The organism is Kluyvera sp. CHPC 1.251, assembly GCF_036759945.1.
GTDB lineage: Bacteria > Pseudomonadota > Gammaproteobacteria > Enterobacterales > Enterobacteriaceae > Kluyvera > Kluyvera sichuanensis.
In genome coordinates, this window is the sequence record NZ_JAPKIC010000011.1 from 1 (window position 1) to 56,342 (window position 56,342).

A 56,342-nucleotide genomic window follows, 5' to 3' on the forward strand; every position below is an offset into this window, starting at 1 on the left:
GAAAAACAATATTATCAGCGGCTCGGAAGTGTCTAGATTATCTGTGGCGATTCATCGGTTCTCGCAGCGTTGTTGGCTACAAACGGTGTGCTTGATGCTTATGTCTGGTCAAACAGAACTGCAGCCACTGTGAACAAAGGCACAACTAATTTCCCTGTATTAGGTCACTCCATATTTATCTGTGTGTACGGAGGTGCTGATGAGGATGTAGCTGAGTCAATATTCCAGACATATAACCCAGGTGCAAATCTGAATGGGTCGACTCACTACACTGTTTACGACAACGTAAACTACATGCCGCCATATCCTTCATATGACATGCAATGGCAGAAGGCCACGCCAACAAGGGTATATTTTAAAGTAGAGCTGGACGCATCTCTGAACCCTCCAAGTGACATCACGTCCCAAGTGAAAAGCATGGTTGTTGAGGTCTTCAATGGTGGTTATGAGGGAATAGGTAAAGCGAGGATTGGCGCGGCTATCAACGCTGGAAAGTTTTATGCGCCAATTATTTCAATCTCACCAGATACTGTTGGGATTCTGAACCTGCAGGTGTCGCTAGATGGCACAACGTATGGACCAGCCGTAACAATGGGAATAGACCAGGTTCCAGCCATTCAGGAATCGGACATCACTGTAACCTTAACATAAAGGACAGAATATGTGGGAAGACACAATTCTTACCCAGTACTCTGCCAGCGCCAAACTCCTCGCAATAATCGATACATTTAATCATGCCATTAACCTTGATGACTTCACTGATGAATTCATAACAAGGGTGTGGGACTTATCCACGTGCGAAACTTATGGTCTGGACGTCTGGGGTAAAATAGTTGGAGTTAGCAGGTATATAACAGCACCAATTGAAAGTGCTTCATTTGGATTCAGCGAGGCGGACGATGCAAATCCAGATTATCCATCTCCATTCAATGACTCGCCGTTTTTTGCTGGAGTTCAGGAAACTACAAATGTCAGGCTTGGGGATGATGCTTACAGGACGTTAATATTTTGTAAGGCATTTACAAATATCAGCATTGCAACAATTCCTGATATTAACAGATTTTTAAAAATTCTCTTTTACCAAAGAGGAAGGGCGTATTGCGTTAACTATCGCGATATGACAATGGGTCTTACGTTTGAATTTGAATTGGCACCATATGAAGAGTCCATTCTGACAAACTACGACGTTACACCTGTTCCAAGTGGCGTACTGATTAATATAAGACAAATTGTAAGCCCATACTTTGGTTTTTCCTCTGACGCATATCCTTTCAACGATGGCACATTTTATAGAGATTAAATATGAATCGCTCTGATGCTCCAACAAAACAATCTAACCCATTTGGGGTCAATGGGCAAAGAGAGCCTATTTTGGCAACTACTCCAGCTGGTGATAACACGGCTTCATATGACCAGGGGTTTCCACCTATAACGATGATTTTGAAATCTGCAGGAGGTCTTCCCCCAAAAGGTCAGGATATGAACCAAATCCTGTTTGAACTTTCAAGTCTTGCACGGTGGTCCAGCACTGGAGCTTTAAACGGCTACGATCATGCTTTTTCTTCTGCCATTGGGGGGTATCCGAAAGGGTCGCTCGTGGCGGGAAGTGATGGTGTGACAATTTTCCAAAGTACAGTTGATAACAATAATGTAGACCCTAATTCAGATAGCACGGGATGGATTAACTTCACCAGCGCATATCTTAGAGTTGCAAACAACTTATCAGAGATAGCAGGGGTTGGATCTGTAGCGCAGCAGGCAGCTCGTAGCAATCTTAATCTTGGAAATTCCTCTACCCGCGATGTCGGTACTGGAGCAAATCAAATTCCTGACATGTCGAGCTTTACAGCGAGCTTAGCAGCGAACGGATACGCGATGCTCCCGAACGGATACATAATCCAACAAGCAAATACCACAGCATCATTAAGTGAAACTGATTATCGAAACTTTCCGATCCCGTTCCCCAATGTATGTTTTCAAATTGTTGCTTGCTACGGTGAATTTTCAAGTTTTGGCTACGGATGCGCGGCACTCCCAACATCAAAATCACAGTTTGTTGTTTCAGCGAGAAGCAGTACTGGAACTCTTACAAACGCCCCTGTACGAATCATCGCAATAGGTAACTAATATGGCAACATATGTATTTTCTCCATCAAATCTCGCGTTCTTTCCTGTAATTATGCTTGGTTCGTATCTGGCGGCAGGTTGGGATTTATCAGATGCTGTTGAAGTATCTGATGATGTTTATCGTGAGTTCAGCGCAGAGAAAGAAGGTAATGTTTTAGGGGTGGTTGACGGCATGCCAGCGTGGATCGAGAAACCCCCATATTCAAACTCAGATCTTTTAAAAAACGCAATTATAAAATTAAATTTCTCCTATCAAGGAGATATAGAGGTGTTAAACAGAGCGTGGCTGGCAGCGGCAGTGAATGATGGAGTTAATGAAACATCAAAAAAGGATGCCGTTCTGGTGCAAATAAATGCCCGCAAAGCAGCATACGAAACTGACAGAGCAGAAATAATCGCTCAATACCCGGTATAAAGGAGATTGTGATGGATGATAAAAAAAATGAAGGCGCAGTGAAATCTTCTTCAGAAAGTGAGGTTGTTAAGTTTTGCCCGATTTGTGGGGCGAAAATGTATCAGGCCGTACAGTTCGGAATGCTTTTCTGGATTTGTCCGGAAGGAGATTATGACGAGCCAATCTAGCTATTGACACCAGATGGTGAGGTGATGGGGCATGCATGGGGCAAAAAATTAGCGCAAAACAACTCATAACCGGTACAGGAGATGATTCGTCTTGCGCTAATGCTTTGTTTAAACCCTGCTTTTATCTCACTTCATCTCACAACCATTTTTAAGTGCTGGATATTATGGATTTTCAGCTCTATTCATTAGGTGCGGCACTTGTTTTCCATGAAATATTCTTCCCTGAACAGTCGGCTGCAATGGCATTAATTCTGGCGATGGGGACCTACGGTGCTGGCTATATTGCACGTATTGTTGGGGCATTTATTTTTGGCAAAATGGGTGACAGCGTCGGGCGTAAAAAGGTGCTCTTTATTACCATCACCATGATGGGGATCTGTACCACGTTAATTGGTGTGTTACCGACCTATGCACAGATTGGTATTTTTGCGCCAATACTGTTGGTGACTCTACGTATTATTCAGGGATTGGGTGCCGGCGCAGAGATCTCTGGTGCGGGTACCATGCTGGCTGAATATGCCCCTAAAGGCAAACGTGGCCTGATTTCTTCTCTGGTGGCGATGGGGACTAACTGCGGTACGCTGACGGCTACTGCTATCTGGGCGGTAATGTTCTTCCTGCTTGATCGCGAAGAATTGGTCGCCTGGGGCTGGCGTATTCCGTTCCTGGCAAGCGTTGTGGTGATGATCTTCGCTATCTGGCTGCGTCTGAACCTGAAAGAGAGCCCAGTGTTTGAAAAAGTGAGCGAAGGTGATGTTGCTGTCAGTGACTCTCCGGCGAATGACAATACTGTCGGCGCGATGTTCCGCAGTAAATCTTTCTGGTTAGCCACGGGTCTGCGCTTTGGGCAGGCGGGTAACTCCGGCTTGATCCAGACCTTCCTCGCGGGATATCTGGTTCAGACATTGCTGTTTGATAAAGGGATCCCAACGGATGCGCTGATGATCAGTTCCGTTATCGGTTTTCTGACAATCCCGCTGCTTGGTTGGTTGTCCGATAAATATGGTCGCCGTCTGCCTTACATTTTGCTCTGTATTTCCGCTGTGATTCTGGCATATCCAATGGTGTCTATCATCGTTGATAAAACCTACAGCGCCAGCGTAATCATGATGTCTATCATTATTATCCATAACTTTGCGGTACTGGGACTGTTTGCGCTGGAAAACATTACGATGGCTGAGATGTTTGGCTCGCGTAATCGCTTTACTCGCATGGCTATCTCAAAAGAGGCGGGCGGTCTGGTCGCCGTAGGTTTTGGGCCGGTACTGGCAGGGATCTTCTGCAATATGACCGGGTCGTGGTATCCGATTGTCATCATGCTGATTTGCTATTCGCTTATTGGTCTTATTTCTGCACTATTAATGCCGGAAGTTTGCGACCGCGATCTGAGCATTGCGTCAGATGCCGCTGATACAACGACCGCTGAAGAGAAGAAAACGAATCAACAGTATGCCTGATAATGAAGCCCATCGTTTTATCGCGATGGGCTTTTTATATTGGTGCTAATAATTAAAAAAACATTACATTTGGCAAAGAGAAAATATGAACTTTATTAACGATCATTTTATGATTGAGAGTGAAGTCGGCGTTCGGTTATACAAAGAAGTGGCTGCTCAATTACCGATTATCGACTATCACTGTCACCTTGATGCAAAAGAAATCTACGAAAACAAAAACTTCGATAATATAACCCAGTTATGGCTGGCGGGAGACCATTATAAATGGCGTGCCATGCGCGCGAACGGTATTACTGAGAGATTGATTACCGGAGACGCTACGGCTGAAGAAAAATTTAAAGCCTGGGCTGAGACGGTAGAAGCGTCGTTTGGCAATCCGCTATATCACTGGACCCATTTAGAACTGAATAAATATTTTGGCTGTAATGAGATGTTGAGCAGTGAAAACTGGCAACAGATTATGCAGCACTGTAATCAGCAAATAACCACGGATGCTTTTAAACCGCGTCGTTTAATTGAGCGTTCGAACGTGGCCGTGATTTGCACCACCGATGCACCATTAGACTCGCTGGAATACCATCGTCTGTTACGGCAGGACGCCACCTTCAAAACACAGGTGCTGCCAACGTTCCGCCCGGACGATCTGTTTGCCGAGAACGCGAGATCTTTCGCCGAGTTTACTGACAAACTTGCGCAATTGACGGGGCGGGAAATACACGCTTTCGACGATTTCGCCGCCGCGCTGGCCCTGCGAATTGATCACTTCCATGAAACAGGCTGCCGTATCTCGGACCATGGCCCGGTCACCATCGAGTATCAGCCAGCCGATGCTGCCAGCATTAATGCCTTGTTCCGCCAGAAACGTTGTGGTGAAGCGTTGACCGAGTATGAGACCGCACAGCTCAATAGCGCGATGTTTGTCATGCTGGCCCGTGAGTACAAAAAACGCGGCTGGGCGATGCAAATTCACTTTGGTGCTATCCGCAGTAACAACACCCGAATGCTCCAGACATTGGGGATCAATACTGGTTTTGACTCCATTGCCGATCAAAACCATCTGGCGGTAGGGTTGAATCGTCTGCTGGACGCCATGGCGCAGAATGACGGCCTGCCGAAAACGATTCTCTATAACCTCAACGCCAGCTACAACGACGTGGTGGCGACGACCATTGCCAACTTCCAGTCCGGCGAAGACGGCGTGAAATCGCCGATGCAGTTTGGCTCTGGCTGGTGGTTTAACGATACCCGTCGCGGCATGGAAAACCAGTTAAACAGCCTGGCTGACCAGGGATTATTAATGCACTTTGTCGGGATGCTGACGGATTCCCGCAGTCTTGTCTCCTATACCCGCCATGATTATTTCCGTCGAATTCTTTGCAACTTAATTGGCGGTTGGGTTGACCGCGGTGAGGTACCTGATAACGACAGGATCTTATCGCAAATGGTCAGAAATATTTGTCACGATAACGCCGTTAATTATTTCAAATTTTAAGTCCATCCTTGCATGAGGGTAGAACATGTCTCGTACCAATAGAAAAATAACAATTCCAGTCAGTATTGGCTATGGCTTAACGGATATTATGGGCGGCGGAGCTTTTACCGTTATCGGCGCCTGGCTGTTATTCTTTTACACGACGTTTGTTGGTTTATCGCCGGTCGAAGCGGCATCTATCGTTGCTATTGCCCGTATAGTTGATGCAATTGTCAGCCTGTTTATGGGAAGTTTCACCGATCATTTCTACAAAAATTCATTAGGTAAACGTTTTGGTCGCCGCCGCTTCTTCTTATTAGTTGGCGCGCCGTTAATGCTGGTTTATATCCTGTTGTGGGTTACCGGCATGAGTTTCTGGTTCTATCTGGCTGTTTATCTGGCCTTTGAAATTATCGCGGCGATGGTGCTGATCCCATGGGAAACGCTGCCGTCCGAAATGACCAAAGACTTCAACTCCAGGACCAAACTGTCTACCTGTCGTATGTTCCTGTCCGCATCCGGCACGTTCCTCGCAACCTTTATTCCGGGACTGCTGATTAACCACTTTGGCGAGCACGATCCTCACGCCTACTTTATTAATGGTGTGGTCTTTGCCGTGCTGTTCATGTTCTGCGTCTTTATCTCCTGGAAAGTGACCTGGGAGCGTGATTTGACGCCAGAAATGTTGGCTGAACTGGAGAACCATCGTCAGCCCACTTCCTTTATCGATAATGTCGTGGCCACGGGGAAACTGTTCAAAGAGTACTATTCGACGCTGAAAGTACGGGCATTCAGAAAGCATCTGGCTATTTATCTGTTCTCTTTCACCGCAAAAGATGTCTATAACACCGTATTCGTCTTCTTCTGCGTGTACTGCCTGAACGTCTCATCTTCGCTTTCCGGTACGCTGTTGTCGATGAGTATAGTGGGCCTGCCGGTAACGCTGTTAGCCGGGGTCGCGATCATCAAATATGGCCCATCCCGCCTCTATGTTTTCGCCTATAGCGTGATGATGCTGTGCCTGGTTGGTCTGTTTATGGTTTACCAGTTCCCGCCGGATAATAAAGTGACCATTCTGGTGGTGCTGGCGGCGATATATCAGGTCGGGCGCTGCGTGCTTGAGTTTACGCCATGGAACGTCTTCCCATTCATTCCGGATATCGACGAGATGATCACCCGTCAGCGTCGTGAAGGTCTGTTTGCTGCGGTGATGACGTTCTCCCGTAAAACCACTGTGGCGATCGCAACGTTTGTAGTGGGTGTGATGCTACAGGAGGGGGGATTCGTAAAGGGCAGCCAGGTGCAGCCTGAAAGTGCGGTGAATACCATTGCGATGCTGCTGTTTATTGGTACTGCGGGTCTGTTGCTGATTGCCATGTGGCAGGCCGTCACTTTCCGCCTAAATAAACAGACCCATAAGATTTTCGTCGATGAAGTTGAACGCCTGAAAGCAAAAGGTTCGAAGCTGGACGTGACTCCAGAAACGCGCCGGATTGTCGAAGATCTGACGGGCTACTCATATGACAATTTATGGAACGAACCTCAGGTTGCTAAACGTGAGTTGAAGAACCCGGTAAACGCCAATTAAACATCGTGTGACAGCCTCGGGTCTTGTCGATGCTGTCACACAGCTTAAAAATCATGTCATACCAATCGCCAATATATTAACGCAAATCAAAATCTCGCGTGATGGCCTCGTTAAACTAGTATGGCAATCAACATTCTCTACAGTGAGTCAAAAAGATGCAGAATAAGCTATTAACCGCTAAGGCAACTCTCCCAACCTACGATCGCAGCAAACTGGTGCCGCGCATTGTACACCTCGGTTTTGGTGCGTTTCACCGCGCCCATCAGGCTGTCTATGCTGATATTCTCGCCGCAGAACACGGCAGCGATTGGGGTTATACCGAAGTTAACCTGATCGGCGGTGAGCAGCAGATTGCTGACCTGAACAATCAGGACAATTTATACACCGTGGCGGAAATGTCCGCGGATGCATGGACTGCCCGCGTGGTGGGCGTCGTCAAAGAAGCGCTGCATGCGCAGGTTGATGGTCTGGAAACCGTTCTGGCGAAGATGTGTGAACCGCAGGTCGCTATCGTTTCCCTGACCATCACCGAGAAGGGCTACTGCCACTCTCCGGCAACCGGCCAACTGATGCTCGATCATCCATTTATCGTGGCTGACCTGCAGAACCCACATCAGCCAAAATCTGCGCCGGGCGTTATCGTCGAAGCGCTGGCTCGCCGTAAAGCCGCTGGTCTGCCGCCATTCAGCGTGATGTCCTGCGACAACATGCCGGAAAACGGCCATGTGATGCGTAATGTGGTATGTGCCTATGCACGTGCAGTTGATGCTGGTCTGGGGGATTGGATCGCATCTCACGTGACGTTCCCATCCACCATGGTTGACCGTATTGTTCCTGCCGTGACGCCAGAAACGCTGGACAAAATCGAACAGCTGACCGGTGTGCGCGATCCAGCAGGCGTTGCCTGCGAGCCGTTCCGTCAGTGGGTTATCGAAGATAACTTCGTTGCGGGCCGTCCTGAATGGGAAAAAGCGGGCGCTGAACTGGTAAGCGACGTCATCCCGTTTGAAGAGATGAAACTGCGCATGCTGAACGGCAGCCACTCCTTCCTGGCATACCTGGGTTACCTGGCGGGCTATCAGCACATCAACGATTGCATGGGTGACGATAACTATCGTCGCGCTGCGCACGCGTTGATGCTTAAAGAGCAGGCGCCAACCCTGAAGGTGCAAAACGTCGATCTGGCGCGTTACGCCGATCTGCTGATTGAGCGTTACACCAACCCAGCACTGCGCCACCGTACCTGGCAGATTGCCATGGACGGTAGCCAGAAACTGCCTCAGCGTATGCTCGATTCTGTACGCTGGCATCTGGCGGATAACAGCAGCTTTACCCTGCTGGCACTGGGCGTTGCGGGCTGGATGCGCTACGTTGGCGGCGTGGACGAGCAGGGCAATGCGATTGAAGTTTGCGATCCACTGCTGCCGGTTATCCAGGGTGTGGTGCAGCAGAGCGAAGAGGGTGAAGCTCGCGTGAAAGCGCTGCTGGGCATTGAAGCTATCTTCGGTAAAGACCTGCCGAAGGAAGCGAAATTCGTTGAGCAGGTGACCGCAGCCTATCTGTCACTGCTGAGCAAAGGTGCGAAAGCGACCGTCGCCGAATTTGCTGCCTGATTTCATTGTATGACCATTGATGCCGCCGTTACTGGCGGCATTTTCTTTTATATCTGCCGTCATTACACTTCTTTAAAATAATTCAAGCCCCTTGAAATAATGGACGATTATTTGCACGCCGGAACTATCATTTTGGTGAATTAATGCTATCTGCATAGTCACAAATATGTCATGGTTATAGCGAAAGAATAATGGACACTCTGGAATAAGGAGCTCGGGCTATGTACAAAAAAATTCTGATGCCTGTAGATATTTTTGAAATGGACTTAAGTGATAAAGCGATTCGCCATGCCGTTTATCTGGCAGGTGAGGCGGGTGAAATTACGCTATTAAATGTATTACCTAACAGCAATCGCTCTATTTTACGCGGCTTCGCGGCGGATATTAAAAAGTTCGAAGATTTCATGCAGGCAGAATCGGTCAAGAAAATGAAAAACCTGCAGCGCCTCTTTGATATGCCCGCCGAGCGACTGCATACCGACGTCCGGTTTGGCAATATCCGCGATGAGGTGATCGCGCTGAGCAAGACCGGGGAATACGATGCGATTGTAATCGGCTCGCGCCAGCGGGGCATCACTACGCATCTTCTGGGCTCAAACGCCGAATCTATTCTGCGTTACGCCAATATTCCTACGATGGTCATTCGATAAAAAAAAGGCCTTCAGTAATGAAGGCCTTATTTCTTACTCTTCGCTAAACCAGTCGCTGTTTTCCTGACGAATTAACAACACTGATTCACCAATCTCCTGCAGGTGCAGGGTCATCGCTTTTTCCACCGCATCGGCATCGCGTTTTTCCAGCGCTGCGAATATTTCATGGTGCTGCTTTAATAACATCTCCGGCGAGGAGACATGATCAAGGCTCATATAACGCACGCGGTCGATGGCGGCTTTAATATTCTCGATGGTATCCCAGGCCAACTGGCAATCTGCAATATTTGACAGCAGCTGGTGGAATTCGTCATCGAGCAGGAAGAAATCATTCAACTGCTGGCGGTCGATGGCAATACGCTGCTGGTGCAGGTTTTGCTCAAGCTGATAGCTTTGGGCATCGGTTATCATGGTGGCTGCGCGTCTTGCTACCGCGCATTCGATAGCCTGTCGAACGAAACACCCGTTACGAACCTGGGACAGTGAGATTTTATTCACATAGCTGCCGCGCTGCGGGCGGATCTGGATCAAACCGTTTTCGGCGAGTTTGATAAACGCTTCACGCACCGGCTGGCGAGAAACGTCAAACCGCAGCGACACCTCTTTTTCCGAAAGCGGGGTACCTGGCGGAATAAGGCAGTGCACGATATCGCGACGCAGAATGCGATAAATTTGCTGGTTGACGGGCTGTGTTGGGTTCAGTTGGGTTTCGGCGGCCATTGAGTCGTTCTTATCAGCTGATTAAGCTGCTATTTTACGCTTTTTTTGCCGCCGAGCCCAGACCCGACCGGGGGTCGGGTTGAGTTTAAATGCTAACTTTGACGATGGACGCTCAGGCCAGCATAAGTCTGGCTGACCGGCATCATTTCAACGGTGTTAATATTGACGTGTTTTGGCAACGTCGCCACCCACCATACCGCTTCGGTCACGTCTTCCGGCGTTAGCGCGTTGGCATTTTCGTAGGTTTTACCGGCTTTGTTGTCATCACCTTTAAAGCGCACGTTGGAGAACTCCGTGCCGCCTACCAGGCCAGGTTCGATATCGGTCACGCGAACGGCGGTGCCGTGCAGATCGGTACGCAAGTTCAGGCTGAACTGACGCACGAACGCTTTGGTTGCGCCGTAAACGTTACCGCCCGCATAAGGCCAGCTACCGGCAGTAGAGCCGATATTAATCACGTGCCCGCGGTTGCGCTCTACCATGCCAGGCAGTACCGCACGGGTCATATACACCAGACCTTTGTTGTTGGTGTCAATCATGTCTTCCCAATCCTCAACGCTTGCGCGGTGAGCCGGTTCCAGCCCCAGCGCCAAACCGGCGTTGTTGACCAGAATATCGATGTCACGCCATTCGGTGGGCAGATTGGCGATGGTCTCTTCAATTGCTGCGCGGTTACGCACGTCCAGTTGCACGGTCAGAATGCTGTCGCCTAATTCATCTTTCAGCGCTTTTAAACGCTCATTGCGACGGCCAGTGGCAATGACTTTGTGCCCGTTGGCAATAAAACGGCGCGTAATGCTTTCGCCAAAACCTGCTGTCGCTCCGGTTACCAGTACGATCATCTCTCTGTTCCTTCAATGCGTTAGTGTTACCTAACGATAGCAGAACACCCGGTTATCAATCATCTGTTATGTGACGATGATGCTCTGTTCTGGCATGCGCAGTATCAGAACTGGATAACCACTTTCCCAAAGTGCTGACCACCTTTTAGCGTTTGATAGGCGAGTTCGGCCTCTTTAAAGGTGAATACCTGGTCGATATAAGGCTTGATGCCTGAACGAGCGACTTTTTCCAGCGTGGACACTGGCCCAACGTAGATACCCTGCAGCGTAATGCGCTTTTCCAGAATGCCAATATCAATCGTGCCATTGAAGCCGGAAAGCACACCAATCAGCGAAATGCGGCCGCCAAAGCGCGTGGCTCTGGTGGTTAAATTCAGCGTGGCGGGCCCGGTCACGTCAACGGCAAGGTCTACGCCCTGGCCGTGAGTTAACTTCAGCACCTCATCGGCCCATTCTGGCGTCTTTCTGTAGTTGATGGTTTCGTCGGCACCTAACTCGCGGGCACGAGCCAGTTTTTCATCAGAACTGGAAGTGATGATAACCCGGCAGCCTGCCAGTTTCGCCATTTGCAAGGCGAAGATGGATACGCCACCGGTACCCTGAAGCAATACCGTATTTCCCGGGGCAAGCGCACCGTGCTCAAACAGCGCAGACCAGGCGGTTACTGCAGCACAGGGCAGGGTAGCCGCCTCTTCAAAGGAGAGACTATCGGGAATGTGACAAATCCCGGAGACAGAGACAATAAAATGCTCGGTTAATACGCCATCAACGCCGGGGCCACCTAATGAGGAGGCTTTCTTCGCCTCTGAATAGCTGCCGTCAATCCAGTCTGGCATAAAGCCAATGACGACGCGATCACCTACCTGATAGTCCGTCACGCCTTCGCCTACTTCGACAATCACGCCGGCGCCGTCAGAAACGGGAACGCTATCTTTAGCATACTCGGTGACGATCAGGTCACGGTAGTTTAAGGAGACGGCTTTAATGGCGATAGCGACTTGTCCTGCGTCGGGAGCGTGGGCCGTGGCGGTTTCAAGTTTCAGGGCTGGATTAGCATGACCGGTTAACTTATAACATTTCATATAGTGACCTAAATTAATTAGAGATTCATAAAACGGCGCCAGAGTGTTAAAAGTTCTCAAGAACTATTTTCCCGATCATTCTTCCCGTTTCAATTTTTCTATGCGCTTTACGCAAATGATCAGCGGTAATATTGCCATAGTGCTCACCTTGTGTAGTCTGAATAACTCCGCCATCCACTAATTCAGCAACACGCTTCAGTAATAAATGTTGGTTGATCATGTCTTTTGTTTCGAACATTGAACGAGCAAACATTGCTTCCCAATGCAAGGATATACATTTACCTTTCAACGGCACTGCATTAATACATTCAGGATCATCGACGATACCTAATTTCCCCTGCGGCGCGATGATCTTGATATATTCAGAATAGTGTTCGTCGGTATTCGTCAAGCTGGCTACATGGGTAACTTCACTGATGCCGATACGGGCTAACTCTTCATCGAGCGGTTTACTATGGTCGATGACCTCATGCGCGCCGACCTTCCTTACCCATTCCTGACTTTCCGGCCGGGAAGCCGTACCGATGACGGTCATTTTTGTTAGTTGACGAGCCAGTTGCGTCAGCATGGAGCCCACGCCGCCTGCCGCGCCGACAACCAGCAAGGTATCTCCCTCGTTGCCGCCTTCAATAATGCCAAAACGGTCAAACAACAGCTCCCACGCGGTAATGCTGGTTAACGGCATGGCGGCAGCAGATGCGCGACTGATTGACATTGGCCGATGAGCGACAATACGTTCATCGACCAACTGATATTCGCTGTTGCTGCCCGGACGTGTTAAGGCACCAGCGTACCAGACCTCATCGCCGGGTTTAAACAACGTCACGTTTTCGCCGATAGATTTAACGATACCGACCGCATCCCAGCCTAATACGCGAGGTGTATCGGTATTATGCCAGGCGCGGACTTTAACATCGGCGGGATTAACGGCAATGGCCTTAACGTCAATTAAAAGATCTCGACCCGTTGCAACGGGTACGGGAATATCAATTTCAAGGAGATAATCAAGATTATCGTCTTTCGCGCCTGAACGCGTAATCGCTATTGATTTCATAAAACCTCAGTGTTGATGTTGTCGCTAATAACTAGCGCGCGTGTAAGCAATAAATTAATAATAGTTCTGTGCTAAGTGCGAAATAATGAAAATTATGATTGATAAGATGGAAATATTAACCATTCCATAAATTGATAAATCTATTATACTGCCAGGTATTAACCTGACAAGTACGCACAATTTTGAGACTAAGTTACATGAATGATACCGATGAACTTTCGGACAACAAAATGCCCCGGCAGCACAACACCCAGCGTACCGGATGTGCTGTTGAAATCACGCTGGGCGTTATTGGTGGTTTGTGGAAACCGATAATCCTTTTTCATCTGCTGGATGGGAAGCAGCGTTTTAATCAACTGTGTAAGCTTATCGATACCGCCACACGTCGTATGATCACGCTACAACTGCGTGAACTCGAGGCTGATGGTATCGTCAGCCGCACGGTATACGCCGAAGTTCCACCGAGAGTGGAGTATGAACTCACGCCGCTGGGCGCTTCACTTAAGCCCGTGTTACTGGCGATGCGCGATTGGGGGGATAATTTTCAATGTGAGCGGAAGCAGCCTAAATGATTCGTTGTGAGCTGGCTAAGTGTTTTAGATAAGGAACAGGCGGAACAAAATATATTCTATACTATCAGTAACGGCGTTCGCTGGAGGCTCAACATGTACACTCCAATGGTTGCAGTCATGTTCGTCTTACTGGTAGCTCAGGCGCTTATTGAGATTGGTTTTTTGAAACCATAAGCTATTTTCCGCAATAAACGGCTGATAGCGATACGGTTGCATCAATCTCATGCGTACTTGCCAATATGCTTCTTGTCTCTGGGAGCAGCAGGTATTTGTGTCATTTTTATCGGGCTAAGGCCTCCCATCAAAGAAAAATCGCTCCTGCCGGGTAAAACCATTGCGGTCTATCAAGAGCTTGCTACTCTGGAACCCTGTTATTTTCAGGAACCCAGGATGTCGGCCATGAATCCATTTTTTGCCAGCAGTACGTTACCTTACCAGGCACCGCCGTTTGATGCGATTAACGATAGCCACTATCGCCCGGCCTTTGACGAAGCGCTTAAGCTCAAGCGTCAGGAGATTGCCGACATTGCCAATAACCCGTCTCCGGCAACCTTTGATAACACCTTCGTGGCGCTGGAAAAAAGTGGGGAGATGCTTTCTCGGGTCAACGCCGTTTTCTTTGCCATGGCCGCCTCCCACAGCAACGACACCATCCAGCAACTGGACGAAGTGTTCTCCGCTGAGCTTGCCGGGCTTGCCAACGATATCTATCTCAACGATGCGCTGTTTAGCCGTATTGAACACGTGTGGCAACAGCGTGATGGTCTCGATCTGGATGCAGAAGATCGCCGCCTGGTTGAGGTCATCTATCAGCGTTTTATTCAGGCCGGAGCAAGGCTGGGCGACGCAGAAAAGGCGGAGCTGAAAACCCTCAATACTGAAGCAGCAACCCTGAGCAGCCAGTTCCACCAGTGTCTGCTGGGCGCGGCGAAAAGTGGTGGGTTGGTGGTAGAGAGCGTGGATGACCTGGCAGGGTTCAGCGAGGATGAGATTGCCGTTGCCGCCGCAGCAGCGAACGATCGCGGTCTGGCGGGATGCTGGCTTATTCCGCTGGTGAACACCACCCAGCAACCGGCGCTGGCACAGCTTCGTCAGCGCAAAACGCGAGAAAAACTGTTTAAAGCCGCCTGGGCCCGCAACCAGATGGGTGACGCTAACGACACGCGAGAGAAACTGCTAAAGCTGGTGGCGATCCGCGCGCGGCAGGCTGCGCTCCTGGGCTATAGCGACTATGCCAGCTGGAGTATGGCCGATCAGATGGCGAAAACGCCGAAGGCGGCTTTTGATTTCATGCGCGAGATTACTCCGGCGGCGCGGGCGCGGGCAGAGAGCGAGCTGGCGGATATTCAGACGCTTATCGATAGCGGCTCGGCCTCATTTAACGCCGAAGCATGGGACTGGTTGTTCTATTCAGAGCAGGTTCGTCGCGAAAAATATGCCATTGACGAAGCGCAGATTAAACCCTGGTTCGCCCTGGAACGCGTGCTGGTTGATGGCGTTTTCTGGTCTGCCAGCCAGCTGTTTGGGGTAAGGTTTGTTGAACGTTTCGACCTGCCGGTTTATCACCCTGACGTGCGCGTCTGGGAAATCTTTGATGCCGACGGAGAAGGAATGGCGCTGTTTTACGGCGATTTCTTCGCCCGCGACAGCAAAAGCGGCGGGGCGTGGATGGACAACTTTGTGCCACAATCTACCCTCAACGGTACGCGTCCGGTTATCTATAACGTCTGCAATTACCAGAAGCCGACAGCAGGTAAAAGTGCGCTAATCTCATGGGATGATGTCATTACCCTGTTCCACGAATTTGGTCATGCGCTGCACGGGCTGTTTGCCAGCCAGCGCTATGTCACGCTGTCGGGGACCAATACGCCGCGCGATTTTGTTGAGTTCCCCTCGCAAATCAACGAGCACTGGGCCAGCCATCCTGACGTCTTCGCCCACTATGCACGTCATCACGAAACCGGTGAGCCGATGCCGGAAGCGCTACGGGAAAGCCTGTTCCGCGCAGCTAACTTCAACAAAGGCTATGACATGACCGAGTTACTGAGCGCTGCGCTGCTGGACATGAACTGGCACAGCCTGAACGCTGAGTCGTTACCGCAGGACGTTGAACAGTTTGAAACGGCGACGCTGGCGCGAGAAAAACTGGATCTTTCTGCCGTGCCGCCGCGCTATCGCAGCAGTTATTTCTCGCATATTTTCGGCGGGGGCTATGCGGCCGGGTACTACGCCTATCTATGGACGCAAATGCTGGCAGACGATGGTTATCAATGGTTTGTTGAGCAGGGCGGTTTGAATAGGGAAAACGGCCAGCGTTTCCGTGAGGCTATTTTATCTCGCGGTAACAGCAGCGATTTAGAACAACTTTATCGCGACTGGCGAGGCCACGATCCGCTTATTACCCCAATGCTGAAAAACCGTGGACTGAGTGAATAGCCCGCTTAGTTAAGCATTTCTGGCGTGGTCTATTCACGCCAGAAACCACAATAAATATAAAAAAAACCCGCACACAGGGCTGGCGGGTTAAGTACATCAATAAATAGAGCATTCTTGCTATCATTCCTGGAGGGAAGACAACGCCGATGATTTTACGGAGTTGTAACAATTTAACAACCTGACATATTCGGTAGGGGATAAATCGCTGAAATACGCAGCAGTGTGTCATCTTCACTCTTTACAAATGCGTTCACTTATTGAAGAAACTCGCCATTCGGGCTGCTATTATCGACATGTAAATCGTTGAGTTAATGGATTTAATTTCGACAATCTGCCCGGAGGCAACCATGAAAGTATCCCAGCGTAAAGCGCGTCGCGAGTCCATCTGGTCTAATCGTCCTGAGCATCAGGACCTGCAGGAATCCCGTTCAGGCAGATTGTGGGCAGGCCGTCAGGCCAGCTGTAAGAGTAAAAAGGCGTGGAAAAATTATGCCTTGAATAATGCACTCGTCGTTTAGCTTTAGTTGAATATTGCGGTGGTAGGGTAGTGGTTAGCAACGATGGTCCAATCAGGAAGAGCGGACGATTGTAGAAACAAAAAATCTATCCATGCAAGCATTTATGCCGCCAGTTAACCTGGCGGTTTTTTTTATCCGTTAATCATTCCATCTTCCGCTAAAATAGGCAGTCAGGAAACCGGAAAACAGAATGAGCCCCACGGCAACCAGAAACACTTGCATATTATCCAGCATGATGACCTCCTCTTTAACGATTCTCACAATGAGCACCTAATTAGCCTACTGATTTAAACTTAGACTAACGCCGTAATTTGTGAATTAATTATTTGTTGCAGTAAATTTTTTTCTGTACGCCAGCGGACTTATTGCCAAATGTTGCTGAAAGCGTAAACGCAGATTTTTCGCATTGCCAAAACCGCTTAACTCCGCCACTTTTTCGACGCTGTCCCGACTGTTGGTCAGGCGATGTTGCGCCTGTTGCAAACGTTCATCGAGTAGCCAGCGGGCGGGAGTTTTCCCGGTGGCATCCTGAAAGCGGCGTAAAAAGGTCCGCTCACTCATTCCTACCCGCTGCGCTAATGAACTGACGCTATGGCTTTCCGCCAGATGTTGATAAAGAAAATCAAACAGCATGCCGAGGCGCTGGCTTTCCCGCGCCCGGGCAACGGGTTGCGCAACCTGTTGTTTCTGCGCGCCGTCGCGGTGGGGTTGGATGACCAGACGTCGGGCGACCAGGTTTGCCGCCTCCAGGCCGAAATCCGTTCGCACCACGTGCAGGCAGAGGTCGATCCCGGCCGCGCTTCCGGCTGAGGTGAATACGTGCTCCTGCGCGATATACAGCACATCTTCCACAACCTCGATCGCCGGGTAACGCTGCTGGAGCGTATCGACATAGCGCCAGTGGGTCGTGGCACGCTTGCCGTCGAGCAGGCCCGCGGCAGCCAGCACGAAAACGCCGGAGCAGATCGATATCACCCGGCAGCCGCGCTGATGTGCTTGTCTGAGCGCCAGGCACAGCGCAGGAGGGACTTCGGCATCGACCCCGCGCCAGCCTGGCACCACGATGGTATCGGCGTGCTCCAGCAAGCTTAAATCTCCGTCCGCCATAACCCGTACACCACCGGTGGCCCGTAGCTCACCCTCATCGACGGCGGCGACCGCAAAGCGATACCAGCCTTCGCCCATTTCGGGCCGGGGGAGACCGAAAATCTCCACCGCGACGCCAAATTCAAAGGTGCAGAGACCGTCATAGGCTAATGCCACCACCAGCGGGGCGCACTTTGTCATATTCTGGCTGTTTTCTGTCATTTCTGCGGGCGGTTGTTGCATGGGGTGCCTGTTTATACTCATCCGGTCGTTACCATAGTGGTAACACAGAACTGGAGAATTAACGATGAGTTACGTGACTGACATTCCCACTGCTAGCGCCGCTGACGCGGTAGCCCATTTTCGCCAGCGTCTGAGCGTTGAAACCGACTGCGCCGATGTGCATGCCTCGCTGCAGCAGCCCGAGGTCGACTTTGTACTGCTTCACGTAGTGGGCAGTACAGAAACCTTCGCTCGTCGTCATATTCCCGGAGCGCTTCACCTTAGGCATGCTGATATTTCCGCAGAAAGAATGAAGGCCTGGCCTGCGGAGACGTTATTCGTGGTCTATTGTGCAGGGCCGCACTGTAATGGGGCCGATCAGGCAGCGCTCAAGCTGGCGTTGCTGGGGCGCCCGGTCAAAATAATGATTGGTGGGATGACCGGCTGGCAGGATGAGGGATTCGCCTTTCAGTCGGGATCATGAAAATCTTTCAACAGTGATGAATTATTCTCGTTTGCCTGGTGCGCTGTCGAATGACACTATCCAGACATATAGCCATCCAGAAGTCTAAATGGTTCAAATAATAAATTATCACTCAGGGCAACGAGTTTGCCTGATGGAGTAAGGAGATCGCATGACACACCAACACGCCCCTTATCGCGCCGACATCGTTGGCAGTTTTTTACGCCCGCTGGCCATTAAAGAAGCCCGCCAGCAGCTCGCTAACGGTGAAATCAGCGCGCAGCAGCTGCGCGCCGTAGAGGATGCCGAGATTCGGCGTGTGGTGCAGCATCAGTGTGACTGTGGCCTGCACGTGGTGACCGACGGTGAGTTCCGTCGTGCCTGGTGGCATTTCGACTTCTTCGACGGCCTGCAGGGCGTTGAACGCTATGATTCCGAAAAGGGTATTCAGTTTAACGGCGTACAAACCCGCGCCCACGGTATTCGCGTCACCGGCAAGCTCGGCTTTGGCGAGCACCCAATGCTGGAAGATTTCCGCTTCCTGAAAAGCATCAGCGGCGAGGCGACGCCGAAAATGACGATTCCCAGCCCAAGCGTGCTGCATTTCCGCGGTGGACGTAAAGATATTGATGCAAGCGTTTACCCGGATCTGACCGACTACTTTAACGACCTGGCCGATACCTGGCGTGACGCTATCCACGCGTTTTACGATGCTGGCTGCCGCTATTTGCAACTGGATGATACCGTATGGGCCTATCTGTGCTCTGACGATCAGCGCCGCCAGGTGCGTGAACGCGGGGATGATCCGGATAAGCTGGCGGCTATCTATGCCGACGTGTTGAATCGCGCGCTGGAAGGCAAGCCGAATGACCTGATTGTCGGGCTGCACGTGTGTCGCGGTAACTTCCGCTCGACCTGGATTTCAGAAGGCGGCTATGAGCCGGTGGCAGAGATCCTGTTTGGTCGCGTGAAGGTGGATGCTTTCTTCCTCGAGTATGACAACGATCGTTCCGGCGACTTCGCGCCGCTGCGATTTATCCGTCCTGGGCAGCAGAAAGCGGTGCTCGGGCTGATTACCACCAAGAACGGCGAGCTGGAAAACCCGCAGGGCGTGAAGGCACGGGTAGAAGAAGCGTCGCAGTATGTCTCGTTGGATCAGATTTGCCTCAGCCCGCAGTGTGGTTTTGCTTCTACGGAAGAGGGAAACAGCCTCAGCGAGCAGCAGCAGTGGGATAAAGTGCGTCTGGTGACGGGGATTGCGGCGGATATCTGGTAATTCCCCGGAGTCGGCGTTCCGCCTCACCCGGGCTACCGATCCTGTAGCCCGGCCAAGCGTCGCGCCGCCGGGAAGTCCGTCACGCCACGCTCACCGTCGCACCCCAGGTACTGGCCTTAATGCCACGGATAATCAGCCACCACGCCAGCACGATAACCACCATCATGATCGGGAACAGCGCGTAGGGCGCGAAATGCGTCAGGATCTGCCCGGTCAGCAGGGGGTTCAGCGCCGCGCCGAGCCAGCCCAGCGCCTGAGCGGAGAAGTAGCTGGCTTTCATGCCCGGTGGGGCAATGTTATCAATCAGCATGTACTCACCCGGTGCGTAGATAACCTCGCCCAGCGTAAAGACCGCCGCCGCCAGTCCCCAGAACAGCAAATTATTGCCTGACATCATAAATCCTGCCAGACCCAGCACATAACAGAAGGTACCAAAGGTCATCAGCGGCTTCAGATTGGTCGCCGTTAACCGACGGCCAATGGCGTACTGTAATGTCACCACCACCGCGGCGTTCACCGGTAGGATCACCGCCACCACCTTTTCGGCAAAGGTGCTATCGCCAATCGTCAGCACATACTGTGACATACAGGAGGCGAATGAACCGCCAACGAATGAAGCCAGCAGGCCGGAAAGGGTAAACCACAGCAGCGCCCGATCATGCAACAGCACGGACGGCGACCAGGCCACGCGCGTTTCCGCCATTTCGGCGGCGTTAACGCGCGCCACGTAACGCTGGATAAACAGCAGCGGAAACGCAGCGCAAATCGCCGCTAGCCAGAATGGCAGATTAATGCTGTGCATGACCAGCAGCGTGCCAATCGGCGGGCCAATGGTCCAGCCGATGTTCAGGAAGGTGTAGTTAAGCGAAAAAATACGCGCTTTGGCCGTGGCCGTCAGCGTGTCGGAGAAATAGGCCTTCAGCACGGTTGAGAAGACCGAATAGGAACAGTTGATCAGTGAGAAAAAGAACACCACCAGCGGCACGCTGTGCACCAGCGGAATGGCGACAAAGCCGGCGATAAAAAACGTCACGGCGATCAGCATATAGCGTTTCTTATCGAACTTGTCCGCCAGAATGCCAAAGCCGAGGCTGAAGATAACGCCAGCCACCAGTGCGATGGACAGCGCATAGCCAATGGTGTCTACCGTCAACGCGTATTTACGCGTGAGGTAAATGGTCATAAACGGAAGGGTGGCGCCGCGCCCGATGGTTAACAGTAACGACGATGCCAGCAGCGCAATCGTGGATCGTCTGGTCGTTGGTTTCATTTTCCTGCCTGAGAGATGTCGTTGTGCGTTTTTTTGTTATCGCTTTCACAAATATCACGCCATAAGCGGCTTGTATACCTGAGCGCGTGTCGGGAAGTGCGATTTCGGCCCGCCAGAAATAATGATCTATTCCTGGGCTGAATTTTTCGTTACTTTGAATGTGTTTACATAAATTTAATAAACGGTGGGGCGTGTATGACGCGTAAAGATGGGCTACTGGCGCTGCTGGTAGTTGTAGTATGGGGATTGAATTTTGTGGTGATTAAGGTGGGGCTGCACGGCATGCCGCCGCTGCTACTGGCGGGATTACGCTTCCTGTTTGTGGCCTTCCCGGCGCTGTTCTTTGTCCCACGCCCCCGCGTACCGCTGCCTCTGCTGCTGGGCTATGCACTGACCATCAGCTTTGGTCAGTTTGCCTTCTTGTTCTGCGCGATTAACTTCGGTATGCCCGCCGGGCTGGCGTCGCTGGTGCTGCAGGCACAGGCCTTCTTTACCATTATTCTTGGCGCGTTTGTCTTTGGCGAGCGCCTGCAGCGCAAGCAGCTGGTAGGGATTTCGCTGGCGGTATTCGGTGTGCTGGTGCTAATTGAAACCAGTATGACCGGGCAACATGTGCAGCTGCTGGGCTTTATGCTGACGCTGGGTGCGGCACTGTGTTGGGCATGCGGCAATATCTTCAATAAAAAGATCATGCTGCATCCATCGAAAACCGGCGTGATGTCACTGGTGGTCTGGAGCGCGCTGATTCCGATTGTGCCGTTTATGTTGAGTTCGTGGATTTTCGAAGGTCCGCAGCTGATGGCGCAGAGCCTGATTCATATTGACCTCACTACCGTGCTGTCGCTGGCCTATCTCTCCTTTATTGCCAGTATTGTGGGCTACGGGATCTGGGGGTCGCTGCTGGGACGCTATGAAACCTGGCGTGTGGCGCCGCTGTCGCTTCTGGTGCCGGTGGTGGGGCTCGCCAGCGCGTCGCTGCTGCTCGGTGAAACACTGTCGGTGATGCAACTGGCAGGGGCGCTGCTGATTATGGCCGGGCTGCTGATTAACGTCTTTGGCCTGCGTATACCGGGGTTGCGTCGGGCGGTGAAGGGATAGCGGGAAAAAAAAGCCCCGCCGAAGCGGGGCAATAACGTTTAGCGATTTTTATCGTTGTAGTACGGTACGCCCAGTTCATCTGATTTATCGCTACCGGCGGCCATATGATTAAAATCAAACGGCGACTGGTTGCTGGCAGATGGCATCAGCATATTCTGATGGGCGTTATTTTGTGCCGGTAGTTGTTCCGCATAGCTTGCGCTTGCGGCCATCGTCAGGGCGACGAAAGCAACGGCAGCGAACAGTTTCATTATTTCCTCGATACGTCTTTTTGCAGGCGATTAACAGACACAGTGATTAATAGGGAACAGGTAGCGAGAATCTTCACGCATATTCGTTACGCGGTACTTGTGCGGTGGCACATCAAAGTAGTTTTTAAACGTGCGCGTCAGCGTCTGCTGCGATTCAAAACCGTAACGTTCGGCCAGATAGAGAATAGGCTCATTGCCTTCTTTTAACTTCTGGGCGATTTCCGTCAGTTTACGGGTGCGAATGTACTGACCTAATGAATGACCGGTCTCTTTTTTGAACATCCGCTGCAGGTGCCATTTTGAGTAACCGGAACGCTCGGACACTTTCTCAAGCGACAGAGGGGATTCCAGGTTATCTTCGATCCAGTCCAAAATGCTATGAATAGTAATAGCGTCAGTGTTACGTCTGGACATCGTCTTACCTCTTCTTCTGTTTACGGCAATATTTTTTTAAGGAGAAGTTCGAGCGTCGCAACTTCATTTGCCGTTAAGTTTTTTGTTAATTCCTGGTGCAGGTTTTGCCCAACGAGCAGGTGGCATTGTTCACAAATGGCTGCGCCTTCTGGCGTCAGCTGAATCAATACCCCGCGCTTGTCATTTGGGTTGGGTAACCGGGCTATCCAGCCCCGACACAACAAACGATCAAGCATGCGGGTGAGCGCGCCCAGATCCACCGAAAGAGTCTTTTTCAACTCCACGGGGGTGATACTGCCTTGACAACGGATAGAGCAAAGCACTCTGAACTGCGAGGCGGTAATCTCTTCTGGCGATAAATGCTCGTTGAGTAAGCGATCTTTTTTCTGGTTAACCATGTGAATCAGGTGCCCAAGTGGAATCATTTCATTGAAGAGATTGCTTGTGCTGTTCACAATGGTTGCCCTGGCAAGTACTTTAGTTGCGGTGGATATTATTTCTCACGCAATCATAAGTCAACTGAATGGATTGAGTGATGCCACGAATTGCTAAAACGCTTCAGACAGCCACAAATAGGATATCCTGTACTTAGCCTGCCCGAAGCCAGATATGCTGCGCTGGTGAGGAATGGTCTGGTGTACAGCATGTATTTTTTCGTCAAACAGACAGGATTTTGGGACGCTTATGAAGGAACTTATTCAGGCAATAGGGCTTGGGCTGGTGGTATTGCTGCCGCTGGCAAACCCTTTAACGACCGTGGCGCTGTTCCTTGGGCTCTCCGGCAATATGAACAGCGCAGAACGCAACCGGCAGTCGCTGATGGCCTCGGTGTACGTCTTCGCCATCATGATGGTGGCCTATTATGCAGGCCAGGTGGTGATGAATACATTCGGTATATCAATACCTGGGCTGCGTATTGCCGGTGGGCTGATCGTGGCCTTTATCGGTTTCCGCATGCTGTTCCCGCAGCAGAAGGCGCATGACTCGCCGGAAGCGCGCAGCAAATCGGAAGAGCTGGAAGATGAACCGACGGCTAACATTGCCTTTGTCCCGCTTGCCATGCCTAGCACCGCAGGCCCAGGGACGATTGCGATGATCATCAGCTCCGCATCGACGGTGAAGCATGGGGCAAATTTCCCGGACTGGGTGATTCTGGTCGCGCCTCCGATTATCTTTGCGCTGGTGGGCATAATCCTGTGGGGATGCTTACGTAGCTCTGGGGCGATTATGCGTCTGGTCGGGAAAGGGGGGATTGAAGCGATTTCCCGTCTGATGGGCTTCCTGCTGGTGTGTATGGGCGTGCAGTTTATTATCAACGGCGTGCTGGAAATTATTACGACCTATCACGCCTGACGGATCCCGGCGTCGCTGCTCGACGCCGGGAAGCGCATCAATGCTGGTGTGCCTGTTCTTCCAGCGATGCCGCAGGCCAGCGGCGGAAAATAATCACCGACCAGATAAGCGCCGCCAGCGCCGGCGCCGCACCCACATAGCCGATAGACGACATCGACAAATGGGTGCTTATCTGGCTACCCAGCAGCGCACCGGCACCAATTCCGATATTGAAAATCCCGGAGAACAGCGACATTGCTACGTCGGTGGCATCCGGCGCCAGCGCCAGCACTTTCACCTGCATTCCCAGACCAATCACCATAATGGCAATACCCCAGAAGATGCTGAGCACGGCGAGGTGAGTAGCATCCTGCGCGGCGGGAAGTAACAGCAGCAGGCAGACTAGCAGCAGGCCAATGGCGCAGTTAATTAATCCTGACGAGTGTTTATTGCCGAGCTTACCGAAGATAACGCTACCGATAATCCCCGCGCCGCCCAGCACCAGCAGCAGAATGGTGGCAAAGTTACCGCTCAGTCCGGCCACCGTCTGCACAAACGGTTCAATATAGCTGTAGGCGGTATAATGGGCGGTCACCACCACCACGGTCAGCAGATAGATGCTCATCAGCGCCGGACGACGGAATAGCACCGGCAGGCTTTTCAGCGAACCGGAATGTTCGCTCGGCAGCTTAGGCAGCAGCTTAATCAATGCCAGCATGGTGATGAGCGCACCTACCCCGATGGCGAAGAAGGTGGTTCGCCAGCCGAAGTATTGCCCCACGATACGACCAATCGGAATACCGAAGACCATCGCCAGCGCCGTGCCGGTCGCTATCAGGCTCAGCGCTTGTGCGCGCTTACCGGCAGGCGCCATACGAATGGCTAACGAGGCGGTAATTGACCAGAACACCGCATGGGCAAAGGCAATCCCGATTCGGCTTATCACCAGTACGGTGAAGTTCCACGCCAGGAACGACAGTACGTGGCTGGCAATGAACAGAATAAAAAGCCCGATCAGCAATTTACGCCGCTCCATCTGGCTGGTCAGAAGCATAAACGGCAGCGACATTAGCGCGACCACCCAGGCGTAGATGGTCAGCATGATCCCTACCTGCGCCGTCTGCATGCCAAAACTGCTGGCGATGTCGGAGAGCAGCCCCACCGGGACAAATTCAGTGGTATTGAAGATAAAAGCAGCGATAGCCAGCGTGACTACCCGAAGCCACGCGATCCGACGAGAGACCGTGTTTGTTGTCATAAAAATGCACCGGGAGCGTTAAAGAAAGGAACAGATAAGCGATCTTAAAGCGATTTTTGCGACAAATACAATTATTTTGTGATTAACCTCTCATTTTTGTGGGTGTGTGACGGTGTCACATTTGGCGTAAGAAAGAAGCTTGTCGATGTTAATCTTTTGTGTCAGTTTGCTATCTCGAACATATGATTCAGGGGATACGCATGCACGAGATTGATTTCTATATGGTTGATGCCTTCAGCGACCATGCTTTTGGCGGTAATGCGGCAGCGGTTTGTCTGCTTGATGACTGGCTGCCCGATGAGACGTTGTTGAAAATGGCCCGTCAGCATAATCAATCGGAAACGGCGTTTATTGTTAAGCAGCACGGCGGCTTTGCCCTACGTTGGTTTACCACCCAAAATGAAGTTAACCTCTGCGGTCACGCAACGCTTGCCAGCGCTCACGTGGTGTTTCAGCATCTTCATTACCCTGATGAACGCGTCCATTTCGACACCTTGTCCGGTCGCTTAACCGTCTCGCGCCGTGACGAATGGCTCACGCTGGACTTCCCTGCTGGTGCGACCCACGACACCACACCGCCGGCGGACATGCTGCATGCGCTGGGTATTACCCACTACCTGAATGCCCGTAAAGGCCGCGCCTGGGTGATTGAGCTGGAAAACCGGCAGCAGGTTGAAGCGCTGAAACCCAATATTAGCGCCATGATCCCCGGTGAACATAAGGTGTCCGTCACCGCTGCGGGCGACGGTGACTATGATTTTGTTAGCCGCTTCTTCTCACCGGGCGAAGCGGTGTGGGAAGACCCGGTCACTGGCTCTGCACACACCATGTTAATTCCGTACTGGGGCGAAAAGCTCGGTAAAACCCGGATGCTGGCGCGTCAGGTTTCCGCACGCGGTGGCGATGTGCGCTGTGAATGGGTGGGCGAACGGGTGTTGATGAGCGGGGTGGCGAGAACCTATTTACAAGGGAAGGTGCTGCTGGATTAACCTGTCGTTATCCGTAGCCCGGCCGAACAAAGTGACGCCGGGAATCAGCACAGAACTAACCCCGGCGTTGGCAACGCCTCGGCCGGGCTACAAAAGACCTTACGGCAGCAGCGTAATATTCGACTTAATAATCTCCACCGAGCGGGCAAATTTCTCCTGCTCCTCGGCGGCGAGCTGAAGCTCAATAATCTGCTGTACGCCGCTTTGCGCCAGCACGGCGGGAACGCCGATGGCGACACCTTCAACGCCGTATTCCCCGTCCAGGATGCAGGAAATAGCCAGCGCGCGGTGGCTGCCGGTAAAGATATTACGGCAGATTTCGGCAATGGTTCCGGCAATACCGTACTCGGTGCAGCCTTTCCCGGCGTAAATCTCAAAGCCTGACTTACGAACTCTATCTGCCATCGACTCGCGATCCAGCGCTTTACCGGTACGTTGCAGATAAACGTTCTCGATAGGCGAACCGTATACCGATGAGTGCGACCATACCGGGAATTGGCTGTCGCCATGCTCACCGAGAATGAACGCGTCGATGCTTTGTGCGCCTATATCCAGATCCTGGGCCAGCTTGCGGCGCAGGCGCGTGGTATCGAGCCATACGCAGGTACCGATAACCTGGCTACGCGGCAGACCGGAAAGCTGCCAGACCTGCCAGGTGATAATGTCGCAGGGGTTGGTGGCAATCAGGAAAATACCGTTAAAGCCACCGGCCATCATCTGCGGCACGATGCTATGTACAATTTTGGCCGTACTTTTCAGTTCATCAAGACGCGTCTGGCCTGGCTTCAGCGCACCGCCGGAGACGGTAATAACCGCAATATCAACATCGGCGCAGTCGCTGGCATCGCGACAAGAGATGGTCATCATACCGGGCATATAGGCCGCGGCATCGCTGAGATCCTGTGCGTGCGCTTCGGCACGGCTCTTATTCAGGTCGACCAGGATCAATTCTTCGCAGATATTCTGATTCAGCAGCGCATAGGCCGCTGATGCGCCGACGTTTCCGGCGCCGATGATCATGACTTTACGGGCTTTCGTGTTCATGGTTATTCCAGTACAGGGACAAATAACAGTGGATAAAACTACTCGTTTACAACCGGTTGGCGCAATAGCCGGAGCAAATTATAAGTTAATGCTATGAGACTAAACGATGGCGAATGATAGAGTAGAAAAACAACAATAAAACAGGACCCTGCACCCATGTACACGATCGCGATAACCCAATCCACCGACCCCGCCGTTAACGCCCTGATAGCCGAGCTTGACCGCTATCAAAGCACGCTCTATCCCGAGGAGAGTAATCATCTGCTGGACCTCGCGTCGCTGCCGCAGAATCAGCTCATCGTGATGGTTATCCGTAAAGGGGAAGAGGCCGTCGGTTGCGGGGCGATTGTGCTGGATGATGCGGGGCGCGGTGAGATGAAGCGGGTCTTTATCAATCCAACGCACCGTGGTCAGCGCCTGGGAGAAAAACTGCTGGCAGAGCTTGAAACTGCCGCATTGCAGCGCGATTGCCGCATGCTGCAGCTGGAAACGGGGATTCACCAGCATGCGGCTATCTGTCTGTATCAGCGCTGCGGCTATGAAGTGTGTGACGCTTTTGCGCCGTATCAGCCGGACCCGCTCAGCGTCTTTATGGTGAAACCGCTGGTTCATCCAGTAACGCAATAAAGGCTTCCAGCTGGCGGCTCATGGCCCCGCGTCGCCAGACAAGCCAGGTCGTCAGCCAGCGCCATTTCTCTGCCAGCGGCCATGCCTCAACCTGATGATGCCCCGGCATGCTTTCCAGCATGCTGCGCGGCATTAATGCCAGCCCGGCCCCGGCAATCACACAGGCCAGCATTCCGTGGTAGGACTCCATCTCATGTATACGCCCCGGCGTCGCCTGGTCGGCATGGAACCAGCTTTCGAAATGCCGACGGTAAGAACAGTTGGCGCGAAACGCATAGATACTGGCGCCGTTGACCTCGCTGGCGCGGGTAATCGGTGGATGCCCGTGCGCGGCGACAATCATCATCTCCTCCGGATAGACCGGCATACCGTCCAGCCCAGGATGCATCACCGGCCCGTCGACGAACGCAGCGCTGAGCGTACCTTCCAGGACACCATCGGTCATGGTGCCGGACGGACCGGTGGCTAAATCAAACTGAATGCGCGGATAACGCTGGTTATAGCGGGCCAGCGTTTCGGGAATGCGCACGGCGGCGGTACTCTCCAGCGCGCCGAGAGAAAACAGCCCCTGCGGCTCATCGCCAGCCACCACCATACGGGCTTCGTCAACCAGCGAGAGGATCTGCTGGCTATAGCGTAGAAAACTATGGCCGGCAGGCGACAGACGCAGCCGCTGGTTCTCACGAATGAACAGCTCAACGCCAAGATCGGCTTCCAGCTGGCGAATGCGGGTCGTCAGGTTAGAAGGCACGCGATGCACCCGCTGGGCGGCCTGGGTAATGCTGCCGGTCTCAGCAACGGCGTTAAACATCTCAAGCTGGGTTAAATCCATGGCATTCTCGTATTGTGAATGGTTCGGTTAATATTATTCATTTTTCATAAATGGCAGCATAGGCGAAACTGTCATCACTACGCAATTGATTGAGAGAGAAATAAGATGACTTCACCTGCAACGCACGCTGTCTCTATTAACCCGGCTAACGGCAAAACCATCGCTTCGCTGCCGTGGGCAACCGGTCCGCAAGTGGATATCGCCATTACGCTGGCGGATACCGCGTTTCGTCAATGGCGTAAGACGGCAATTGAGCAACGCGCTGATGCGCTGCGCGCAATTGGTCGCGTTCTGCGTGAACGTGGTGAAGAGATGGCACAATGCATCACCCATGAAATGGGTAAACCGATTAAACAGGCGCGTGGTGAAGTGGCAAAATCTGCCCATCTGTGCGACTGGTATGCCGAACATGGCCCGGCGATGCTGGCCACCGAATCGACCCAGGTTGAGAACAATCAGGCCGTGATTGAATACCGTCCGCTTGGCCCGGTTCTGGCGATTATGCCGTGGAACTTCCCGCTGTGGCAGGTGCTGCGCGGTGCGGTGCCTATTTTACTCGCGGGGAATAGCTATATCCTGAAGCACGCGCCTAACGTGATGGGCTGTGCCGCGCTGATTGGCGATATCGTGGCGCAGGCTGGCGTACCGGCGGGTGTGTTTAGTTGGGTTAACGCGACTAACGATGGCGTGACACAGATGATCAACGACCCACGCATTGCGGCGGTCACCGTAACCGGTAGCGTGCGTGCCGGTAAAGCGATTGGTGCTCAGGCCGGTGCGGCGCTGAAAAAATGCGTGCTGGAGCTGGGCGGTTCCGATCCGTTTATCGTCCTGAACGATGCCGATATTGAGATGGCGGTACAGGCGGCGGTGATTGGTCGTTATCAGAATACCGGGCAGGTTTGCGCGGCGGCGAAGCGCTTTATCGTCGAAGCGGGTATTGCCGAACAGTTTACTGAGAAGTTTGTTGCGGCAGCGGCGGCGCTCAAAATGGGTGAGCCGACTGACGAAGAGAACTATCTGGGTCCAATGGCGCGTTTTGACCTGCGCGATGAACTGCATAACCAGGTGATGGCAACCGTGAATGAGGGCGCATCGCTGCTGCTCGGCGGTGAACTGCTGAGTAGCGATGGCAACTACTATCCGGCAACCGTACTGGCGAATGTGGCGCCAACCATGACTGCCTTCCGTCAGGAGATGTTTGGCCCGGTGGCGGCGATTACCGTCGCCCGTGACGCTGACCATGCGCTGGCGCTGGCAAATGATAGCGAGTTTGGCCTGTCGGCGACCGTCTTTACCAACGATACGGCTGAGGCCCAGCGCTTTGCGGATGAGCTGGAGTGCGGCGGGGTGTTTATTAATGGCTATAGCGCCAGCGATGCCCGCGTCGCTTTTGGCGGCGTGAAGAAAAGCGGCTTTGGTCGTGAGCTGTCGCACTTCGGTCTGCGCGAGTTCTGTAATGTGCAGACGGTATGGAAAGATCGTCACTAAGCGAAACGACGTAGCCCTTAGGCTCTGCTATACTCCCAGGCCGAAAATAGCCTGTGGGCAAGGAGTGTAAGTGGCTACGGTTATCAATAATGCCATGCTGACATCCATACTTGATGATGTCAGGCCGCTGATTGGGCAGGGGAAGGTGGCGGATTATATTCCGGCACTGGCCTGCGTCAGCGGCAATAAACTGGGGATTGCTATCAGCACCGTCGACGGGCAGCACTATAGCGCGGGCGATGCGACTGAACGTTTCTCCATCCAGTCGATTTCGAAAGTCCTGAGTCTGGTGGTGGCGATGAACCACTATCAGGCTGAGGAAATCTGGTCTCGCGTCGGAAAAGATCCTTCCGGCCAACCCTTCAACTCCCTTTTGCAGCTTGAAATCGAGCAGGGCATTCCGCGTAACCCGTTTATTAACGCCGGTGCGCTGGTGGTCTGCGATATGCTGCAGGGGCGACTCAGCGCCCCGCGTCAGCGGATGCTCGAAATTGTACGCAAGCTTAGCGGTGTCTCCAGTATTGGTTACGATGCGCAGGTTGCGCGCTCCGAGTTTGAACATTCGGCGCGCAATGCGGCGATTGCGTGGCTGATGAAATCCTTCGGTAACTTCCATCACGATGTCACGACGGTGCTGCAGAACTATTTCCATTACTGTGCGCTGGAGATGAACTGCATTGAGCTGGCCCATACCTTCCTGTTCCTGGCCAATCAGGGGAAGGCGATTCATCTCGACACGCCGGTTATCTCCCCGATGCAGGCGCGTCAGGTGAATGCGCTGATGGCAACCAGTGGCATGTATCAGAACGCCGGGGAGTTTGCCTGGCGTGTGGGGCTGCCGGCGAAATCTGGCGTTGGCGGCGGCGTGGTGGCGATTGTGCCGCACGAGATGGCGATCGCGGTCTGGAGCCCGGAGCTTGATGAAACGGGGAACTCGCTGGCGGGTGTCGCGGTGCTGGAAAAACTGACTCAACAAATAGGACGTTCGGTTTACTGATGGACGCGTTTGAAAGCCTGTTTGTGCGACTGCAACGCTCGCCGTTTCGCAGCCGCTTTCATCTGGGCGTAAAAGAACGGCAGTACTGTTATGACAAAGGTGCGCCGACGATTGACCAGCATGCCGCTGACTTTGTTGCCGGCAGGCTGGCTCCGGCGTGGCCGAAGAATGACGGTAAGCAGACGCCGATGCGAGGGCATCCGGTATTTATCGCTCAGCATGCTACGGCGACATGCTGTCGCGGCTGCCTGGAGAAATGGCATCATATTCCTCAGGGGCAGGCGCTCAGCGCTGAGCAGCAACACTATGTTGTCCGCGTTATCCACCACTGGCTGGTGCTGCAAATGAACGCGCCAGGCGGCTAACACTTATCAGTTTATTCTGAAAAGCTATCGATTTTGATAGGTTGATGTGACTTCGCGCGTCCAATATGATAGGCCGGGCGACGTATCGGAATAAATTGCGTTATGAACGGATTTGACAAACTAATTACGAATAAAGGGGTAACGGGAACCCGGTTTGTCAGACGTATGTATCTGATGCGGATGCTCGGTACTTTTCTTTGCTTCCTGCCGATTGTGTCAGTGCTTATTGAACGTCATCAACCGGTCTATTTTGAACTGCTGCTGGCGTGCAATGCGTTTATCTGGCCCACGGTAGCCTATCTGCGCGCCGTCCGTGCGCCTATCCCCCGCGATGCTGAGTTTCAGAACCTGCTGTTTGATGCCGGGGCTGGGGGATTCTGGATTGCTTTAATGGCATTAAACCCGCTGCCTTCGGTGACAATTGCCACGATCCTGCTGGCGGATCGTCTCTCGGCCGGGGGGATCCCGTTGATGCGTAAAGCGGCAGCGATGATGCTTTCCGTTTTCGCTGGTACCTGGGTGCTGACCGGGATGCCGTTTTATGGCGAGGTGACGCAGCAGACCATGCTGGCGACGCTGCCGCTGATTTCTCTCTATGTGCTGGCCCTGAGTCTATTGACCGACAGTATTGCGGTGAAGCTGCGGCTGAAAAGCCAGGAGCTGGAACGTATCGCGATGCTGGACCCGCTACTTGATATTGCCAACCGTCGTCTGCTTGAACAGCGTATCGCCTGGGAGCTTGTCCGGTTGAAGCAGAACTATGGCCACTCGCTGCTGATGTTTATTGACCTCGATAACTTCAAAGAGATAAACGATCGTCACGGGCATAAGGTTGGGGACGTGATGCTGAAAACTGTCTCGCAAATACTGCAGATGGCGACGCGCGGTACCGATACCCCGGCAAGGCTTGGGGGGGACGAGTTTGTGATCCTGCTGCCGGATACCACGCTGGAAGAGGGGCGCGGTATTGCCCAGCGTATTATGGATGCCACGGAGGTGGTAACAGACCGACCGGATCATCATCAGACGCTAACCCTGAGCATTGGTATTGCCGATGCCTTACCGGACATGCATGAAGTTTCCGACTGGCTGCAGGCTGCTGATAGCGCCCTTTACGAAGCGAAACGTCGCGGAAAAAATCAGATCTTCGCCCATTAGCGGCATAGGAAAATCCAATGATTAAGGCTGTTGTGTTATCAAATTGTTAGCGTGATAGTGTGTGGCACACTAATAAGGAGAATAAACATGACTGCGCCTTTTACTCTGCATACCTTTTCTGAGGCTGACATTCTTGCGCACCTCGAACCACTTTCCGATGTGCTTAGCAACTGCGTAAACGGCGGCGCCTCAGTGAGCTTTATGCTGCCTTTTAACATGGAAACCGCGTGGGCGTTCTGGCAGAAAACGGCGGCAAGCGTTGCTCGTGCGGAGCGCGTGGTGCTGGTGGCGAAAGATAGCGACCAGAAGATCGTCGGGACGGTGCAATTAGTTGTCGACCAGCCGGAAAACCAACCGCATCGTGCCGATGTCTCAAAACTGCTGGTGCATGAGTGCGCGCGTCGTGGCGGTATTGCTCGTGCGCTGATGCAGCGTCTGGAAGAGATTGCCGTTGATGCACAGAAAAGCGTGCTGGTACTGGATACCGCCACCGGTAGCGGGGCGGAGACATTCTATGCGCGATGCGGTTGGCAGAAAGCGGGTGAGCTGCCGCGTTATGCCTATATGCCAGATGGCGAACTGACGGCAACCTCCTTATTTTACAAATTTTTATAGATTCACTATTTATTCTCTCACTTTTGATCAAAACACGGTTTCATAAGCGGAAAATCTGATAAGTTATTAGACCAATTGAGCAGGTTGTATGACTAATCCAGAAAGGAACCCATTGTGAAAACACTGAACCGCCATGATTTCCCCGGTGCCCACTATCCTGAACGCATTATCCAGTTCGGTGAAGGCAACTTCCTGCGTGCCTTCGTTGACTGGCAGATTGACCTGCTGAACGAACATACCGACCTGAATTCCGGTGTGGTGATTGTTCGTCCTATCGCGAGCGATTTCCCGCCGTCCCTGAGCACTCAGGATGGTCTCTACACCACAATTATTCGTGGTCTGAATGAGAAAGGCGAAGCCGTCAGCGACGCGCGCCTGATCCGCTCTGTAAACCGTGAAATCAGCGCCTACGCCGACTACGCGGAATACCTGAAGCTGGCTCACAACCCGGACATGCGCTTCGTGTTCTCCAACACCACCGAAGCGGGCATCAGCTACCACGCGGGTGACAAATTTGATGATGCGCCAGCGGTAAGCTACCCGGCTAAGCTGACGCGTCTGCTGTTCGAACGCTTCACCCATTTCAACGGTGCGGCGGATAAAGGCTGGGTGATCATTCCTTGTGAACTGATCGACTACAACGGTGAAGCGCTGCACGAGCTGGTGGTTCGCTACGCGCAGGAATGGGCGCTGCCGGCTGAGTTTATGACCTGGCTGAATGAATCTAACGCTTTCTGCTCTACGCTGGTGGACCGTATCGTTACCGGTTACCCGCGTGATGAAGCGGCTAAACTGGAAGCGGAACTGGGCTATAAAGACGGTTTCCTCGATACTGCAGAGCACTTCTATCTCTTTGTTATTCAGGGGCCAAAATCACTGGCCAGCGAACTGCGCCTGGACAAACTGGCGCTGAATGTGCTGATCGTTGACGACATCAAACCGTATAAAGAACGTAAAGTCGCTATCCTGAACGGCGCGCACACTGCGCTGGTTCCAGTGGCATTCCAGGCGGGGATTGATACCGTGGGCGAAGCGATGAACGATGCAGAAATCTGTGCGTTCGTTGAAAAAGCTATCTATGAAGAGATCATCCCGGTACTGGATCTGCCAAAAGACGAGCTGGAATCCTTCGCCAGCGCGGTGACCGGTCGTTTCCGTAACCCGTACATCAAGCACCAGCTGCTTTCTATTGCGCTGAACGGCATGACCAAGTTCCGCACCCGTATCCTGCCACAGCTGCTGGCAGGGCAGAAGGCGAGCGGTAAACTGCCTGCACGTCTGACTTTTGCGCTGGCCGCGCTGATTGCCTTCTACCGCGCAGAGCGTAATGGCGAAGCGTACCCGGTGCAGGACGACGCGCACTGGATTGATCGCTACCAGCTGCTGTGGGCTCAGCATCGCGACCAGCAGATTAGCACTACCGATCTGGTGAAAGCAGTACTGTCCGTGAGCGAACACTGGGAACAAGATCTTACACAAGTTGATGGATTGGTCGAACAGGTTGCGGCAGATCTCGACGCCATTCTGGCTAAAGGCATGCGTAAAGCGGTACAACCGCTCTGCTAATTGCCTTCATACACGCATCTAACTAACCCGGCTCCGGCCGGGTTTTTTACATATGTAGCCCGGACGAGGCGAAGCCGACTCAGGGGGCGCACCGTACTTTCACTCAGACACTTAATTAGTTACAACATACATTAAATGTTTTTATAAACCCACACTTCAACCCCGTGCCAACAAGGCTAAACAGCACAAAATGGGGCCCGTAAGCATACCATCTCACTGTCAGTACCGCTTGAATACATGACCGAGATCACGTTTAATACACAACTTATTAACCTGATTGAAAAACTCATGATCGTTCGTCCACACCAGCACTGGCTGGCACGTATCTTCGTCTGGCATGGCTCTGTACTGCCGAAAATCTACTCTCGATTACTGCTCAATTTCCTGCTCTCGATAGTGGTGATCCTCATCCTGCCGTGGTACTCCTCGTTAGGCTTTAAACTCACCGTCGCCCCGTTCAGCATTCTGGGTGTCGCCATCGCGATATTCCTCGGTTTTCGCAATAACGCCTGCTATGCCCGTTACGTTGAGGCACGCCAGCTCTGGGGCCAGTTGATGATTGCCTCACGCTCGCTGCTACGCGAAGTGAAAAATACGCTGCATGATGATCCGCATGTAGGGGAGTTTGTCCGTCTACAGATTGCTTTTGCGCACTGTTTGCGCCTGACGTTACGCCGCCAACCGACGCGCGCAGTACTGGCGAAATATCTCTCTGAGGCACATCTGACTCAAGTCTTAGCCGCACAGTCACCGGCAAACCGTATTCTGCTTATCATGGGTGATTGGCTCGCAGAGCGCCGCCGAACCGGGGCGCTTTCCGATATTCTGTTCCACAGTCTGAATATTCGTCTGAACGACATGTCTATCGTACTGGCCGGTTGCGAGCGTATTGCCAATACCCCAGTGCCGTTTGCCTATTCGCTGATTTTGCACCGTACCGTCTACCTGTTCTGCATCATGCTGCCGTTTGCGCTGGTTGTTGACCTGCACTACATGACGCCGTTTATTTCGGTGCTGATTTCGTACACCTTTATCTCACTGGATACCCTGGCAGAAGAGCTTGAAGAACCCTTCGGTATGGAAAATAATGACTTACCGCTGGACGCTATCTGTAATGCTATCGAGATAGATTTACTGCAGATGAACGATGAGTCGCAGATACCCGCCCGGATCACCGTCGATAAGTACTATCAGCTGAGTTAAGAGAGGGTATCGTGACCGTGACGTTTCGTGCTGTACAGGTAGAAGATAAGGCGCAGTGGCTTACGCTATGGAAGGGCTATAACGAATTCTATGGCAGCAACCCGCCGGAAAACGTTACCGAACATACCTGGCAGCGTATTCTGGATCCGCAATCATCCATGTTTTGCCGGGTCGCCTGCGTTGATGGCCACCTGGCCGGTTTTGCTATCTGCGTGCTTCATGAAGGCACCTGGGTATTAGCGCCCATCTGTTACCTTGAAGACCTGTTCGTGGATCCGGTCTTCCGTGGTAAAGGAGTGGCCCGTTCGCTCATGCAATTTGTGCTAAACGAAGCGAAAGAGCAGGGATGGTCACGCTTCTACTGGCATACTCGTATTCATAATCCGGCCCGTAAGCTTTATGATGAGTTTGTCGCAGCCGACGATTTCGTCCGCTATTCTGTTACGCTTTAAGGTAAACGAGCAGAATAAATCATTAAGGTTTTCCATGTTTAATGGTTGCACCGACATAAGGAGAATCAAAATGGAAAAAAGAATCGAAACTGCCGTGAACATCATTGTGTTCATTTCACTCTTCGCAACCGCCTGGGATTTATCGCTGGTTCGCGCCTTCAACTGGTAGGCCGTTAATCCTTCGATAATGCACTCCTGTTCGGGCGCAGACCACTGCTGCGCCCTTGAGCAGCGGATGAATCTTCAGATAATCAACGGCTTTTAGGCTAATTACCCACAAGGTTGTGCACCGTTTCTGTGGATAACATTTCGCTAGCGCTCGCTTGCCAACCCCTGAAAGGTTTTACGCCACTCCACTGGGCTAACGCCCAATTTCTCACGGAACGTCTGCCGGAAGGTGATGGATGATTGAAAACCGGAGCGTTCCGCCACCTGTTCAATCGAAAGCTTGCTGCTCTCCAGCAGCGTCTGGCTGCGGCGCAGACGCTCAGTGGTTATCCATTCACCAATCGACATACCGGTCGCTTTCTGAAAATGGCGGGTCAGAGTTCGACGGCTCATGGCAGCCCGTTCTGCCAGCACATCAATTTGATGCGGCTGCTGGAGATTATCCTGCAAATAGGTCAGCAACTGGTTAATCCGCGTATCGCCCGTCCGGTGCGGCACGACCTGCTCAATAAACTGCGCCTGGCCACCTTCACGGTACGGTGGCGTGACCATTCGGCGGGCGATCTGGTTAGCGACGCGCGCACCAAATCGCTGGCGAATCACATACAGGCAGCAGTCCAGCGCGGCGGCGGTACCGGCAGAGGTGATGATACCGTCGTCATCGGTATAGAGGACGTTGACATCAAGTTGGGCTCGGGGAAACAGGCGCTCAAACGCTTTTTCAAATTCCCAGTGCGTGACGGCGCGGCGATTATCGAGCAGCCCCGCATAGGCGAGTGCAAAGGTGCCGAGACACAATCCCACCAGAGTTGCGCCATTTTGGCGAGCGTGAATGAGCGCCTCAAGCAGCGCGGATGATGGTTTTTCATCCACGTGTCGCCAGAAGGGTACGATGACGATATCGCACCCGGCGAGCACGGAAAAATCGCTATCAGCCTGCACGGCGGTGCCTTCCTTTGACCACACCAGGCCCGGCGTTTCGGCGCAAATATAACGCGTGAAACGCGGCGTTTCGCTCACGCTGTTACCAAACAGGATCAGCGGTACGGAAAAGTGAAAGGTGCTGAATCCTTCGCTGGCCACAATCGCAACCGAGGTGGTGGGCATAAGGCTATCCTCCGTTAAAACGTGACAGTGTCACCATTGTTGGGTGCATTAACATAGTCGAGTATCTGGTTATCTTCAGCATAGGCCAGCAGAGCATTGCGGGTGACTAAGCAGTGATTGATCGCTTCCATATGGGTGCCCACGATCTGCGCCTCGGGCACAATCTGATGCGCTTTCAACACATCTTCCTGACCAAAGATAATAGGACCGAAGCCCAGTACGTGTGCCCATCCAGTGTTCATAATCACTACGCCTGGCTGGTAATGACGCAGATTATCCGCCACGCCGTCAATCCAGATGGAGTCACCGATCAGATAGAGCGTTTTCTCCGCTGGATGCTGGAAAATGACGCCACAGGCTTCACCGAGCCGTTCAGCCAGTTCGGGAATCGCATAGAGTTCATCGGAGCCGTGCTGCCCATCGGTTTTTATCAACGCGATATCGCCGAAGCGACTGGTTGCGGACAACTGCTGTAGCTGCGTAAAACCCTGGGCGCGGAGCAGCGCTTCATCGCTAGCGTTCTGCACATAAATCAGCATCGATTTGGGAATAATTTTCGCCGCCGTTTCATCCCAATGGTCTGGGTGGGTATGGGTGACGATAATCGCATCAACATCCAGCAGCTCTTCAGGGCGACACGGCAGGTCGACCATCGGGTTACGCACCTCTGAGCGCGCTGTGCCGGGGAAGCCGGGATAGGCGTCTTTTGGCGCCAGCATCGGGTCGATTAAAAAGCGTTTCCCGGCGTAGGTAATCAGCTGGGTGGCATTGCGAATCTGGGTAATGTTCATGGTGGCATCCTCGTGTACTGTTTTGATAATCACAGTATGCGCGATGTGATATTCCCACGCCGCTGGCTAAAAGCCAACTTTCGATGTGATTGGGCCAATTTAAAGCGCATTAATGCCATCCGTGCATAGTTATCATGAAAAATGAGTATGAAATTCGGCCGGCAAAGGCGTAGACAGGGTGGGGAAATTGTATTTATCATACAAATCAATTAAGCCACAGCGCACTCGCGTTCCACTCATTCACTTGTGGGTTTTTGATTATGACCGCAGAAGTCAACGCTCTCATTATGCTTGCTCAATGCAACGAATCTAAGGGTTTTTATCGCCGCGCTTTGCGTATCTGGCAGGAGATATCGACGCATTTTGATGCTACCAAAGAGCAGTGCCGTTTGGCGTGGGACAAAATAAGCGCCTGCCATTTACAGCTACAAATTAATACGCCGGTAACGGTCAGTCGGGATAGTCGAAAGCAGGATGTAGAGCGCGATAAGGTTAAGATTCAACAGCTGTTGGCGCAGGGCCATAGCATTAAAGAAATACAGCACCTGACCGGCCGTTCGATTGCCTTTATCTATAAATATAACCCTAGAAATAAGACCATCCATTAATAGCTGGATGGGGGCACACCGAATGCCTGGCGGAAAGCGTAGCTAAAGGCGGCGGTGCTGGAATAACCTACCTCCAGCGCAACGGCCGTCACGTTCTTATTTTTCTTCAGATGAATGACCGACTCCAGAATACGCATTTTCTGTTTCCAGGCGCTAAACGGCATGCCGGTCTCTTTCTTAAAATGACGGGAAAAGGTGCGGGCCGACATCCCAAGATGGTGAGCCCAATCCTCCATCGCGTGTTCAAGGCCCGGCGACTCCTGAATCGTCCTGCAGACTTTGATCAGCGCCGCGTCGTGTGGCCACGGCAGCATTAACGCCACTTCCGGCAGTTTCAAAATCACATCCAGCAGCACGCTGACTAACTGGCCCTCTTTGCCTGCAATATCATAACGTTCTGGCGTGGTCGTGGTGGCGTAATGGATAAACTCTCGCACAAAATCGCTGATGGCGACCACTTTACAATCACTGATGGGCGCGGGTAAAAAATCCGGGTCAATATCCAGGTTTTCCAGATGCACATCATCCAGCGCCCACACCGCATGCACGGTGTTATGTGGGATCCAAATTCCATAATGTGCGGGGATGACCCAACATTTTCCAGCAACATCAATCCGCATACTGCCTTTGCGCGCAAAGTGAAATTGGGCAAAGGCGTGACTATGTTCGGCGACATGGTTGCTGGCTTCCAGCACATACGAACGAAAATAGACCGACTGCGGTAGCTCTTTCATCGAGTCATCTTGCGATGAAAACCACTGTTTAGCCTTCTGGAGCGTGAAAGGGGTGCGATCGTCCATCATTATGGCATCTGTTCGATAAATATTGTCCTCACATCATAATACATACCATCGGCTTATCCATAATAATCTTCTGCACAGCATATTGACTCATTTATGGATAAGAAACATGGCCACGGTTTGCTCAGACGTAATTAGCATTGATGAATTGAACGATAATTGGTCGCGGATGGGGAATGACCTGCTCAGTCAGGCCGATATTAAAATCAATGGTGCCCGGCCATGGGATATTCAGGTTCACCACGCTGACTTTTTTAAGCGTGTATTTCAGCAGGGTTCGCTGGGTTTGGGCGAAAGCTATATGGAAGGGTGGTGGGACTGCGAACGCCTGGATATTCTGTTCTGCAAAATCCTGAAAGCAAAGCTGGATAAACAGGTGCCCGGCAACCTGAGGGATATTCTACGCGTCGTCAGCGCACGTCTGTTTAATCTTCAGTCGCGTAGCCGTTCATGGATTGTTGGCAAAGAACACTACGATATTGGCAACGATCTCTTTGCGCTGATGCTCGACCCACATATGCAGTACTCCTGCGGCTACTGGCGTGACGCACAGACGTTGGAAGAGGCGCAAAACGCCAAGCTGAAAATGATCTGCGAAAAACTGCAGCTTAAACCTGGCATGCGCCTGTTGGATATCGGCTGCGGCTGGGGCGGGCTGGCCGCTTATGCGGCGCGGAACTACGGTGTCAGCGTTGACGGCGTCACCATTTCTCGCGAACAGCAAAAGCTGGCGCAGCAGCGCTGCGAAGGGTTGGATGTGAACATCCTGCTGCAGGACTATCGTGACCTTAACACCGGCTACAACCGGATTGTGTCAGTGGGGATGTTTGAGCACGTTGGGCCGAAAAACTACGATACCTACTTCAGCGTCGTTGATCGCTGCCTTAAACCCGACGGGCTGTTTTTACTGCATACCATCGGCAGTAATCAGACCGGACTTAGCGTCGACCCGTGGATCAACAAATACATTTTCCCGAACGGCTGCCTGCCATCGATTCGCCAGATTGCCAGCGTCAGCGAGCCACGCCTGATTATGGAAGACTGGCATAACTTTGGCAGTGATTACGACAAAACCCTGATGGTGTGGCACCAGCGTTTTAACCAGGCATGGTCGGGACTGTCCGCTAACTACACGCCGCGTTTCCGCCGCATGTTCAACTACTATCTGTGCGCCTGCGCCGGGGCGTTCCGCGCGCGTGATATCGAACTCTGGCAGGTGTTATTCAGCCGTGGTGCCGAAGGCGGCATGTACGTCTATCGCTAATGGCTCTGGCACGTCGCTTTCTTGCGGCGTGCTTCTGAGCTAATTCCATTTTATTGTCTCTTATCTTACCATTCGCGCGTTAAATCTCATATTTTGTGTGTTATCCAACCTTTCAATTCTTACTGCTTAATTCTATAATATTGGGTATTAACCTGAATTATTCTGGATAAGCCACGCTATGATGGATTTATCACTTAGCAAACCAGCGGAAATTGTCAAACTGCTCTGCGGCCGACTGCGCCAGGAGCGGCTTTCACAGCAAATGACCCAGGCCGACCTCGCGGCGCGCGCGGGTGTCGGGGTTAACACGGTCTCTAACCTGGAAGCAGGGCGTAACGTCAACTTTGATAGTCTGGTCAGGGTGGCGATGGTACTGGGGTTCGCCGGCGAACTGGAAACGTTGTTTAAGCCAAAGATTGAGAGCCTGGACGATATCCTGCGCTATGAAAAAAGCGCTACGCGCCACCGGGTAAAGAGGAAGCACGACGATGCCTAATCAGGTCGACATTTACTACGAAGGTTGGGGAGAGCGTTGGCTATGGGGGCGGCTGGTTTCCTCAACTGCGCTGACCGGGCGGCCAATGATTGCCTTTGAATACAGCGAAGAAGCCGTACGTAAAGGGCTGGAGCTAGCCCGCCTGACGCTACCGCTTAATGGCTCGCGCTTGCGGCGGGATTTCCCTGCCCACCAGCTTGGCCTGCCGGGTCCGGTTTATGACGCACTACCCGACGGTTGGGGGATGCTGCTGATGGATCGCCTGTTCAAACGTCGAGGACTTAACGCTGCGCGCATTGGGCCGCTGGAACGTCTGACCTATATTGGCAACGCCGCAATGGGGGCGATGACCTTTCACCCTCTACAGGCAGACGACCCGCTGGCGACGAAAGATAACGTGCCGCTTGCGCAGCTGGCACAGGAAGTGCAGGCGGTGCTGAGCGGTGAAGGTGGCCAGTTTCTGCAAAAGCTGCTGCAAATGGGCGGCTCGCCTCAGGGGGCAAGGCCGAAGGTATTGCTGTATCGTCACCCGCAAACGGGGCAGTTCACGACGGTCGCCGAACCTGAGCTTGAAAGCTGGCTGGTGAAATTCCCGGCTCAGCAAGAGCACCCTGAAGTGTGCGCCATTGAAGCGGTCTACGGCGAGTGCCTTCGTCAGTGCGGTATCGCCGCACCGGACACCACCTATTTCGCGCTGCCAGACGGGCAGGCCGCTTTTGCCAGTAAGCGCTTCGACCGCCAGGATGGTATGCGCGTGCCGATGCAAAGTCTTGCCGCCTTTACCGGCGCAAACTATCAGGTTGCTGGGTCGCTGGACTACGTGAACTTCCTGCGCGCCACTCATCTGTGCACCAATGATGTCCGGGAGAAAGCCCGTGCCTTTGAACGCGTGCTGTTTAACGTCATCTTTAATAACCGCGACGATCATCCAAAGAATTTCGCCTATCTGATGGCAGCAAATGGCCAATGGTCGCTGGCTCCCGCTTTTGACGTCACCTACAACGATGGGCCGGGTGGCTATCATCAGATGGACGTGATGGGGGAAGCGTTGGATATTGAACGCCAGCATATGGTGGCGCTGGGTGAACAGGAAGCCGAGCTTACGTTGGCACAGATTGACGAAAAAATAGAGACGTTTAGCGCGGTGGGTAATGTGTTTGCCGAAACCGCAAGGTCGCTATATCCAGGCAGGATTACCGAAGAGACGCTGGGTCAGATTCAGCGGCAGATTCGCGATAATATCAGTCGATTAAAAAAGCCACGCTGACCATCCGCCCAGCAATTTCCTCGCCCCTTTGGGGAGGGATTGGAGTGAGGGGCCGTTCGCACCGCCCCTCACGTTACTCAATTAAAACATCGCATACAGCAGCGCCGAAACGGTCAACACGCCACTCGCCATCACCATCACTGCGGTAAGACCGCGCATGGCTTTCAGCGCAGGACGGGTGAAAATAAGCCAGGTTGGGATCACAAACAAGAAGATCGCAATTAACGGCCCGCAAAGGGTTTCAATCATATTAATGACGTCGGGGTTAATATAAACCACCGCCGATGTCACAATAAACATCAGCACCGAAGTGATTAACTTAATCTGCTTAATATGGCTGGTACGTTTAACCTTAAACAGGTCGGTCGCTAGGACGTTAAAGGTTTCGGCTACCGGCATCGAAATGCCTAAAAAGGATTTCGTCATCCCCAGAATCGCAATAAACGGTGCCAGATAGAGCAGCGCGCTCATGCCGCCGTTGCCGCCAATCACCGACAGCACGTTCAGGTTCTGATCTTTCGCCATTTCAAAGGTTTCACGCGGCGTGCTTAAAATGCAGCTCAGTACGAAGAAGATAATACTGAAGAAAATCAGCCCGTAAGCGCGACGGATAACTCGTACCGACTGCTCTTCGCCGCCGTTACCCGGTTCACGATACCAGGAGGCCAGCGCAGGGATCAGCGGAGCAGAGCAAAGGGAAAAGGCGATAAGCGGCAGCGTCAGCCACAAATCTTTCAGCGAACTGCCAACCGTTGAGGCATGGGTCTGCTGCCAGGCATGCGTCACATTGCTGATGTCCCATGCCGGAATCTGCGAGGCGGCGATAACGATAATCGCAATCGCAAACGGCAGGGCCAGCGCGCTCATGGTACTGACAACGCGGTCGCGGCCCTTGCTCAGCACCAGATGGAGGATCAGCAGCACCACCAGCGTCAGCGTAGCGCGGTTAATACCGGCAATGTGCAAGCGCTCGGTCAGGAAGTGGCTGAGGGCGTTCACCAGCGACACGGCGTACACCAGCGTCACCGGATAGTGCGCCACGCAGAAAAACAGCTTCATCGCCTGACGGCCCTTTGTCCCAAAGAACGATCCAAACAGCGGCAGCGTCCGATCCTCTCCGTCATGCCCCTGCTGGTCGCGCATAAAGACGCGGCAAATCAGCACGTGCGGCACTAACGATAGCGGGAATCCAAGAAGGAGTAGCAGAATAAAGACGAGCGGGCCGCGAGTACCAATTTCCACCGGTAGGAAAAGCGTGCCTGCACCAACAGTAGCGCCATAAACACCCATCATCCAGATGGTATCTTTTTTCGTCCATTGGGGACGAGATATAGCTGTTTCTTTAGTCATAGTACTCATATATTTCGAGAATAACGCGAACGTTAATGGGGAGTTATTGGGGTAACCTAAGCGGAAAGAATAAACGAGGTGGAATTAATTTATTATTATTTGAGGCGATTCTAATGCCTTTTGTTCGATACTACTGGCAGCGGGATAAGCCTCGCAACTGTTTTTTGGCGTTTTCAGGAAACTATAAGATGGTTAATAACACCTATTCACACCATCTTAACTTATTACCATTAATATTAAAGGAACCGGCGCGCGATCGCCGGTTCCTGCTGATGATTAATTACCCCAGCGGCTTTTTAAATAATCAACCGCCTGCTGGGTTTGCGGCTGTTCGAGGTAGCCTTCGCGGAACAAGATTGTGCCATCGATATTTGCCGCGGACTCGTTCATATCAATTTGCTTTTTAAGCTCCGGCACGCCGCCCTGAACCGTCCAGTCTGGCTCATTTTTAGACGGTTCGCCCACTTTATACAGCGCGATACCGATATAAAGGCGGGTATTGGTTGGTTTCACCACGTCGGCCCACCATTTTGCCAGCACATCATAGCGCGCGGCATCACGGGCAAACGGCCAGTAAAGTTGCGGGGCAATATAGTCGAGCAGACCCTGCTGCACCCACTGGCGAGTATCGGCATAAGATTCATCGTACGCCGCTGCGCCGCGCGTATCGGAACCGGCCGGATCGTGCGAACGGTTACGCCAGACGCCCGCCGGACTCACGCCAAACTCGACGTTTGGATTGAGCTGTTTAATGGTACGAGAAACCTGGGTAATCAGTTGCTGCGTATTGTTGCGACGCCAGTCGGCTTTCGATGCAAAGCCCTGACCGTACTGGCGGTAGGTAGCGTTGTCATTGAGCGCTGAAGCAGGGGTTTCGGTATAGAAATAGTCGTCAAACTGCACGCCGTCAACCGGATAGCGGGAGACCACTTCTGCCACGATGCTGGTGATCCAGTCGCGAACTTCTGGGATACCCGGGTCGAGCACAAAGCGGTCGCTTGCGGTACGGATCCAGTCACGATGCAGAACGTAAACGCTCGGCGGCGTCATCGACAGCGTATTATTTAATGCCGTCACAGTGGACGGTTTGATATTAGTGGAAACACGATATGGGTTAAACCACGCGTGTACCTTCATGCCGCGTTTATGCGCTTCATCCAGCATAAACTGCAGCGGGTCGTAGCCTGGATATTGGCCGATAGTGCCGGTCAGCGTTTCAGACCACGGCAAAATATTGGACTGCCAGAGTGCCGTACCATCAGGCTTAACCTGGAAGAAGACAGTATTAATGCCAATACTTTTCAGCTTATCGAGCTTGTCGCGCAGCGCGGCCTGCTGCTGAATCACGCGCTGCATGCTGCTGCTGGCATTGATTGAGCTAATGGGTGGCCAGTCGAGGCGAGATACCGTAGTGAGCCAGACGCCGCGCATCGGTTCATTACTCTGCTGGGTTTTGCCCGTATTGACGTTAGAGGGCGACTTAACGGGAGTCTTTGAGTCACAGCTGACCAGAAAAAGCGCAGCGGCAACCAGCGCGGCGGCTTTTTTCGTTTTCGACATGCGGAAAAAATTAAAAGAACTGAGAGTCATAGGTGCCGTTATTCGGGTTAAATCGAGTGAGAACATTTTCGTACTATTTAAGGCGAAGTCAATCAGTTAGCGCCGCTGATATCACACGAAATGATAACGATCATCCCGATATGTCATTTGCCTTATTTCTACGAATTTCTTATCGTTGATGGATATTCATCCAGAAAAAAGTAAGGAAGCCCTATGTCTGAACATTCACATCTTGCCTGGACCTGGCAAGGCAGCGCCGAACCGGACGCGCTTGAGCTGAAAAGTATCGCCGTTCCGTCATTGGCTGCAGGCGAAGTGCTGGTACGAAATGCGGTTATCGGACTGAACCCGGTTGACTGGAAAGTGCTGGGGCCGGGGTTAATTGACTGGGAGAAGGACCATGTCCCAGGCGTTGACGGTGCGGGCACGGTGGTCGCGCTAGGGGAAGGGGTTGATACCCGTTGGCTAGGACAGCGGGTGGCATATCATCAAAGTCTGGCGAAACCCGGTAGCTATGCTGAACATACGCCGATTGCCGCCCGCGCCCTGATGCGTATTCCAGATGTGGTGAGTTTTGACACCGCGGCGAGCATCCCGTGTCCGGCGCTGACCGCCTGGCTGGCTATCGAAAAACTGCCCGTCATCCCTAATGCGCCGCTGCTGATTAGCGGTGCCGGCGGCGCGGTGGGGCATTATCTTGTTCAGTTTGCAGCGGCGAGAGGATTTGCGGTGACCGCGATGTGCAACCAGCGCCACTGGCAGCGTTTGCAGGCAATGGGCGCACAGCGCTGTATTGCTGGGCCATTAGCCGCAGGGCAGTCCTGGCCAGAGGCAGATGCCGCGTCGTTCTATGCGGTGATTGACAGCGTAAATGAAGATCACGCCGCTCGTTTGACGCCAGCGCTGAAGGCCAACGGTCATATTATTGCGATTCAGGGGCGGTTAAGCGAGTGGCCCTGCGCGCCGTTTGGCAGAACCCTGTCGATGCACGAAGTGGCGCTCGGCGCGCTACACTGGTATGGCGACGATGAGGCATGGCATCAGCTTACCGCTGCCGGTGAGAAGATAATGACCGATCTCGCCGCTGGTCGTCTGATGGCGGAAGAGACGGTGGCTACCGGGTTCGATAAGCTGCCGGAGCTACTGGACCAGCTCCGTCACCGTCAGTTCAGCGGCAAACCGCTAGTGCGAGTTACCCCTTAGAACGACCGGTTCCCCACGGATTGAACGCCGGTTCTTCCGGCGCGATATCCACATCACCCGACAGTGAGTCTAGGTAGAGGGCTTCTACTTCTGCGCGCGCCCACGGCGTACGGCGCAAAAATTTGAGGCTCGATTTTACGCTCGGCTCATTCTTGAAACAGTTGATGTTAATCAGCTTGCTTAATTGTTCCCACCCAAAACGCGCCACCAGCGCATTGACCTGCATCTCCAGAGTGACGCCGTGCAAAGGATCTTTTGAAATATGTGCTGTCATGCGGGGTCCGTTAAACATTGAGTGGAATAAAGTGAGCGGGGGAAGGTTACAAGAAAGCGGAACCCCCGGCAATGGCTCACGTTTAATGGTTGAAATTTCACTCACTTATTCAGGCGGTTGTACGCAAATTCTGACGCATAACGGCACTGCTGAATTATCAGAATTCACGTAGCGCACGATAAAATAACAAAATAATTTAAAATCATATGGTTAATTGTTTATCGGGGAACCACAACCCGAAACAGGTGATACCGTCCTCGCTTTCTACCCAGCATCGCCCCTGATGCAACTGCATTATCGAACGCACGATAGAGAGACCCAGTCCGCTGGAGTGAGCCGAATCGTGGCGTGCAGGATCGGCCCGGTAAAAACGATCGAACAATTTATCCTGATGATCGTGTGAGATGGTTTCCCCTCGGTTTATCACCCGGATAGCCATTCCGTCAGCTTCGGCTGCGACCGCTATCGTAATCACGCTTTGCGGCTCGGCGTAACGCACCGCGTTAGACAGCAGGTTTGCCAGCGCGCGGCGCAGCAGCTGGGTATCGGCGTACACCGTTCCGCTGGCCCGGGCGTGGAAGGATATGCCACGATCGGCGGCCAGATCCTCAAAATAGTCACTCAGGCGCTGAATCTCTTCGGCGACGTTTATCTTGTGGCGCTGAATGGCTCGGTCGGGCTGCTCCGCCTGGGCAAGGAACAGCATATTGTCGATCATCCGCGACATGCGCTGTAGCTCTTCGAAGTTTGACCCCAGCAGTTGCTGGTAGTAGTGATTATCCCGAGGTGCGCCGAGGCCCACTTCAGTCTGGCCGAGTAGGGTGTTAATAGGTGTGCGCAGGTCGTGGGCCATATCCGCGCTGACCTGTTTAAGCTGCTGGAAGCCACGCTCGAGTCTTTCAAGCATCGCATTCACCGAGTCGATCAGGGCATCCAGTTCGGTCGGTACGCCGTGTTTATCGAGCCGGGAAGAGAGCGTTTGCGTGCCGATTTTTGCGGTACGTTCGGCAAGCTGATGCAACGGCAACATCCCGCGGCGAGCGAAAATAACCGCCAGTATGATGGAGATAGCCGCTATCACGATGGCAAAAAGCATGATGTTGTTACGATACACCTCAAGAATATGGGTGCGATCGCTCAGCACTCTGGCTGAGAGAATTTCCAGCGGCGGCTGGCCGTTGGCCGACGGGCTGATTGCCGCCATATAGACCATCGGCGTGCCGTCTGCGTTGTTGGCATGATGCACAGCGGCGGGCGTAAGCCGTTGGTTGCCAGCTACGGGGGTAACGGCCGGAATATCGCGCCGCATCGGATTGACTTCCAGCAGCGTCGGCCCGCCAACGTAGCGGATAATCAACAATGACTCCGTATTGCCCAGCATATTGGCAAACAGATGCGGCTTTTCGTGGATCAACTGACGGGCATTAAGATCCCGCAGCAGCGTGCTGATCTGGTCGACGCGAGAGACCAGCGCTGCATCGTCGCGTATTGTGAGCTGCTGGCGCAGTCCATAGTAGAGTGCGCTGCCCATAACGGTTAAGGCCGCAAAGGAGAATGCTGCCAGCAGAATGGCTAATCGAAAAGTCAGGGACCTGCGCTTCATGACGCTTTCTCGCAGCGATATCCAACGCCGTGCACGGTATGAATCAACCGTACGCTGAAGGGATCGTCCACTTTTTGCCGCAGCCGGCGTACCGCGACGTCCACCACGTTGGTGTCGCTGTCAAAATTCATATCCCAGACGCGGGAGGCGAGAAACGTTCGCGAGAGTACCTGGCCGGGATGCTGTAGAAAGCAGACCAGCAGCTTGAATTCTTTGTTGGTGAGCGTGATAAGTTTGCCGTCCCGTTCGCAGCGAAATTTTTCGATATCCACCACCAAATCCGCCAACGAGAGACGTGCTTCTGGCTCTGGCTGACGCTGGCCGCGGCGTAAAATAATACGAATACGCGCCAGCAGTTCGGCAAATGAAAATGGCTTCACTAGATATTCATCGGCGCCCAGACCTAGCCCGCGCAGGCGATCCTCCAGAGCTCCGCGTGCGCTCAGAAACAGCACTGGAGTCTGGCTATGGGTACGCAAGCGTTCCATGACCGTCCAGCCGTTCATTTCCGGCAGCATGACATCCAGCAATATCAGGTCATAGCGTTCTTCCCGCGCGAGATGCAGCCCGTCGATACCGTTTGCAGCCCAGTCCACGGTATAACCCGCTTCATTTAGCCCGTTCACCAGATAGGCGGCGGTTTTCGCTTCGTCTTCAATAATGAGGATTTTCACGCAGCGGGTCCTGTAAAAAGGAGAGAAAAGGGCGCGGAAAGCGCCCCAATTTTGTCAGTATAACCTTAGTATCCCGGCACGTGGGCCGCTTTCATAATCAGGTTCGCCACCGCTTCTGGCTGCGAGAGGAGCGAAACATGGCTGGATTTCAGCTCAATGGTCTGTGCATGCATTCGTTTCGCCATAAAACGCTCCAGATCCGGGTTGATAGTGCGATCCTCCGTGGATACTGCATACCAGGTTGGCTTGTGCTGCCAGGCGGCAATGGTCGTTTTAGCCTGGGTAATCGCTTTACCGATTGGTTGTTGCACGGCGTAATAGGCCTTGGCTTCGCGTTCTGGAAGGTCGCCGGCGAAATCATGAACAAATGCGGATTCGCTTAGTGCGCCATAGCCATCGTCGCTCCATTTCAGGCCCGCCGAAGCTGGTGCCGCAGGGTAGCGCTTGGTCAGCGCCGGATAATCTTCACCGGCCTCCGGAGCCCTGGCGGCAATATAGACCAGCCCTTTCACTTCTGGCTCGTCGCCCGCCTGACTTATCACCATACCGCCGTACGAGTGCGCTACCAGAATCACCGGGCCATTTTGCTGTGCCAGCGCGCGTTTAACTGCCGCCACGTCATTATCCAGAGAGGTCGTTGGGTTCTGTACTGCCGTGACGTTCAGGCCTTTTGCCTGCAGCAATGGGATCACTTTTCCCCAACTGGAGCCGTCGGCAAACAGGCCGTGCACCAGCACGATATTTTTCACTTCCTGCGGAGCATCCGCCTGTGCGGCGAGCGGGCTTAATGCGCCCAGTATCAGGGAACTCAGAACGGTAAGATGGCGTAATTTCATGGTCAATCCTCAGATTCAGCAATGGGGTCATGGCTACTGTAGTGGCCGGAGACCCACAAAGTGCTGACGCTGAAATGACAAAAAAATGACAGGAGAAAGCCGTATCTATAAAAATCAGGGAGGTGGCAAGCTATTGATGATGTGGTAAACAGGGAGATAAAAATGATCAACCGGGATGGTTAACATGCTGAAATACCTCTCACTGCTGGCCGTTCTGCTGCTGGCTGGATGCGCCAATACGCCAAACTTGCCGCCAACGGATACCATTGTGGCGATAAAACCGGATGATACCGGCATTATCGCCAGTTCAGAAAAATACAGCTATCGTTTCGGGCGTGCGGGGATGCCCCAGGAGTATCAGCGCTATAAAACATTCTACGCTCGCTTTCATCAACAGGCGTCAGGCGTGCGAGTTAACTTTGTGGCCGAGAACCACGAGCTAACGGCGGAGTACCTGGTGGTGATTGATAAGCATAAAGTGGATGCTGGGCAACAAACCATGCTGGTGAATCAGTATAAAGCGACACCGATTGATAACGACCATCTTGGGGTGATGTTTAAAGCCAGCGGCTTCTGGGTGTTATCTGATGAATCTGATGACCTGTCTGCGCCGTATCGGCTGGAACAACCGATTGTGGTCTCCATCAGCGATAAGACCCAATCGATTACCACTCTGGGCACCATCGCGATGATCCCATTAATCCCGTTGTTCCCACTGTATATGATGTACGGATGCGCGACCGGGCCTTGCATATAGTGCCCGGTAACTCAACGTCGGGGCGTGCTGCATCGCCAGGCGATCAGCGCGCAGACCGTCAGAACCAGCCCCAACTGCTGCACCATACCGGCGAGCCCGAGTAAGATCCCCAGCAGCAGATAGTAGCTTAATCCGAACAGCGCGCCGGCAACCCCGGCCTGCTCCCGGTAGCGATGCAGCGCCTGGCTCAGCACGTTCGGTATTGCGATGCCGTAGGCGACCACCACGCCCGCAACCGGGATAAGTATCCACGCGGAATGCTGCAACCGCCATGCGACGGCACCGGAGAGCAGCGCCAGAATGCAGGCGTAATAGACCAATCGCTCGGGGGTAAGATTGGTGGTTAACAGCCTCCGGTTCAGCAGGCTCCCCAACAGTGAAGCGAGCGCCAGCAGGAACCCCGTCCAGCCAAATGCCGTTGAACTCCAGCCCAATTGCGTGAAAAGAAACGGGCTCAGGCTGTAGTAGCTGAACAACATGGTATTCAGCAAAGCAACAAGCATGACGTTCTTCCAGAGCGCGCCATCTCGCGCCATACGGACGGCCAGGTTGGCAACCCGTGGCCTGATCACATTCTCTGGCCGGGTTTCAGGCAGGGCGATTACCGTGAGTATGAGCAATAATAGCGCCAGCCATACCAGTGCAATAAAGACGCCGGTGTGACCATACAGACTGACCAGCCAACCACCGCTGACCAGCCCAAACACCGGGCTCATCGCCAGCGCGGCGCCCATAACCGAAAACACACGAGCAAGAGCGGTGGATTCATAGCTATCACGCAGCATCGTCTGTACCACCACGGAGCCGGAAGCGGCTCCTATTGCCGCAACCATACGCGCCAGCAGCAGCAGGGTAAAATCCTGGGCGTCAACGGCCATTGTGGCCCCCGCGCCATAGCAGACCAGCCCGGCCATCATGGCTGGCCGACGCCCGATGTGGTCGCATAGCCAGCCCCACAACGCGACCCCGACCGCAAAAGCGATAAAGTACACTGAAAGCGTTTGAGCGGCGCGCTCGTGGCTAACCTCAAATGCGCGGGCGATGTCCGGCAGCGCCGGGCTATATAGGGTTTCCACCAGTTGCGGAAACATAATGAGCAGCGTCAGCAGCCATAAGGGGGGACGGTTGGTGATATTCATGATGAGATCCAGTGCGTCAGAAAATTAAGGCGTATTATTGCGAACGCACGGGTGTCTTATTACCATATTAAAGACATTATCTATCAAATATCGGACAATTTATGAAAATTAGCCCCAGCGATATATTCGACCCGGATCGTTTTGATGAACCGGTCGTCGGCATCGCATCCGATATGGGCGTGCATGATTCCGGGCGGCACAGCCATCAGCGCCATCAACTCCTCTTTTCGGCGGCAGGAAGTATCACTATTGAACTCGATCAAACCCTGTGCCTGCTGCCGCCGGGCCGGGCTGCCTGGATACCCGCAGGAACCGCTCACCGCGCCATTATGCGCGGCGTGCTGGCCTATCGTTCTCTCTATTTTTCAACGGCTTTGCCGCTATCGATGCTGCCGCTGCAGATAGTCGAGGTGAATCCTCTCTTTTTTGAGGTTATTGAACGAATGGCGTTCTGGCCCTGGGGTATGGAGGCCGCGCAACAGGCCAGCCTCATTACCGTTTTTGGTGAGGAAATACAGCGCGCGCGTCAGGAAAACTGGACGCTAAAATTTCCCTCAGACCCACGCCTCAACGGCTGGGTGGATAGGGTGCGTAAGGGAGACTTACCGCCGAGATTAGGTCAGTTAGCCCAGCAGGCCGGTGCCTCAGAGCGCACGATAAGTCGTATTTTTGTCAGAGATACCGGTATGAATTATCAGAACTGGCGGCAGCAGTGGCGACTACTGAAAGCCATGGAAATGCTGTCCGAGGGACTCTCGTTAAGCGATGTCGCGCAAGGGCTAGAGTTTGTCAGCGACAGCGCATTCATCGCTTTTTTCCGTCAACATACCGGCACTACGCCGGCACGCTATTTGCCGAAATAGTTGAGCCTTCCGCCAGATGACAGGATTGTCATCTGGTTAACCCCTTTTTGTAGGGTTCCCCCGAGTAGACTGGCCTCATTTCTTACAGACAGTGAATTATCATGAGATTACTTCACGCAAAGCCAGTATTGGTCATCGGTCTGATGTTGGGGGCTTGTTGTGAGCGACTGGCGGAAACGCGGCGCGGAAAGCAAGGAACAGGTGCGCCAGACAACCATCGTAGCCCGGCCGAGCGCAGCGACGCCGGGGTTTATACGGGAGCAGATGAAGTGCCTGATAGCGATGGGGGGCGCTTCAGCTTTGTGCCAGGAGCAGACGTTCATATGACCAAGCAACCACATATGCCCGGTCATATGCACTATCTACACTACGGTTATCTTGACGTCAGATATTCTTGTTTTTATGCCCATGCTTCTGATATTTCAGTTGAACGGGTAACAATGGCATGTTGAGGCAGGATTTTGTCAAGTATAAACAAATTGGTGTCATGATCTGGATCGGCGCAACAATCACCCGCAACCACCAGTCGGTAATCCAGGTCAAAAGCTTGCCCGACTGTAGAAAGCACCACGCCACTGGTGGTCACGCCGGTAAGGATCAAAGTTTCAATGCCTTGGGCGCGAAGAATCATCTCAAGTTCGGTAAATGAGAAAGCGCCGACTCTGCGTTTAACAATGACGGCCTCATTCTCTGCGGGAGCGACTTCAGGATGAATAGCCGTGCTCTCATTGTCAGCCATAAACATTCCATTCTCTTTAATCGAAGAGAAGATAGTGTTGTTTTTGCTGACCTCTGGATACCCTTTGCGGAATCCGACACTGATATAAATTACCGGTACGGCTGCTGCGCGCGCAGCTGCTATCAGTGATGCGGTATTGCGGATAACGTTTCCAGCGATTTCTTGCGGGAGAAAATTGTTAAGGATGATCGTTTGAAAATCCATAACCAGCAGAGCGCTGTTTTTATTGATATTACTGAGTTGATTTGACATAAATTTTCCAAATTTGTAGCTGAAGGCTAATGAAGTGAGTCAGCGCGTTGCTAACTGGCGATGTATTTTAAAGTTCCAGGCAGCTCCGGCTAGCAGGATACAGCTGGTTGCCAGAAAGACGGCTCGCATCCCGATATGCCCGCCGACAAAACCACCTATCAGCGGCCCGATGAACTGACCGGCGAACTGCGCGGCGACGGAATAGCCAAGGATGCTACCCACCATGCCTTCTGGTACACGGTGACGTATGACTGCCGCAATACAAGGCAACAAGCCGCCAAGCGCCAGCCCCATGAGGAAACGCAGGGCAATCAGTTGCCACCCGGAAGTGACAAAAGCCTGCGGGATGAGCAACAAACCGGCCGTAGCCAGCGCCAGCGTGATAATGCGTAAATGTCCTATTCTGTCTGCCAGTTTACCAAGCCAGGAAGCTGAGATAATGCTGCCCAGGGCCGCGGCTGCCATCACATATCCCGCCACTTTCGTTATCTGAGAAGCGTCGATGACGAGTGTACGCACATAGACCGTGATAATGGGTTCTATTGACATATTGGCCAGCATCAGCAGCAGACCGGTACAAAGCATACAGACAATCACAGAGCGGGCAGGCAATTGGGGCCAGCTCCCCCGCGTTTTTGCCGCAGCATCCTCGGGCTTTTGTACCGCTTCGCGGATGAGAGTCAGGGTCATGATAAAGGCCAGAAAAATCAGTGCGCCTGCACAGAAAAATGTGGACCGAATACCAATCAGCCCCGGTAGCCATCCCCCGGCAAGGGGGCCGACAAGATTGCCAGCCATGACACCGGATGAAACGATCCCCAGCGCCCATGCGGCACGTTCTCTGGGAGCCTGTACAGCGATAAGAATTGTTGCGCCGGATGAGTAGCCTCCAGCCAGCCCAACTAGCAACCGCAGACCGACAAGTTGCCAGATATTCGTCACCAGCCCCATAAGCGAAACCGTAATAGCCATGCCAAGGCTGGCTCTCACGAGCATCGACTTACGTCCATATCTGTCACCAAGTCGTCCCCAGACGGGGGCAATCAACCCGGCAGTAATAAACGTTGCGCTGAATGCCACACCAGACCATTGAACAACCGCTGCATGCCCGTGAACACCAAGCTCTTCGACATATAAAGGCAGAAACGGCAGCATCAGGGTCATTGCAAAGACGGTTGAGAACGAGCCAATGAAGCAAACGATCAGGTTTCGTTGCCAAAAGCTGTTATAAAATTGGGTCATAAAAATGCTCTATCATGGTATACCAAACTGGTATACCATATCGATTATGCATTTTACTGTCAATTTGTGGGAGAACATTGCCGTCATGAGCCAGGCATCAGAAGTTGAAAACCAATTAAGAAAATTGATACTCAGCATGGAACTGGGGCCGGGAGAACGACTGACCGAGCGCTGGGCTGAAGCAACGTTTAACGCCTCCCGGACGCCTGTTCGAGCCGCATTACAGAAGCTGGAGTCCGAGGGGCTGGTATGTCGTGACGGGTTACGCTGGTTGGTGGCACCGATCGATGTCGCTGAAGTTGAACAACTGTGTATTTACCGGGAAGTACTGGAAGTGGCGGCATTAAAACTGTCAGCCAGCCAAATGACGGAAGAACAACTCAGCGGTCTGGAAATCCTGCTTAAAGAGAAGACTGCTGTTGCGTCTGAAGGGATGTTGGACGATGCCGGAACACGATTCCATCTGTATCTGGCCCGTCTTTGTCAGAATGCGTTTATCATTGAAGGGATAAGTGATGCACTGCGACGGCTTTCACGGGCAAGATGGCTTGATAAAGCGCCGTCGAACCCCGCCTGGGAAGAGCATCGCGAAATATTTGCTGCGCTGCGCTCGCAGGACATTGAGAAA

Annotated in this window: 58 protein-coding genes and 2 pseudogenes (1 of these 60 running past the window's edge); 35 read left to right on the plus strand and 25 right to left on the minus strand. The window is 52.8% G+C overall.

Going from position 1 to position 56,342, the window contains the following annotated elements:
• Positions 1–72: 72 nt before the first annotated feature.
• The 10 genes and pseudogenes from V6940_RS18715 to V6940_RS18760 all read left to right on the plus strand — a co-directional run bounded on the left by V6940_RS18715 (position 73) and on the right by V6940_RS18760 (position 9,488).
• A complete protein-coding gene (locus V6940_RS18715; protein ID WP_333496869.1) occupies positions 73–651 on the plus strand; it encodes a hypothetical protein in 579 nt (192 codons plus the stop codon).
• A 10-nt stretch (positions 652–661) separates the two neighbouring features.
• On the plus strand, positions 662–1,300 hold the full coding sequence (locus V6940_RS18720; RefSeq protein ID WP_333496870.1) for a DUF2612 domain-containing protein: 639 nt from the start codon (positions 662–664) through the stop codon (positions 1,298–1,300).
• 2 nt (positions 1,301–1,302) lie between these two features.
• A complete protein-coding gene (locus V6940_RS18725) occupies positions 1,303–2,127 on the plus strand; it encodes a gp53-like domain-containing protein (RefSeq protein WP_333496871.1) in 825 nt (274 codons plus the stop codon).
• Between the two features lies 1 nt (position 2,128).
• On the plus strand, positions 2,129–2,542 hold the full coding sequence (locus tag V6940_RS18730; protein ID WP_333496872.1) for a hypothetical protein: 414 nt from the start codon (positions 2,129–2,131) through the stop codon (positions 2,540–2,542).
• An 11-nt stretch (positions 2,543–2,553) separates the two neighbouring features.
• Positions 2,554–2,709, plus strand: a complete 156-nt coding sequence (locus V6940_RS18735) for a hypothetical protein (protein ID WP_333496873.1) — start codon at positions 2,554–2,556, stop codon at positions 2,707–2,709.
• Between the two features lie 155 nt (positions 2,710–2,864).
• Positions 2,865–4,166 (plus strand): annotated as a pseudogene (locus V6940_RS18740) (MFS transporter); the annotation flags it as partial.
• Positions 4,167–4,251: 85 nt separating this feature from the next.
• A complete protein-coding gene (gene uxaC, locus V6940_RS18745) occupies positions 4,252–5,658 on the plus strand; it encodes a glucuronate isomerase (protein WP_333496874.1) in 1,407 nt (468 codons plus the stop codon).
• A 25-nt stretch (positions 5,659–5,683) separates the two neighbouring features.
• On the plus strand, positions 5,684–7,225 hold the full coding sequence (locus V6940_RS18750) for an MFS transporter (protein ID WP_333496875.1): 1,542 nt from the start codon (positions 5,684–5,686) through the stop codon (positions 7,223–7,225).
• Between the two features lie 155 nt (positions 7,226–7,380).
• Complete coding sequence (locus tag V6940_RS18755) at positions 7,381–8,838, plus strand: mannitol dehydrogenase family protein (protein ID WP_333496876.1); 1,458 nt, start codon at positions 7,381–7,383, stop codon at positions 8,836–8,838.
• 221 nt (positions 8,839–9,059) lie between these two features.
• Positions 9,060–9,488, plus strand: coding sequence for a universal stress protein (locus tag V6940_RS18760; RefSeq protein ID WP_220440148.1), 429 nt, complete (start codon positions 9,060–9,062; stop codon positions 9,486–9,488).
• A 33-nt stretch (positions 9,489–9,521) separates the two neighbouring features.
• On the opposite strand, the gene V6940_RS18765 is transcribed toward V6940_RS18760, so the two are convergent.
• The 4 genes from V6940_RS18765 to V6940_RS18780 form a co-directional block, all read right to left on the minus strand.
• Positions 9,522–10,208, minus strand: a complete 687-nt coding sequence (locus V6940_RS18765) for a GntR family transcriptional regulator (protein ID WP_185669047.1) — start codon at positions 10,206–10,208, stop codon at positions 9,522–9,524.
• Positions 10,209–10,300: 92 nt separating this feature from the next.
• On the minus strand, positions 10,301–11,050 hold the full coding sequence (gene ydfG / locus V6940_RS18770; RefSeq protein ID WP_333496877.1) for a bifunctional NADP-dependent 3-hydroxy acid dehydrogenase/3-hydroxypropionate dehydrogenase YdfG: 750 nt from the start codon (positions 11,048–11,050) through the stop codon (positions 10,301–10,303).
• A gap of 104 nt (positions 11,051–11,154) precedes the next feature.
• Positions 11,155–12,132 carry a zinc-dependent alcohol dehydrogenase family protein gene (locus V6940_RS18775; RefSeq protein ID WP_333496878.1) on the minus strand — a complete coding sequence of 326 codons (978 nt, stop codon included), beginning with the start codon at positions 12,130–12,132 and terminating at the stop codon, positions 11,155–11,157.
• Between the two features lie 46 nt (positions 12,133–12,178).
• The gene (locus V6940_RS18780) at positions 12,179–13,186 is read right to left on the minus strand and encodes a zinc-binding alcohol dehydrogenase family protein (protein ID WP_333496879.1); all 1,008 of its coding nucleotides are present in this window, start codon (positions 13,184–13,186) and stop codon (positions 12,179–12,181) included.
• A 197-nt stretch (positions 13,187–13,383) separates the two neighbouring features.
• Between V6940_RS18780 and V6940_RS18785 the strand changes: the two genes are divergently transcribed.
• From V6940_RS18785 to V6940_RS18795, 3 genes are all read left to right on the plus strand, one after another.
• A complete protein-coding gene (locus tag V6940_RS18785; protein ID WP_442910830.1) occupies positions 13,384–13,758 on the plus strand; it encodes a winged helix-turn-helix transcriptional regulator in 375 nt (124 codons plus the stop codon).
• Between the two features lie 390 nt (positions 13,759–14,148).
• Positions 14,149–16,194, plus strand: coding sequence for a peptidyl-dipeptidase Dcp (gene dcp / locus V6940_RS18790; RefSeq protein ID WP_333496880.1), 2,046 nt, complete (start codon positions 14,149–14,151; stop codon positions 16,192–16,194).
• 347 nt (positions 16,195–16,541) lie between these two features.
• On the plus strand, positions 16,542–16,712 hold the full coding sequence (locus tag V6940_RS18795; RefSeq protein ID WP_333496881.1) for a hypothetical protein: 171 nt from the start codon (positions 16,542–16,544) through the stop codon (positions 16,710–16,712).
• A 138-nt stretch (positions 16,713–16,850) separates the two neighbouring features.
• Here V6940_RS18795 and mgtS read toward each other — a convergent pair whose 3' ends face one another.
• Together mgtS and ftrA are read right to left on the minus strand one after the other, a co-directional pair.
• The gene (mgtS, locus tag V6940_RS18800) at positions 16,851–16,946 is read right to left on the minus strand and encodes a protein MgtS (protein ID WP_185669042.1); all 96 of its coding nucleotides are present in this window, start codon (positions 16,944–16,946) and stop codon (positions 16,851–16,853) included.
• Between the two features lie 84 nt (positions 16,947–17,030).
• Positions 17,031–18,020: a transcriptional regulator FtrA gene (gene ftrA, locus V6940_RS18805; protein ID WP_333496984.1), complete on the minus strand. Its 990-nt coding sequence runs from the start codon at positions 18,018–18,020 to the stop codon at positions 17,031–17,033.
• 85 nt (positions 18,021–18,105) lie between these two features.
• On the opposite strand from ftrA, the gene V6940_RS18810 reads away from it, so the two are divergent.
• A complete protein-coding gene (locus tag V6940_RS18810) occupies positions 18,106–18,504 on the plus strand; it encodes a rhodanese-like domain-containing protein (RefSeq protein WP_333496882.1) in 399 nt (132 codons plus the stop codon).
• A gap of 151 nt (positions 18,505–18,655) precedes the next feature.
• Positions 18,656–19,759, plus strand: coding sequence for a cobalamin-independent methionine synthase II family protein (locus V6940_RS18815; RefSeq protein WP_333496883.1), 1,104 nt, complete (start codon positions 18,656–18,658; stop codon positions 19,757–19,759).
• A 79-nt stretch (positions 19,760–19,838) separates the two neighbouring features.
• Here the strand turns inward: V6940_RS18815 and ydeE are convergent, their stop codons facing one another.
• Complete coding sequence (gene ydeE, locus V6940_RS18820; protein ID WP_333496884.1) at positions 19,839–21,029, minus strand: efflux MFS transporter YdeE; 1,191 nt, start codon at positions 21,027–21,029, stop codon at positions 19,839–19,841.
• Between the two features lie 195 nt (positions 21,030–21,224).
• Between ydeE and eamA the strand changes: the two genes are divergently transcribed.
• Complete coding sequence (gene eamA, locus V6940_RS18825; RefSeq protein WP_220440155.1) at positions 21,225–22,127, plus strand: O-acetylserine/cysteine exporter; 903 nt, start codon at positions 21,225–21,227, stop codon at positions 22,125–22,127.
• 38 nt (positions 22,128–22,165) lie between these two features.
• Here the strand turns inward: eamA and marB are convergent, their stop codons facing one another.
• The 3 genes from marB to marR are packed head-to-tail and all read right to left on the minus strand — an operon-like array spanning position 22,166 to position 23,247.
• Positions 22,166–22,378, minus strand: a complete 213-nt coding sequence (gene marB, locus V6940_RS18830; RefSeq protein WP_333496885.1) for a multiple antibiotic resistance protein MarB — start codon at positions 22,376–22,378, stop codon at positions 22,166–22,168.
• A gap of 30 nt (positions 22,379–22,408) precedes the next feature.
• Positions 22,409–22,792 (minus strand): MDR efflux pump AcrAB transcriptional activator MarA, encoded by a 384-nt coding sequence (gene marA / locus V6940_RS18835; RefSeq protein ID WP_035895737.1) that lies wholly within the window; start codon positions 22,790–22,792, stop codon positions 22,409–22,411.
• A gap of 20 nt (positions 22,793–22,812) precedes the next feature.
• Positions 22,813–23,247, minus strand: coding sequence for a multiple antibiotic resistance transcriptional regulator MarR (gene marR, locus V6940_RS18840; RefSeq protein WP_185669036.1), 435 nt, complete (start codon positions 23,245–23,247; stop codon positions 22,813–22,815).
• A 229-nt stretch (positions 23,248–23,476) separates the two neighbouring features.
• On the opposite strand from marR, the gene V6940_RS18845 reads away from it, so the two are divergent.
• Entirely contained in the window at positions 23,477–24,145 is a 669-nt protein-coding gene (locus V6940_RS18845) for a MarC family NAAT transporter (protein WP_333496886.1), read from the plus strand.
• A gap of 37 nt (positions 24,146–24,182) precedes the next feature.
• Here V6940_RS18845 and V6940_RS18850 read toward each other — a convergent pair whose 3' ends face one another.
• A complete protein-coding gene (locus tag V6940_RS18850; RefSeq protein ID WP_333496887.1) occupies positions 24,183–25,382 on the minus strand; it encodes a sugar transporter in 1,200 nt (399 codons plus the stop codon).
• Between the two features lie 200 nt (positions 25,383–25,582).
• Between V6940_RS18850 and V6940_RS18855 the strand changes: the two genes are divergently transcribed.
• The gene (locus V6940_RS18855) at positions 25,583–26,371 is read left to right on the plus strand and encodes a PhzF family phenazine biosynthesis protein (protein ID WP_333496888.1); all 789 of its coding nucleotides are present in this window, start codon (positions 25,583–25,585) and stop codon (positions 26,369–26,371) included.
• A 99-nt stretch (positions 26,372–26,470) separates the two neighbouring features.
• On the opposite strand, the gene V6940_RS18860 is transcribed toward V6940_RS18855, so the two are convergent.
• Positions 26,471–27,415: an L-lactate dehydrogenase gene (locus V6940_RS18860; protein WP_333496889.1), complete on the minus strand. Its 945-nt coding sequence runs from the start codon at positions 27,413–27,415 to the stop codon at positions 26,471–26,473.
• A gap of 156 nt (positions 27,416–27,571) precedes the next feature.
• On the opposite strand from V6940_RS18860, the gene V6940_RS18865 reads away from it, so the two are divergent.
• A complete protein-coding gene (locus V6940_RS18865) occupies positions 27,572–28,042 on the plus strand; it encodes a GNAT family N-acetyltransferase (RefSeq protein WP_333496890.1) in 471 nt (156 codons plus the stop codon).
• On the opposite strand, the gene ptrR is transcribed toward V6940_RS18865, so the two are convergent.
• A complete protein-coding gene (gene ptrR, locus V6940_RS18870) occupies positions 28,005–28,874 on the minus strand; it encodes a putrescine utilization regulator PtrR (RefSeq protein WP_185669030.1) in 870 nt (289 codons plus the stop codon). The genes V6940_RS18865 and ptrR overlap by 38 nt on opposite strands.
• A gap of 105 nt (positions 28,875–28,979) precedes the next feature.
• Between ptrR and sad the strand changes: the two genes are divergently transcribed.
• From sad to V6940_RS18910, 8 genes are all read left to right on the plus strand, one after another.
• Entirely contained in the window at positions 28,980–30,365 is a 1,386-nt protein-coding gene (sad, locus tag V6940_RS18875) for a succinate-semialdehyde dehydrogenase (protein ID WP_333496891.1), read from the plus strand.
• Between the two features lie 70 nt (positions 30,366–30,435).
• Entirely contained in the window at positions 30,436–31,362 is a 927-nt protein-coding gene (gene glsB, locus V6940_RS18880) for a glutaminase B (protein WP_185669028.1), read from the plus strand.
• Complete coding sequence (locus tag V6940_RS18885; RefSeq protein WP_333496892.1) at positions 31,362–31,727, plus strand: DUF4186 domain-containing protein; 366 nt, start codon at positions 31,362–31,364, stop codon at positions 31,725–31,727. Before glsB ends, V6940_RS18885 begins: the two co-directional genes overlap by 1 nt.
• Positions 31,728–31,892: 165 nt before the next feature.
• The gene (locus V6940_RS18890) at positions 31,893–32,885 is read left to right on the plus strand and encodes a sensor domain-containing diguanylate cyclase (protein ID WP_333496893.1); all 993 of its coding nucleotides are present in this window, start codon (positions 31,893–31,895) and stop codon (positions 32,883–32,885) included.
• A gap of 87 nt (positions 32,886–32,972) precedes the next feature.
• Complete coding sequence (locus V6940_RS18895) at positions 32,973–33,500, plus strand: GNAT family N-acetyltransferase (protein ID WP_333496894.1); 528 nt, start codon at positions 32,973–32,975, stop codon at positions 33,498–33,500.
• Positions 33,501–33,614: 114 nt separating this feature from the next.
• On the plus strand, positions 33,615–35,066 hold the full coding sequence (locus tag V6940_RS18900; RefSeq protein WP_333496895.1) for a tagaturonate reductase: 1,452 nt from the start codon (positions 33,615–33,617) through the stop codon (positions 35,064–35,066).
• 288 nt (positions 35,067–35,354) lie between these two features.
• Complete coding sequence (locus V6940_RS18905; protein ID WP_333496896.1) at positions 35,355–36,269, plus strand: bestrophin family protein; 915 nt, start codon at positions 35,355–35,357, stop codon at positions 36,267–36,269.
• An 11-nt stretch (positions 36,270–36,280) separates the two neighbouring features.
• Positions 36,281–36,721 carry a GNAT family N-acetyltransferase gene (locus V6940_RS18910; RefSeq protein ID WP_333496897.1) on the plus strand — a complete coding sequence of 147 codons (441 nt, stop codon included), beginning with the start codon at positions 36,281–36,283 and terminating at the stop codon, positions 36,719–36,721.
• Positions 36,722–37,033: 312 nt separating this feature from the next.
• Here V6940_RS18910 and V6940_RS18915 read toward each other — a convergent pair whose 3' ends face one another.
• Positions 37,034–37,996: a GlxA family transcriptional regulator gene (locus V6940_RS18915; RefSeq protein WP_333496898.1), complete on the minus strand. Its 963-nt coding sequence runs from the start codon at positions 37,994–37,996 to the stop codon at positions 37,034–37,036.
• Between the two features lie 14 nt (positions 37,997–38,010).
• Positions 38,011–38,787: an MBL fold metallo-hydrolase gene (locus V6940_RS18920; RefSeq protein ID WP_333496899.1), complete on the minus strand. Its 777-nt coding sequence runs from the start codon at positions 38,785–38,787 to the stop codon at positions 38,011–38,013.
• A gap of 260 nt (positions 38,788–39,047) precedes the next feature.
• Between V6940_RS18920 and V6940_RS18925 the strand changes: the two genes are divergently transcribed.
• Complete coding sequence (locus V6940_RS18925) at positions 39,048–39,395, plus strand: PerC family transcriptional regulator (protein ID WP_333496900.1); 348 nt, start codon at positions 39,048–39,050, stop codon at positions 39,393–39,395.
• On the opposite strand, the gene V6940_RS18930 is transcribed toward V6940_RS18925, so the two are convergent.
• Positions 39,392–40,198, minus strand: a complete 807-nt coding sequence (locus V6940_RS18930) for a helix-turn-helix domain-containing protein (RefSeq protein WP_333496901.1) — start codon at positions 40,196–40,198, stop codon at positions 39,392–39,394. The genes V6940_RS18925 and V6940_RS18930 overlap by 4 nt on opposite strands.
• Positions 40,199–40,304: 106 nt before the next feature.
• On the opposite strand from V6940_RS18930, the gene cfa reads away from it, so the two are divergent.
• The 3 genes from cfa to V6940_RS18945 all read left to right on the plus strand — a co-directional run bounded on the left by cfa (position 40,305) and on the right by V6940_RS18945 (position 43,222).
• Positions 40,305–41,459 (plus strand): cyclopropane fatty acyl phospholipid synthase, encoded by a 1,155-nt coding sequence (cfa, locus tag V6940_RS18935; protein ID WP_333496902.1) that lies wholly within the window; start codon positions 40,305–40,307, stop codon positions 41,457–41,459.
• A gap of 181 nt (positions 41,460–41,640) precedes the next feature.
• Entirely contained in the window at positions 41,641–41,955 is a 315-nt protein-coding gene (locus V6940_RS18940; protein WP_185669095.1) for a helix-turn-helix domain-containing protein, read from the plus strand.
• A complete protein-coding gene (locus V6940_RS18945) occupies positions 41,948–43,222 on the plus strand; it encodes a type II toxin-antitoxin system HipA family toxin (RefSeq protein ID WP_333496903.1) in 1,275 nt (424 codons plus the stop codon). Before V6940_RS18940 ends, V6940_RS18945 begins: the two co-directional genes overlap by 8 nt.
• Positions 43,223–43,303: 81 nt before the next feature.
• Here the strand turns inward: V6940_RS18945 and V6940_RS18950 are convergent, their stop codons facing one another.
• Both V6940_RS18950 and V6940_RS18955 read right to left on the minus strand, forming a co-directional pair.
• Positions 43,304–44,572 (minus strand): amino acid permease, encoded by a 1,269-nt coding sequence (locus V6940_RS18950; RefSeq protein ID WP_442910831.1) that lies wholly within the window; start codon positions 44,570–44,572, stop codon positions 43,304–43,306.
• Between the two features lie 276 nt (positions 44,573–44,848).
• Complete coding sequence (locus V6940_RS18955) at positions 44,849–46,132, minus strand: glycoside hydrolase family 10 protein (RefSeq protein ID WP_333496904.1); 1,284 nt, start codon at positions 46,130–46,132, stop codon at positions 44,849–44,851.
• Positions 46,133–46,345: 213 nt separating this feature from the next.
• On the opposite strand from V6940_RS18955, the gene V6940_RS18960 reads away from it, so the two are divergent.
• Positions 46,346–47,335, plus strand: a complete 990-nt coding sequence (locus tag V6940_RS18960) for a zinc-binding dehydrogenase (RefSeq protein ID WP_333496905.1) — start codon at positions 46,346–46,348, stop codon at positions 47,333–47,335.
• Here V6940_RS18960 and V6940_RS18965 read toward each other — a convergent pair.
• The 4 genes from V6940_RS18965 to V6940_RS18980 all read right to left on the minus strand — a co-directional run bounded on the left by V6940_RS18965 (position 47,325) and on the right by V6940_RS18980 (position 50,722).
• The gene (locus V6940_RS18965; protein ID WP_333496906.1) at positions 47,325–47,609 is read right to left on the minus strand and encodes a VF530 family protein; all 285 of its coding nucleotides are present in this window, start codon (positions 47,607–47,609) and stop codon (positions 47,325–47,327) included. The two genes, V6940_RS18960 and V6940_RS18965, sit on opposite strands and share 11 nt — an antisense overlap.
• 202 nt (positions 47,610–47,811) lie before the next feature.
• Entirely contained in the window at positions 47,812–49,212 is a 1,401-nt protein-coding gene (locus V6940_RS18970) for a heavy metal sensor histidine kinase (RefSeq protein WP_333496907.1), read from the minus strand.
• Positions 49,209–49,886 carry a heavy metal response regulator transcription factor gene (locus tag V6940_RS18975; protein WP_333496908.1) on the minus strand — a complete coding sequence of 226 codons (678 nt, stop codon included), beginning with the start codon at positions 49,884–49,886 and terminating at the stop codon, positions 49,209–49,211. The genes V6940_RS18970 and V6940_RS18975 overlap by 4 nt, the downstream gene beginning before the upstream one ends.
• Positions 49,887–49,951: 65 nt before the next feature.
• The gene (locus V6940_RS18980) at positions 49,952–50,722 is read right to left on the minus strand and encodes an alpha/beta fold hydrolase (RefSeq protein WP_333496909.1); all 771 of its coding nucleotides are present in this window, start codon (positions 50,720–50,722) and stop codon (positions 49,952–49,954) included.
• 184 nt (positions 50,723–50,906) lie between these two features.
• Between V6940_RS18980 and V6940_RS18985 the strand changes: the two genes are divergently transcribed.
• Positions 50,907–51,479 carry a hypothetical protein gene (locus V6940_RS18985; RefSeq protein ID WP_333496910.1) on the plus strand — a complete coding sequence of 191 codons (573 nt, stop codon included), beginning with the start codon at positions 50,907–50,909 and terminating at the stop codon, positions 51,477–51,479.
• Between the two features lie 11 nt (positions 51,480–51,490).
• Here V6940_RS18985 and V6940_RS18990 read toward each other — a convergent pair whose 3' ends face one another.
• A complete protein-coding gene (locus V6940_RS18990) occupies positions 51,491–52,618 on the minus strand; it encodes an MFS transporter (RefSeq protein ID WP_333496911.1) in 1,128 nt (375 codons plus the stop codon).
• Between the two features lie 101 nt (positions 52,619–52,719).
• Here V6940_RS18990 and V6940_RS18995 point away from each other — a divergent pair, with 101 nt between their 5' ends.
• Entirely contained in the window at positions 52,720–53,481 is a 762-nt protein-coding gene (locus V6940_RS18995; RefSeq protein ID WP_333496912.1) for an AraC family transcriptional regulator, read from the plus strand.
• Between the two features lie 384 nt (positions 53,482–53,865).
• Here V6940_RS18995 and V6940_RS19000 read toward each other — a convergent pair.
• Positions 53,866–54,424: pseudogene (locus V6940_RS19000) on the minus strand (cysteine hydrolase family protein).
• An 87-nt stretch (positions 54,425–54,511) separates the two neighbouring features.
• On the minus strand, positions 54,512–55,714 hold the full coding sequence (locus tag V6940_RS19005) for an MFS transporter (protein WP_333496913.1): 1,203 nt from the start codon (positions 55,712–55,714) through the stop codon (positions 54,512–54,514).
• A gap of 85 nt (positions 55,715–55,799) precedes the next feature.
• On the opposite strand from V6940_RS19005, the gene V6940_RS19010 reads away from it, so the two are divergent.
• Positions 55,800–56,342: the 5' portion of a GntR family transcriptional regulator gene (locus tag V6940_RS19010; RefSeq protein ID WP_064398456.1), read on the plus strand. The gene runs 108 nt beyond the window's last position; only the first 543 of its 651 coding nucleotides appear in the window; the start codon lies at positions 55,800–55,802; its stop codon lies beyond the right edge, outside the window.

Excerpts from the sequence above, each read along its gene's own strand:
- V6940_RS18735 (WP_333496873.1), top strand. The coding sequence starts at position 2,554 with ATGGATGATAAAAAAAATGAAGGCGCAGTGAAATCTTCTTCAGAAAGT.
- V6940_RS18845 (WP_333496886.1), top strand. The coding sequence starts at position 23,477 with ATGAAGGAACTTATTCAGGCAATAGGGCTTGGGCTGGTGGTATTGCTG.
- dcp (WP_333496880.1), top strand. The coding sequence starts at position 14,149 with ATGTCGGCCATGAATCCATTTTTTGCCAGCAGTACGTTACCTTACCAG.
- eamA (WP_220440155.1), top strand. The coding sequence starts at position 21,225 with ATGACGCGTAAAGATGGGCTACTGGCGCTGCTGGTAGTTGTAGTATGG.
- V6940_RS18915 (WP_333496898.1), bottom strand. The coding sequence starts at position 37,996 with ATGCCCACCACCTCGGTTGCGATTGTGGCCAGCGAAGGATTCAGCACC.
- V6940_RS18945 (WP_333496903.1), top strand. The coding sequence starts at position 41,948 with ATGCCTAATCAGGTCGACATTTACTACGAAGGTTGGGGAGAGCGTTGG.
- V6940_RS18940 (WP_185669095.1), top strand. The coding sequence starts at position 41,641 with ATGGATTTATCACTTAGCAAACCAGCGGAAATTGTCAAACTGCTCTGC.
- V6940_RS18720 (WP_333496870.1), top strand. The coding sequence starts at position 662 with ATGTGGGAAGACACAATTCTTACCCAGTACTCTGCCAGCGCCAAACTC.
- V6940_RS18965 (WP_333496906.1), bottom strand. The coding sequence starts at position 47,609 with ATGACAGCACATATTTCAAAAGATCCTTTGCACGGCGTCACTCTGGAG.
- V6940_RS18785 (WP_442910830.1), top strand. The coding sequence starts at position 13,384 with ATGAATGATACCGATGAACTTTCGGACAACAAAATGCCCCGGCAGCAC.
- V6940_RS18930 (WP_333496901.1), bottom strand. The coding sequence starts at position 40,198 with ATGATGGACGATCGCACCCCTTTCACGCTCCAGAAGGCTAAACAGTGG.
- V6940_RS18755 (WP_333496876.1), top strand. The coding sequence starts at position 7,381 with ATGCAGAATAAGCTATTAACCGCTAAGGCAACTCTCCCAACCTACGAT.
- V6940_RS18855 (WP_333496888.1), top strand. The coding sequence starts at position 25,583 with ATGCACGAGATTGATTTCTATATGGTTGATGCCTTCAGCGACCATGCT.
- V6940_RS18780 (WP_333496879.1), bottom strand. The coding sequence starts at position 13,186 with ATGAAATCAATAGCGATTACGCGTTCAGGCGCGAAAGACGATAATCTT.
- V6940_RS18905 (WP_333496896.1), top strand. The coding sequence starts at position 35,355 with ATGATCGTTCGTCCACACCAGCACTGGCTGGCACGTATCTTCGTCTGG.
- V6940_RS18795 (WP_333496881.1), top strand. The coding sequence starts at position 16,542 with ATGAAAGTATCCCAGCGTAAAGCGCGTCGCGAGTCCATCTGGTCTAAT.
- V6940_RS18760 (WP_220440148.1), top strand. The coding sequence starts at position 9,060 with ATGTACAAAAAAATTCTGATGCCTGTAGATATTTTTGAAATGGACTTA.
- marA (WP_035895737.1), bottom strand. The coding sequence starts at position 22,792 with ATGTCCAGACGTAACACTGACGCTATTACTATTCATAGCATTTTGGAC.
- V6940_RS18955 (WP_333496904.1), bottom strand. The coding sequence starts at position 46,132 with ATGTCGAAAACGAAAAAAGCCGCCGCGCTGGTTGCCGCTGCGCTTTTT.
- V6940_RS18925 (WP_333496900.1), top strand. The coding sequence starts at position 39,048 with ATGACCGCAGAAGTCAACGCTCTCATTATGCTTGCTCAATGCAACGAA.
- V6940_RS18810 (WP_333496882.1), top strand. The coding sequence starts at position 18,106 with ATGAGTTACGTGACTGACATTCCCACTGCTAGCGCCGCTGACGCGGTA.
- marB (WP_333496885.1), bottom strand. The coding sequence starts at position 22,378 with ATGAAACTGTTCGCTGCCGTTGCTTTCGTCGCCCTGACGATGGCCGCA.
- V6940_RS18995 (WP_333496912.1), top strand. The coding sequence starts at position 52,720 with ATGAAAATTAGCCCCAGCGATATATTCGACCCGGATCGTTTTGATGAA.
- V6940_RS18895 (WP_333496894.1), top strand. The coding sequence starts at position 32,973 with ATGACTGCGCCTTTTACTCTGCATACCTTTTCTGAGGCTGACATTCTT.
- V6940_RS18980 (WP_333496909.1), bottom strand. The coding sequence starts at position 50,722 with ATGAAATTACGCCATCTTACCGTTCTGAGTTCCCTGATACTGGGCGCA.
- V6940_RS18730 (WP_333496872.1), top strand. The coding sequence starts at position 2,129 with ATGGCAACATATGTATTTTCTCCATCAAATCTCGCGTTCTTTCCTGTA.
- ydeE (WP_333496884.1), bottom strand. The coding sequence starts at position 21,029 with ATGAAACCAACGACCAGACGATCCACGATTGCGCTGCTGGCATCGTCG.
- V6940_RS18920 (WP_333496899.1), bottom strand. The coding sequence starts at position 38,787 with ATGAACATTACCCAGATTCGCAATGCCACCCAGCTGATTACCTACGCC.
- V6940_RS19005 (WP_333496913.1), bottom strand. The coding sequence starts at position 55,714 with ATGACCCAATTTTATAACAGCTTTTGGCAACGAAACCTGATCGTTTGC.
- V6940_RS18750 (WP_333496875.1), top strand. The coding sequence starts at position 5,684 with ATGTCTCGTACCAATAGAAAAATAACAATTCCAGTCAGTATTGGCTAT.
- V6940_RS18970 (WP_333496907.1), bottom strand. The coding sequence starts at position 49,212 with ATGAAGCGCAGGTCCCTGACTTTTCGATTAGCCATTCTGCTGGCAGCA.
- V6940_RS18725 (WP_333496871.1), top strand. The coding sequence starts at position 1,303 with ATGAATCGCTCTGATGCTCCAACAAAACAATCTAACCCATTTGGGGTC.
- ftrA (WP_333496984.1), bottom strand. The coding sequence starts at position 18,020 with ATGACAGAAAACAGCCAGAATATGACAAAGTGCGCCCCGCTGGTGGTG.
- mgtS (WP_185669042.1), bottom strand. The coding sequence starts at position 16,946 with ATGCTGGATAATATGCAAGTGTTTCTGGTTGCCGTGGGGCTCATTCTG.
- V6940_RS18960 (WP_333496905.1), top strand. The coding sequence starts at position 46,346 with ATGTCTGAACATTCACATCTTGCCTGGACCTGGCAAGGCAGCGCCGAA.
- V6940_RS18950 (WP_442910831.1), bottom strand. The coding sequence starts at position 44,572 with ATGACTAAAGAAACAGCTATATCTCGTCCCCAATGGACGAAAAAAGAT.
- V6940_RS18985 (WP_333496910.1), top strand. The coding sequence starts at position 50,907 with ATGCTGAAATACCTCTCACTGCTGGCCGTTCTGCTGCTGGCTGGATGC.
- V6940_RS18890 (WP_333496893.1), top strand. The coding sequence starts at position 31,893 with ATGTATCTGATGCGGATGCTCGGTACTTTTCTTTGCTTCCTGCCGATT.
- ptrR (WP_185669030.1), bottom strand. The coding sequence starts at position 28,874 with ATGGATTTAACCCAGCTTGAGATGTTTAACGCCGTTGCTGAGACCGGC.
- cfa (WP_333496902.1), top strand. The coding sequence starts at position 40,305 with ATGGCCACGGTTTGCTCAGACGTAATTAGCATTGATGAATTGAACGAT.
- ydfG (WP_333496877.1), bottom strand. The coding sequence starts at position 11,050 with ATGATCGTACTGGTAACCGGAGCGACAGCAGGTTTTGGCGAAAGCATT.
- V6940_RS18815 (WP_333496883.1), top strand. The coding sequence starts at position 18,656 with ATGACACACCAACACGCCCCTTATCGCGCCGACATCGTTGGCAGTTTT.
- V6940_RS18860 (WP_333496889.1), bottom strand. The coding sequence starts at position 27,415 with ATGAACACGAAAGCCCGTAAAGTCATGATCATCGGCGCCGGAAACGTC.
- uxaC (WP_333496874.1), top strand. The coding sequence starts at position 4,252 with ATGAACTTTATTAACGATCATTTTATGATTGAGAGTGAAGTCGGCGTT.
- V6940_RS18885 (WP_333496892.1), top strand. The coding sequence starts at position 31,362 with ATGGACGCGTTTGAAAGCCTGTTTGTGCGACTGCAACGCTCGCCGTTT.
- V6940_RS18775 (WP_333496878.1), bottom strand. The coding sequence starts at position 12,132 with ATGAAATGTTATAAGTTAACCGGTCATGCTAATCCAGCCCTGAAACTT.
- V6940_RS18765 (WP_185669047.1), bottom strand. The coding sequence starts at position 10,208 with ATGGCCGCCGAAACCCAACTGAACCCAACACAGCCCGTCAACCAGCAA.
- sad (WP_333496891.1), top strand. The coding sequence starts at position 28,980 with ATGACTTCACCTGCAACGCACGCTGTCTCTATTAACCCGGCTAACGGC.
- V6940_RS18865 (WP_333496890.1), top strand. The coding sequence starts at position 27,572 with ATGTACACGATCGCGATAACCCAATCCACCGACCCCGCCGTTAACGCC.
- V6940_RS18850 (WP_333496887.1), bottom strand. The coding sequence starts at position 25,382 with ATGACAACAAACACGGTCTCTCGTCGGATCGCGTGGCTTCGGGTAGTC.
- V6940_RS18990 (WP_333496911.1), bottom strand. The coding sequence starts at position 52,618 with ATGAATATCACCAACCGTCCCCCCTTATGGCTGCTGACGCTGCTCATT.